Below are 43,200 nucleotides of genomic sequence, written 5' to 3' on the forward strand. Positions count from 1 at the left end.
GCCTTCGTCGAACTCGACACCTGGCCCCTCAACACCGCAGGCAAACTCGACCGCAAAGCCCTCCCCGCACCCGACAGAAGCGATGAGAGGCCATACATAGCCCCACGCACCGAAGCCGAGACACGGATCGCCCAAGCCTGGGCAACAGCACTCGGCCTCGAGAAAGTCAGCGTCGAAGACAGCTTCTTCGACCTCGGCGGCGACTCCATCCGCGCCATCGTCCTCGTCGGCGCCATCCGCTCAGCAGGCTTCCAGGTCACCGTCCAGGACGTCTTCGAGCACCGCACCATTGCCGAACTCGCCCACCACCTCGACGGACGAAACGACCCCGTCGAAACAGACCACTTCGTCCAGCCCTTCGACCTGATCAACGACACCGACCGCCACCAACTGCCCACCGGCATCGTGGACGCCTACCCCATCTCCCAGGTCCAGCTCGGCATGCTCGTCGAAATGTCACTCGGCGAAGAACGAGCCGCCTACCACAACGTCGACGCCTTCCGCATCCGCGACAACCGCCCCTTCGACGCCACCGCACTCCAGCAAGCCACCGACGAACTCCTCACCCGACACGAAGTCCTACGCACCGGCTTCGACCTCACCACCTACTCCCAACCCCTCCAACTCATCCACGCCGACATCACGCACTCCGTCCCGGTCACCGACCTGACAGGCCTCTCCGGGGACGCGTTCACGGCAGCGTTGCGCACGGTGAACGAGGAGGAGAGCGCCACTGGTTTCGACCTCGGCCGGCCGCCGCTGTTGCGGGCCCGCGCCGTCCTTGAGGACGACGAGTCCTGGTGGCTGGTGCTCACCCACGCCCACCCGATCCTGGAGGGCTGGAGCTACCACTCGGTCATGACCGAGCTCGTCTCCCTGTACGGGCAGCTGGTGGATCACGGCGAGTTCGAGTCGGCCCGCCCCACGCCGAGCCGGTACGCGGACTTCATCGCCGGCGAGCTCGCCTCCCTGGACGACGAGGGCGACCAGAGCTACTGGCGTGCTGTCGTCACCGACCATGCCGGATTCGAACTGCCGGCCGCCTGGGGCGACCCGCGTGGCGCGGACGCCGAAACGTACGAGAGGCACCAGGCGCACGTGCCGGTGCACGATCTGGAGCCGAGGCTGCGGGAGCTGGCCACGGCCGCGGGGGCGTCACTCAAGAGCGTCATCCTCGCCGCGCACCTCAAGGTCGCCGCCCAGCTCACGGAGGAGGAGTCCTTCTTCACCGGGCTGGCCTTCGACGCACGCCCGGAACTCCCGGGTGCCGACCGGGTCGTGGGCATGCACCTGAACACCGTGCCGTTCCCGTACGACCGCACGGCGGTCACCTGGCGCGAGCTGGTGGCCCAGGTATTCCGCCAGGAGAGCGAGCTGTGGGCGCACCGGCGCCACCCGCTGCCCGCGATCCAGCGCGCGGTGGGCGGTAACCGGCTGTTGTCCACGGTCTTCAACTATCTCGACTTCCACCAGGTGGACACCGCGGTGGTCGACGAGGACGCCAGCGTCGGCATCGGCTCGACCGAGTTCCCGCTGGCCGTGGTCGCTCGCGGCGGCTACGTCGGACTGCGCACGGACACCCGCCATCTCGGCCGGGCGGAGGTTGCCCGGCTCGCCGAGATGTACCGCCTGGTGCTGGAGGCCATGGCGGCCGATCCCGAGGGCGACGCCCGGGGCACGTTCCTCTCACGGGCCGACCGGCAGCTCGTCCTCCCCGCGGCCACCGCCGTGGAGCAGGCCGACGAGGACCTGCTGGAGTCGGCCGGCCTCGTGGCACCGGCCCGTCCTGTGGGGCAGGCCGCCGACACCCTGCACGGCCTCTTCGCGGCGCAGGCCGCGCTCTGCCCCGACGCCGGGGCGGTGACCGCCGACGGCACGACCCTCAGCTACGCACAGCTCGACGCCCGCGCCAACCGCATCGCGCACCGGCTGCGTGAACTCGGTGTCGGAGCCGAGTCCGTGGTCGGCCTGTGCCTGGGACGCGGCGCCGGGCTCGTGCCGTCGCTGCTGGGTGTGCTGAAGGCGGGCGCCGCCTATCTGCCGCTGGACCCGACGCAGCCCGCCGCCCGCCTCGCCGCGATGGTCGAGGACCTCGGGCCCAAGGTGGTCGTCACCGAGACCGCGTACGCCTCTGTCGCCGAGGCCGCCCACCCGGGCGCGCTGATAGTCGTCGACGGCACGGACGCGAAGCTGCTCGACGAGCTCCCGGACACGGAGCCGGACCAGGTCACCGACCCGGTGCAGCTGGCGTATGTGATCTACACGTCGGGTTCCACCGGTACGCCGAAGGGCATCGGTGTCACCCACGCCAACGCAGTGCAGCTGATGCGCGCCACCGCCGAGCGGTTCCCCCTCGACGAGCGGCACGTGTGGCCGCTCGTGCACAGCTTCGCCTTCGACGTCTCGGTCTTCGAACTGTGGGCGGCGCTGCTGCACGGCAGCCGGATCGTCGTGGTCGACGCCGATACCGCACGTGACCCGGACGCCCTGCTCGACCTGGCGGTGAAGGAGCGGTTCACCGTACTGCTGAACAGCCCCTCAGCCTTCCGCGGCCTCGCGTCCGCCGCCGAACGGGGCGACGAGCGGCTCACGCGGCTCCCGCTGAGGGCCATGTTCTTCGGCGGTGAGAAGCACACCGGTGCGGCGCTCGCCCCCTGGACGCGGCGTTTCGGGCTGGACGAGCCGCAACTCGTGGAGCTGTACGGCCCGACCGAGACGACGGTGCAGGTCACCCACCACCGGATCACCGGGGCCGACCTGGACGCCGCCGCCATCCCGCTCGGGCGCCCGCTGCGGGGCTCCCATGTGTACGTGCTCGACCGGGAGGGCCACCTCGTGCCCGCCGGCGTGCCCGGCGAGTTGTACATCGGCGGTCCGCAGGTCAGCCGTGGCTACGTCAACCGCCCCGCACTGACCGCCGAGCGCTTTGTGCCGGATCCGTTCGGCGAGCCCGGGGGCCGCCTCTACCGCACCGGCGACATGGCCAGGCTGCTGGCCGACGGCGGCATCGAGTTCCTCGGACGGGTCGACGACCAGGTCAAGATCCGGGGCCACCGGGTCGAACTGGGCGAGATCCAGGCCGTGCTGACCGCGCATCCGGCGATCCGTCAGGCCGTGGTGGTCACCGACTCCACCGCCCCCGGCGACCCGAGGATCGCCGCGTACGCGGTGGCCGCCGACGGCCCCCTTCCCTCGCCCGCCGAACTCGCCGAGTACTGCAGGACCCGGCTGCCGGAGTACATGGTCCCGGCCGCCTTCACGGCGCTCGAGCAGATACCGCTGATCTCGAACACCAAGGTCGACCGCAAGGCGCTGCCCGCCCCCGACTGGGCGTCGGTCACGAACCAGGCGTACCTCGCGCCCCGCACCGAGGCCGAGCACCGTATCGCCGCGGTGTGGTCCGAGGTGCTGGGCCTGGAACTGGCCGGTGTCGAGGACAACTTCTTCGAGGTGGGGGGTGACTCGATCCGCGCCGTCACCCTGGTGGGCGCGCTGCGTGCGGCCGGCTTCCCCCTGACCGTGCGCGATGTCTTCGACGCCCGTACGATCGCCGGGCTGGCGGCCCTGGACCCGGCAGGTCGCGACAGCGTGCCCTTCGAGGCGGTGCGGCCGTTCGCGCTGGTTCCCGAGGCCGACCGGGACTCCCTGCCCGCCGGACTGGCGGACGCGTACCCCGTCTCCCAGGGCCAGCTGGGCATCCTGGTGGAACAGCTCGCCGACGCCGAGGCGCTGAAGTACGTCAACGTCAGCGCGTTCCGGATACTCGACGAGCATCCGCTCGACCTCGCCGCGCTGCGCGCCGCCGTGGTCGAACTGGCCTCCCGGCACGAGGTGTTGCGCACCTCGTTCGCGCTGACGGGCCACTCGGTGCCGCTGCAGTTCGTCCACCGCGACGCCGACCTGCCGGTCGCGGAGGGTGATCTGCGCGGGCTCGACGGGACGGCGCGCGCCGCGGCCGTCCGGGACTTCGTCGCCGGGGAGCGGAACAAGCCCTTCCCGGCGGACGCCCGTTCGCTGCTGCGCGTGACCGCACTGCTGGAGGAGGACGGCGCCTGGTGGCTGGGGCTCACCCAGAGCCACGCCATCACCGAGGGCTGGAGTCACCACTCGATGGTGGCGGAGCTGCTCGAGTTGTACCGGTCCTTCCGTGAGGCGGGCGGACCGGGACCGTGGACCCCGCCCGGCGTGCGCTACGCCGACTTCGTGGCCGGTGAGCTGGAGGCACTGGCGAGTGACGAGGACCGTGCGCACTGGCTGGCGGTGACCGCCGACCACGAGCCGTTCGAACTGCCCGCCGGACTGGGTGACGCCGCGGCCGAGCCGGAGTCGTTCACGGTGCGGGTGCCGTTCGCCGACGTCGAGCCCGGCCTGCGTGAGCTGGCCGGGAGGGCGCGGGCGTCCATGAAGGCGGTCCTGCACGCCGCGCACCTGTCCGTGCTCGCCCGGCTCACCGGGCAGGAGCGGTTCAGCGCCGGCCTCGCCACCGACGCCCGGCCCGAGGCCGCGGGCGCCGAGCGTGTGCTCGGCATGCACCTCAACACGGTGCCGTTCGCCTTCGACCGGGGCGCCCGCACCTGGCGGGAGCTGGTCGAGCAGGTGTACCGGCGCGAGGCGGCCGACTGGGCGCACCGCCGCTATCCGCTGCCCGCCATGCAGCGGGACGTGGGCGGCGGCCGTCTGGTGGACGTCACCTTCAACTACCAGGACTACCAGCGGATCGACAGCGGCGAGATCGACACCGGCGCCAGTGACGGCGCCGCCGCCACCGAGTTCGCGCTGATCGTCACCACCACCGGTGGCCGGCTGAGCCTGACCACGCACACGGGAGTACTCAGCCGGGCCGAGGCCGAGCGGATCGCGGCGATGTACCGCGCGGTGGTCGTGTCGATGGCCGCCGACGCGGAGGGCGGAGCCCTGGCCCCGCTGTCCCCGGGTGAGGAGGACCTGCTGCTCCGCTGGGGCACCGGTGCCGCCGGCCGTGACACCGGGACCGTCGTCGACCTGTTCGCCGGGCAGGCCGGGCGCCGTCCCGACAGCACCGCCGTCTCGTACGGCGACACCGAGGTCAGCTATGCCGGTCTGGACGCCTGCACCGACGGCCTCGCCGCGCGGCTGCGGGAGGCGGGCGCGGGCCCCGAGACCGTCGTCGCGGTCAGCATGGAGCGCTCCGCGCTGCTGCCGGTGGCGCTGCTCGGGGTCCTCAAGACGGGCGCCGCCTACCTGCCGGTGGACCCCGCCTACCCGGCCGAGCGCAAGGAGTTCATGTTGCGTGACTCCGGCGCGGTGGTCCTGGTCACCGACGGCCGCCCGGACGTCGCACCCGACAGCTGGACCGGTCCCGTCGTACCGGCGCGGCTCGACGACCGGCCCGGAGCGGAGCCGCACCGGTTCCCGCCGGTCCACCCGGACCAGCTGGCCTACGTGATGTACACCTCCGGTTCCACCGGCATCCCCAAGGGCACGATGGTCACGCACCGGGGTGTCGTCCGTACCGTCACCGAGGACGCCAACCTCGAAGTGGGCCCGGACGACGTGGTGGCACACGCCTCCAGTGTGTCGTTCGACGCGGCCACCGCCGAGATCTGGAGCGCCCTGCTCAACGGTGCCCGACTGGAGATCCTGGACCGGGACACCGTCCTGGAGACCGAGGCCCTCGCGGCCGCCCTGCGGCAACGCGGCATCACGACCCTGTTCCTGACGACATCGCTGTTCAACCATGTGGCGCGGGCGATGCCCGAAACGCTCGGCACGCTGCGCACGGTCGGCTTCGGTGGCGAGGCGGGTGACGCCGCCACCGTACGAGAACTGCTGCGCACCGGCGCTCCCGCGCGGCTTGTCAACATGTACGGCCCCACGGAGAACACCACGTTCTCGGCGGTCGCGGTGGTGGGCGCGATGGACGACCGGGCGACCTCGGTGCCGATCGGCCGCCCCGTCCACGGCTCCACCGTGTACGTCGTCGACAGCCAGTTGCGCCTCGTGCCGCGAGGCGTGCCCGGCGAACTGTGCGTCGGCGGTGCCGGAATGGCCCGCGGCTACCACGGCCGTGGCGGGCTCACCGCCGACAGGTTCGTGCCCAATCCCTTCGGCGCCCCCGGTGAGCGGATGTACCGTACGGGCGACCTGGTGCGCTGGCTGCCGGACGGCACGCTCGACTTCCTCGGCCGCGCCGACCACCAGGTGAAGCTGCGCGGGCATCGCATCGAGCTCGGCGAGATCGAGACGGCGCTCCGCGGCCACTGCGCGGTCACCGCCGTGGCCGTGGTCCTCCGTGAGGACACGCCCGGCGACAAGCGGCTGGTCGCCTACACGACCGCCGCGCCGGACGCGGCACCCTCGCCGGTCGAACTGCGGGAGCACCTGCTGACCCGGCTGCCGGACTACATGATCCCGGCCGCCTTCGTGACCCTCGAACGGCTGCCGCTCACCGCCCACGGGAAGCTCGACGTCCGTGCGCTGCCCGCGCCGGACGGCGCCGCGCTGGCGGCGGCCGAGGAGATCACGGCGCCTCGCGACGACGCCGAGCGGCGCATGGCGGAGGTATGGCAGGAGGTGCTCGGCCTGGCCCGGGTCGGTGTCGAGGAGAGCTTCTTCAACCTCGGCGGCGACTCGATCCGCGCTGTCACCCTGGTCGGCGCGCTCAGGACCGCCGGCTTCCGGCTGACGGTCGGCGACGTCTTCGAGCACCGTACGATCGCGCGACTGGCCACGGCCGGTGACGGGCGTACGGCGGACGAACTGCGGTACGTCGAGCCGTTCGCACTGATCTCCGCCGAGGACCGGGCGCTGCTCCCGGACACGGTCACCGACGCCTACCCGCTCTCGCAGCTCCAGACCGGCATGCTGGTCGAGCAGCTGAGCGCCACGGGCACCGGCACGTACCACCACACCACGTCGTTCGACATCAAGGACGGACGCGCGTTCGACCGCGACGCCCTCCACGAGGCAGCGCAGATCGTCACCGCCCGGCACGAGGCACTGCGCACCGGGCTCGACCTCGACACGTACTCCGTGCCGATGCAGCTGGTGTACGCGCACGCCGAGATGCCGGTGGCCATCCACGACCTGACCGGGCTCGACGAGGACCAGGTGGCCGCCCGAGTGGCGGAGATCAGCACGGCCGAGCAGGAGAACGCCTTCGACGTGACCCGGCCGACGCTGCTGCGGCTCGCCGCGGCGGCCGGCGACCACGGCTGGCGTCTGTTCATCAGCCTCAACCACACCATCATCGAGGGCTGGAGCCACTACAACATCTGGATGGAGGTGCTCACCGTCTACGGTGAGCTCCGCGAGGGCGGCCGGCCCGTGGATCCCGAGCGGCCCCAGGTCCGCTTCGCCGACTTCATCGCCGGCGAGCAGGAGTCGCTGGCCTCGGCCGACGAGCGTGCCTACTGGAAGGGCGTGGTCGACGACCACGCCAGGTTCACCCTGCCCACGGCCTGGGGCGAGGAGCCGGAAGACGGCACCGGACCCCGGACCTTCTCGGTGGAGGTGTCCCTGCACGACATCCAGGACCGGATCCGCGCGGCGGCCAGGGCGGCCGACGTCCCCCTCAAGAGCGTGTTGCTCGCCGCCCATCTGAAGGTGATGAGCCAGCTCACCGAGGAGGACGCCTTCCACAGCGGCCTGGTGTGCGACGCCCGTCCCGAGGCGCCGGGCGCGGAGCAGGTCATCGGCATGTACCTCACCACGCTGCCGATCCCCTTCCGGCGCGGCGCCCGCACCTGGCGGGAGCTGGTCCAGCAGGTGTTCGCCACCGAGACGGAGCTGTGGCCGAACCGCCGCTTCCCGCTTCCCGAGGTGCAGCGCGAGGCCGGCAGCCGGCGCATCATCGACGTGTTCTTCAACTACCTGGACTTCCGGCAGGTCGACACCGACCTCATGGACATGAGCAGCAGCGTCCGTGAAGGAGGTACCGAGTTCGACCTCGCCGTCACCACGCTGGCCGGCGAACTCGGGCTGCTGACCAACACCCTGGTCATGACCCGTGCCGAGGCCGAACGTCTCGGCGCCATGTACCGGGCGGTCCTGGACGCGATCGTCGACGACCTCGACGGTGACGCACGGGCCGTGTACCTGCCGGAGGGTGAGCGGGAACGGCTGCTCGAAGAGTGGGCCGGCACAGCGGACACCGGCTTCGACAGCCGTCCCGTTCACCATCGCTTCGCCGAGCGTGCCGCGGCCGCTCCCGACATGGTCGCCGTGGTCGTCGGCGAGGACCGTACGACGTACGGCGAACTCGACGCGGCCGTCAACCGGATGGCCCGTCACCTGCTCGAACTGGGCGTGCGCCGGGGCGACTTCGTCGGTGTCCTCACCGAGCGGGGCATCGACCAACTGGTCGCGGTGCTCGGTGTGCTCAAGGCCGGAGCGGCCTATCTGCCGCTCGATCCGGAGTCTCCGCGCGAGCGCCTCGCCCACCAGCTCGGCGACAGCGGCGCCCCCGTCCTGATCACCCGGGAACGGTGGCTGGCCGGGATGCCCGACACCGATGCCCGGGTGGTGTGCACGGACCGGGACGCGGCGGTGATCGCGTCCCGCCCCGCCGGCGACCCGCGGGTGGAGGTCGACGGCGACGACCTGGCGTACACCATCTACACCTCGGGCTCGACGGGCCTGCCCAAGGGTGTCCTGGTCACCCACCACGGCCTGGCCAACTACCTCGACTGGGCGCTCGGGTACTACGGCATGGACGGTGAGCACGGGGCCCCGATGTTCGGGTCGATCGCGTTCGACCTGGCAGTGCCCAGCTTCCTGCTGCCCTTGATCTCGGGCCGCGACGTGATGGTCGTTCCCGGTGACCGGGGACAGGAGGCACTTCCCGAACTGCTCCGTGGCGAGGGGGACTTCAGTATCGTGAAGATCACCCCGGCCCACCTCGACCTGGTCACCACCGAGATCGGCGAGCCGGGCGGCATCGACTCCGTGCGCACCTATGTGGTGGGCGGTGAGGAGATGAAGGCGGAGTCCGTCGCCGCCTGGCGGCGGGTGGCGCCGAACGCCCGGATCGTCAACGAGTACGGCCCCACGGAGACCGTTGTCGGCTGTGTCGTCCACGACGCGACCGAGACCGTGGATCTCACCCAGCCGGTGCCGATCGGCCGGCCCATCACCAACACCCAGGTGTTCGTGCTGGACACCGACCTCCAGGCGGTACCCGTCGGCACGGTCGGTGAGCTCTACCTCGGTGGTGCCGGAGTCGCCCGCGGCTATCACGGGCGTCCCGCCCTGACAGCGGAGAAGTTCGTGCCGCACCCGTTCACCGACGCTCCGGGCAGCCGCCTGTACCGGACGGGCGACCTGGCCAGGTTCCGTGCGGACGGCACCCTGGACTTCCTGGGCCGCCGCGACGACCAGGTCAAGATCCGCGGCTACCGGGTCGAACTCGGCGAGATCGAGTCGGTGCTGCTGCTCGCGCCCGGTGTCAAGGAGGCCGTGGTGCTCGCCCGTCAGGACACGGACGGCGACCGGCGGCTGGTCGGCTATGTGGTGCCCGAACAGGGGCACGCGCCGACCCGGGCCGAACTCGTCGAGCACCTGCGCACCAGGCTGCCCGCCTACATGGTCCCGCAGGTGTTCGTCCCCCTGGACGCACTGCCCCTCGCGGTCTCCGGAAAGGTCGACCGCCGGGCGCTGCCCGCGCCGGACCGGTCCGAACCGGGCTCCGGTGTTCCCTACCGGGCGCCGCGCACCGGGACCGAGTGCCTGCTCGCCGATGTCTGGTCGACGGTGCTCGGCGTCGAGCGGATCGGCCTGGACGACAGCTTCTTCGGACTCGGCGGCGATTCCATCCGGGTGCTTCCGGTGATCTCCGCGGCGCGCAGGGCGGGCCTCGTCCTGTCTCTGAGCACGCTCTACGAGAACGAGACCCTGGCCGAACTCGCGGCGGCGGTCGACCCGCCGGCCGCCGCACCCGGCCCGGAGGCCGACGCGGACGCGCTCGCCGAGGCGCTGCGCCTCGTGCAGGCCCACCAGGACGCGCTCGGAGTGCGGGTGGTCGCCGAGCGGCCGGCCGAACTGCCGTCGCCGGAAGCGGCGATGGCCCAGTATCAGGTGCCCGGTGTCAGCATCGCCGTGATCCGCGGAGGCGAGATCGCCCAGACAGGGGCCTATGGCGTCACCCGCGAAGGCGGGGCGGAACGGGTCACCCCGGACACGCTCTTCCCGGCCGGGTCGATCAGCAAGCACGTCACCGCACTCGGCGTGCTGCGGCTGGCCAAGGACGGGGTGATCGACCTCGACGAGGACGTCAACCGGTATCTGACCTCCTGGCGGATCCCGGACACCGATCCGGCCGACCCGGTCACCGCCGAGCGACTGCTGCGCTTCACCAGCGCGGTCAACAACCTCGCGGACAACCCGGACGACCACTACTACGCGCCCGACGAGCCGCTGCCGACCGCCCTGGACGTGCTGCTCGGCCGTGCCCCCGCCAAGACCCCGGCCGGCCAGCTGGACGGCGTCCCCGGCAGGGTGTTCCTGAAGAACAACATCAGCTACACCGTCCTCCAGCAGCTCATGGAGGACGTCACCGGCACCCCGTTCGCGGATCTCATGCGGGAACTGGTGCTGGAGCCGCTCGGTATGACGGACAGCCACTACGTCACCGCGGATCCGCGCGGCCTCGGCCACCCCGTGGCGTACGGGCACGACGCTCCCGGCGTCCCGCACCCGGGCGGCTGGCAGGCCCACCCCGAGTCGGCCGCGGCCGGGCTGTGGACCACCGCGGCCGACCTGGCCAAGGTCACCGTGGAGATCGGGCGGGCCTACCGCGGACTGCCCTCGCCGGTGCTCACCCGCGAGCTGACCGAGCGGATGCTCACCATCGTCGAGCCCTGCCACTTCTACGGGATGGGCGTGTTCGTCGACGGTTCCGGCGGCGGACTCGACTACGGCCACACCGGCCAGACCGCGGGCTACCGGGCCATGGCGCTGAACCAGATGGAGTCCGGCACCGGACTGGTGATGCTGGCCAACGCCGAGCACGCGAGACCCGTCCTGAAGTGGCTGATGACGGCCGTGCGCGAGCAGGACCGCTGGGCCGCGCAGGGCGAGCTGGCCCGGCTGTGGGAGGTGGGGCGGGTCAACCCCGACGCCCAGGACTGACCGTGCGGGGTGGGCCGCCGCCCCCGGGCCGGCCCCGCACCCCCGCGCCATTCCCACCCTCCCCACCCTCCCCACCATCCGCGAAGGACGGGACCACATGACCACCTCCCTATCCGCCCGCCGGCTGCTGTCCATAGACGACCTCACCGACGAGGACCTGCGCTCCATCGTCACCCGCGGCGCCCATTTCGCCTCCGGCGCCGGGGCGGACGAGCGTCCGCTCACGGGCTGGGTCGCCGGCATCTACTTCAAGAAGACGTCCACCCGCACCCGTACCGCCTTCTCGGCCGGGGCGCTGCGCCTCGGCGCGCAGATCGTCACGTACGGGCCCGACGACCTCCAGGTCAACACCGGTGAGACCGTCGAGGACACCGGACGGGTCATGTCCCGGATGCTCGACGTGCTCGTCGCCCGCACCGCCGGGTCCGACGAGGAGCTCGCCGGTCTGTCCGGCGGCGGACGCCTGCCGGTGGTCAACGCCATGAGCGCCGCCGAGCACCCCACCCAGGGACTCACCGACCTGACCACGCTCCAACTGGCCTTCGGCCGGATCGAGGGGCTGAACCTGCTGTACGTCGGTGAGGGCAACAACTCGGCGGCGGCCCTCGCCCTCGCCCTCACCCGCTTCCCGGGCACCAGCCTCGAACTGCGTACCCCGGCCGGCTACGGCGTGCACCGGACGATCCTTGACCGCGCCCGGGAACAGGCCGAGCGGTACGGGTCCCGGATCTCCGAGGCCCATGACATGGACGGCCTGCCTGATGACCTCGACGCCGTCTACACCACCCGCTGGCAGACGACCGGCACCAGCAAGCCCGACCCGAACTGGCGTGAACTCTTCGCGCCGTTCCAGGTCACGCAGGCGCTGTGGGACCACGCGCCGAAGGCTCTGTTCCTGCACGACCTGCCCGCCCATCGGGGCGAGGAGGTGACCGCCGAGGTACTCGACGGGCCCGCGAGCATCGCCTTCGACCAGGCGGAGAACAAGATGCACAGCGCCATGGCGGTCCTGGAGTGGATCCGGCACGGAGCCGTCGCCGACGCGACCGGTGGAGAGGCGAGGCCGTGACGACCGTACCGTCCACCGCGAGAGCCGCCGAGCCGGAGCCGGACTCGTCGCACGGGTCACCGCTGCGCGGCAACCGTGACTTCGTCCTGCTCTGGATCGGCGCGGCAGCCACCGCCCTGGGTGCCAGGGTCAGCGGCATCGCGTATCCGCTGCTGGTCATCTGGACCACCGGGTCGGCGAGTTCGGCGGGTCTGGTGGGCTTCGCCGCCCTGCTTCCGAACCTCCTGGTGCAGATGCACGCCGGTGCGCTGGTCGACCGGTTCGACCGTCGCCGACTGATGATCTTCTGCGACCTGGGTGCGCTGCTCGCCACCGGCGCGGTCGCCGCGGCCGTGCTCGCCGGGCATGTGTGGATCTGGCTGCTGATGGCCGCCACTTTCGTGCAGGGAAGTCTGGCCATCTTCTACCGGCTGGCCGAGCGGGCCGGGGTACGTCACCTCGTCCCGTCCGGACAACTGGCCAAGGCCCTGTCCGCCAACGAGGCGCGCACCCAGGCGGCGGGGCTCCTCGGCCAGCCGGGCGGCAGCGTCCTGTACGCGCTGAGCCGCTCGGCTCCGTTCCTCCTCGCGACGGTCGCGCACGCCGTCTCGCTGGTCTCCCTGCTGTTGATCCGCAAGAAGTTCCAGGAGGAGCGCACCCAGCAGCCCGGCAACATCACCGCGGAGCTGCGCGAGGGTCTGGGCTGGACCTGGCGGCAACGTTTCCTCCGCAGCGGCATGCTGTTGATCAGCGGCTCCAACCTGCTCTTCCAGGTCCTCTCGCTGGCCTTGATCGTCATCATCAAGGAGGACGGCGGTTCGGCGGGCGTCGTCGGCGTCATCACCGCGGTCAGCGGACTGGGGGGCTTGTTCGGCGCGCTGACGGGTTCCTGGTGGATGCGCCGGATCAGCCTGCGCGGGCTGCTGATCGGCGGAGCCGTCGGCTGGGCACTGCTCATGCCGCTGGTCGGTCTGACCGCCGATCCGATCCTGCTCGGCCTGATCTTCCTGGGGGCCGCCATGATCGGCAGCGTCACCAACGTCGCCGGCGGCATCTACCAGGTGATGGTCACCCCCGACCGGCTGCAGGGCAGGGTCGGAGCCGCCATGGGCCTGATCGCCACGGGCGCCTCGTCACTCGGCACCGTCGCGGGCGGGTTCGCCCTGGAGAGTTTCGGCAGCGGTACGACGGTGTTCGCCGCGGCCGCCGCCATGGGGCTGATCGCCCTGTTGTCCTTCCTCCTGCCGGCCGCTCCCCTGCCGGAACAGGCGGACCGCGAGGCCCCCGCCGACGACACGACCCCCCACCCCGTACCCGACGAGAAGTGAGAGAAGTGAACGACGTGACCACTACGACCGCCGGCACGCCCCTGCTGGAGCTGACCTCCGCGGACACCGGTACCCCGGCCACCCCCGAGGGGCTGCTGTCCTTCCTCGCCGACGACGAGCACGTCGGACGTCTCCTGATCGAGCACCGGGCCCTGGTCTTCCGGGGCTTCGGACTCACGGTGGACACCGTCGACCGGGCCCTCGACCTCGTCCTGCCCGACCGGCTGGCCTACGTGCACGGCAACTCGCCCCGCACCAAGGTCGGCGACAACCTCTACACCTCGACCGAGTACCCGCAGCAGTTCACGATCTCCATGCACAACGAGCTGTCCTACGCGGAGACCTGGCCCAGCCGGCTCGCCTTCTTCTGCGAGCAGGCGGCCGAGACCGGCGGCGCCACTCCGGTCGTCGACGGCGAGGCCTGGCTGGCCGCCCTGGACGCCGAGGTCCGTGAAGCCTTCTCGGCCGGCGTTCGCTACACCCAGAACCTCCACGACGGAATGGGGCTCGGCAAGAGCTGGCAGGACACCTTCGAGACCGGCGACCGGACCGCTGTCGAGGAGTACCTGAACGGCACGGAGGCCGAGTGGGCCTGGCGGCCCGACGGCGGACTTCGGGTCAGCCTGGTGCGTCCGGCCACCGTCCGGCACCCCGTCACCGGCGCCGAGGTCTGGTTCAACCAGGCCGACCAGTGGCACCCGGCGGCCCTGGGCGACGAGGCGGCCGGTGCGCTCGCCCAGCTCCTCCCGCCGGAGGACCTGCCGCAGTACGTGACCTTCGCCGACGGCACCCCCATCCCCGACGCCCACGTCCTGCAGATCCGCGACCGCGGCCTGGAAACCGCCGTGGACGTGAACTGGAACACCGGTGACCTGCTGGTCATCGACAACGTCCTCGTCGGGCACGGCCGTCGTCCCTTCACGGGAAGCCGACGGGTGCTCGTCGCCATGACCGGCTGAGCAGCGGCCGCCACGAGCCGAACGCCTCCAGCTCTCGTCCGACGGAGAACCGATGACCCTCCCCGCAGATCTCCTCAGCGTCGCCCCGGCGGCGGACTCCGCGCGTTGGTTCCGGCGCCAGGCCCGCACCTCGCACCCTCGGGTACGGCTGGTGTGTTTCCCCCACGCCGGCGGCGCCGCCAGCCTGTACCGCGACTGGACCGAGGGCCTGCCCACCGGGATCGAGGTCCTGGCGGCCACGCTCCCCGCACGCCAGGACCGGTTCCGCGAACCGCCCGTCGAGCGGATGGACGAGCTCGCGGACCGGATCGCCGAGGCACTGCGCCCGCACCTCGACCTGCCGTACGCCTTTTTCGGACACAGTCTCGGCTCGGACGTCGCCTACGAAGTCGCCCGCCGCCTCGAACGGCTGCACGGGCACGGCCCGCAGCGCATCTTCGTCTCGGGCGCCTCGGCACCGCACGTGGGCGAGCCGGTCGACATCGAGGCGTACGACGACCCGGCCCTGATCGCCGAGATCCAGCGGCTGGGCGCGCCGCACACGGAACTCCTGGACGACCCCGAACTCGCGGCACTGCTGCTGCCGGCGCTGCGGGCCGACTACCGGCTCAGCGCGGCCTACCGGCCCGTCCTGCCCGAACTGGACGTCCTGCACGCCCCGATCACGGCCCTGGTCGGAGACCGTGACCCGCTGGTCCCCGTCGAGGACGCCCTGAAGTGGGCGGAGCTCACCTCCGGCGGATTCAATCACCGGGTCTACCCCGGCGGCCACTTCTACCTGGAGCGGCATCGGCCGGCGCTGCTGCGCCTGATCCAGGCCACGCTGCTGTCGGCCTGAGGGAGCGGAGAAGATGCCCTCACTCATCGGCTCGGCACCGCTCCCCCAGCAGTCGGCGGCGACGCGGGTGTGGTGGTGGGAGCTGCCCGACCGCGTCGACCCGGACGACGTGGCCCTGCTCGGGGCCACCGAGCGCGAGCGCCTCCGGCTCTTCCGGGACGAGTCGGCCGCCGCCGCTTTCGCCCGCACCAGGGCCGCCGCCCGACGGGCACTGGGCGCACTGCTCGGCGTCCCCGCGAGCGAGATCGTCCTGGGCCGGGAGGCTTGCCCCGGCTGCGGTGATCCGCGCCACGGCCCGCCGCGCCTCGCCCACCCCGATACTCCCCTCGCCATCAGCCTCTCGCGCACGACCGGCCGCGGTCTCCTCGCGCTGGGCACGGCGGCCCGGGTGGGCGTGGACGTGGAGGCGCTGCGCTCGTGCACGGACGCCATGGCCGAGCTCGCGCTGACGGACCGCGAGCGCGCGGCCGTCCACTCCGTGCCGCCGGGAGAGCAGCGCGACCGGCTCCTCCTGCGCGGCTGGACCCGGAAGGAGGCGGTGGTCAAAGCCCTGGGCACCGGCCTCGTCGGAACCCGGCTGAACCGCCTGGAAACCCATCTCGACGACCCCGGCCCGGTGCTGATCAGCCATGCGCACCGGGGCCGGGCCACCGCGTGGTCGGTGGCGGACCTCGACGTGGGCGAGGGATACGTGGCGGCAGTGGCGACCCCACCGGCACCCACCGATCCGACCGTCGAGCTCCATCCGAAAACACACCGAGACAAGGATCTGTCATGACTGTGGAGATGCCCTCTGCCCCGCTGCCCGAGGCCGTGCGCGAACACGACGCCGAGTGGGTGGAGTACCTCGACAAGCTCGCCGCCGCCGTGGAGGCCGCCGACCCGGGCACCTCGTTCGACTGGGAGACCCGCGAGCGCCTGCGGATCTCCGCCTGGGTACGCCATGTGTACGACCACCCGAGCTCAGCGACCCTCTTCACCTGGCCGGAACCGAGACTCGCGGCCGAGATGCGACGCCGGGAGATCGCCGCCCTCGCGGGACGGCTCGACGCGGGCAAAGCGGTGGCGCGCCCGGCCCGGCCGGCCTGCGAGGTGTGGGCCGCCGCGGCCGTGGCGGCGGTGTGGGAGATCACTGCGGCGGCCGTGACCAGCGAGCAGCGGCCACCGCGGGAAAGGGTGGTCCGCGACGCGTGGTCGGTCGTGAGGACCGTGATCCTCCCGGCGGTCGACCGGTTCACACCCGTCTTCCGCCGCGCCAGCAGGTCCTGGTGACCGGCCGCCTGCGCGACTACTACGCGACCTCTCTGGCCACGCGCCGCTGCAGCGGGAGCCGCCCTGGCCGGTCCAGCTCCCGGGCGAACAGCCGTACCAGTCCATGACAGAGGTAGATCGGCCGCCCCTGCATGTCCAGGCCGTCGATGTTCAACAGCGCCGTGTCGACGAGTTCCTCGAGCCCGCGTTCGGCCCTGGTCTCGCTGATCTCCAGCACCATCGCCATCTCCTGGGCCGTGCAGCTACCGCTGCTGAACCGGGCCAGACCACGCAGCGCCGCGAGTCCGGTCGCGGACAGCGGCGACAGCGAACGCGCCAGGGCCTGCCGCACGCTCAGATCCCCGAAGCGCAACTCGTCCAGCCTGGTCCGCGGGTCGGCGAGCCGCGCGGCCAGCCGGGCCGGCGACCAGTGCGGCCGGGCCGCCAGCCGGGTGCCGGTGATGCGCAGCGCCAGAGGCAGGCCGGCGCAGTGGTCGACGAGCGCGTCGGTGGCGCCCGGATCCGCCGAGATCCGCTCCCGGCCCGCGGCGGAGGCGAGCAGCGCTCGGGACCCGCGCTTGTCCAGCGGCCCGACCCGGATCGTCTGGGCGCCGGGCACCTGTGTGAGATGGGTACGGCAGGTGATCAGTACCGAGGCCGTCACCGTGCTCGGCATCAGCGGCTGTAGTTGAAGATCGCCCACGGCATCGTCGAGGACGACGAGCATCCGCTTGTCGGCCGTGCGTGCACGGTAGAGGCGGATGAGTTCGTCCAGGTCGTCATGGTCCACCTGGGAGTCGATCCGGGGCTCGCCGAGGGCCCGCAACAGGCGGACCAGGGCGGCGCAGGGGTCGCGCGGCGTACCGTCCGGCTCACGCAGCTCCACGTACAGCTGACCGTCCGGGTAGTGGGCGGCGCCGAGATGCGCCGCCCGGACGGCGAGTGCCGTCTTGCCGATGCCGGCCATCCCGGTCAGCAGACAGCGACGGGGACGCCAGCCCGGGGAGTCGTCCGGTTCCAGGACCGCCCGCAGCGCGGCCACTTCGTCGGCGCGCCCGACGAAGTCCTCCACGTCGGGCGGCAGCATCGCGGGCGCCGAGGCGGCCGGGAACCCCTCGCGCAGAGCGATCAGAGGGGGCGACTCCAGCCCGATGCTTCCGGTCAGCACCGCCTGATAGGTGGCGTCGAGGGCCTCACCCGGATCGACCCCGAGCTGATCGGCGAGCATGCCCCGGCCTTCGTGGTAGACGTGCAGCGCGTCGGCCTGTCGGCCGCAGCGGTACAAGGCGGTCATCAGCTGAGCCCGGAGCTGTTCGCGCACCGGGAACCGGGCCACCAGGCCGATGAGTTCGGCGACGACCTCTTCGTGGCGGCCGAGTGCCAGGTCCGCCTCGATGCGTGCTTCGAGGGCCAGGGTTCGCCCCTCCGCCAGCTGCGGCAGCTCCATGTCCTGCAGATAGTGGGTGGCGTTGCTCAGTGCGGGCCCGTGCCACAGCGTCAGGGCGCGGTCCAGCAGGCGGGCGGCGTCCTCGTACCGCCGTGCCCCGAGCGCGGCGCGGCCTTCCTGCTCCAGTTGTTCGAACTCCAGCAGGTCGATCCGGCTGCCCTGGGCGACCACCATCAGATAGCCGGGCGGACGACGAATGATCTCGACCTCGTCGCCGAGCCGCTTCCGCAGCCGCGACATGTAGGTATAGATCTGCGCGCCGGCCGTGGCGGGCGGTTCCCATCCCCACAGCAGCGCGCTGAGCCGAGAATCGGACACAACCCGTCCCCGGGCGAGCAGCAGGGCGGCGAGCACGGTATGCACCTTCGACCCGGAGAGCGGGATACGAGTGTCACCCCGTCTCGCCTCGATCGGACCGAGAACTCGGAAGTCCATGGTTAACCCCGTTCGGTTGACAGTGCGGTGAGCACTGCCATCCACGGTAGGGGTGGCCGCTTTTGGCGCATTATCGCTTCGATTTCGAGCCGATCTCCGGCCGGCGCCCGGAATGTTCCACGCCACATAGAAACTTCAGAGAACAGCCAGGCAGGCTTGGTGGGTAACGCTCTGCTCACGAGAGGACCATCCCCCCATGCGGACCGAAATCAGTGGTGCCCCGTCCCGTGACGGCGAGCGCCGTAGGTCGCCCGCTCTGACGCTGACCGGCGTCAGCAAGGTGTACGGGAAGGACGGTACCCAAGTCCGCGCGCTCGACCAGGTCTCGGTGGAGATTCCGCGAGGCTCCTTCACCGCGGTCATGGGACCTTCCGGATCCGGCAAGTCCACTTTTCTGCACTGTGCCGCGGGGCTCGACCGGCCGACCTCCGGTTCCGCCAGTGTCGGAGGAGTCGAGCTGAGCCGGCTGGGCGAGACGGCACTGACCAAACTGCGCCGCCGGCAGATCGGCTTCGTCTTCCAGTCGTTCAACCTGGTCCCTTCGCTGACTGTACGTCAGAACATCGAGCTGCCACTGCGGTTGGCCGGTGAGCGCATCGAGAACACGTGGCTGGAGGAGATCCTGGAACGCGTGGGTCTGACGGGCCGTACGGGACACCGGCCGGGCGAACTCTCCGGCGGTCAGCAGCAGCGAGTGGCGATCGCCCGGGCACTGGTCACCCGCCCGGATGTCATCTTCGGCGACGAACCCACCGGTGCCCTGGACACGGTCACCGCCCGCGAGATCCTCGGCCTCCTGCGGACGTGCGTGGACGAGGCGGGGCAGACCGTGGTGATGGTGACCCACGACCCGGGAGCCGCGTCCTATGCGGACCGGGTCCTCTTCCTCGCCGACGGGGCTCTCGCCGGCCACCTGGACAACCCGACGGCGGAAAGCGTCGCCGAGCGGATGACCCGTCTCGGCGCCTGGTCGTAGGAGCGAACGGCGCACGGGCGCCGACGGCGCCGATATCTGAGCGAAATCACGGCAATAGATCCGCTTCCTAATCTCCTCCTAGTTCTTCCGGCGAGCGGCAAGCCGCCGGAATCACAGATCTCCTGGAGGAGAAAAAGGATGCGTAGCACCCGCACAGCTGCTTCCGCCGGAATCGTCTTTGCATTCGCTTTCGGCCTCGTGTCCACCGGCACCGTGTCGGCGAGCGCGAACGAGGCGGCGTCGGTACAGGCTGTGCTGACTCTTTCGGCCTCCTCGGCGGACGCACTGCCCGCAGGCGTCATCACGAGAACCGATGAGGTCCCCTGGACCTGACCCTGGCACCCCGGCGACCTCCCCGCCGGTCCCACACCGGACGAGGCCGGCCTCATGGATGTCACTCTCCATGAGGCCGGCCTCGTCCGGTGTGCGTACCGCCGGGGCTTCGCTCGACCCCGGCGCCCGGATCAGCCGTCGGTGATCCGGGCCAGTTCCTCGACCGTCAGCCGGAACACGGAGGGGTCGGCCACGAGCCGTTCCGCCACCTTGATCAGCTCGCCCGCACGTTCCTCCCAGGCGTGGGCCCCAAGTTCCGCGAAGGTCTTGCGCGCCCTCGCCAGCAACTCGGCCGTCTCCGGCGCCCCCAGCAGCAACTGCGCACACGCGAGATCCGTCTGGGCGCGCGCCCGCAGGTATCGGTCGTTCACGGCGTCGGCGGCCTCCATGGCCTCGCTCAGCACGGGCAGGGCCTCGGAGGGTGCGCCCCTGCGCCAGCGCGCCTCACCGATCCCGCGCAGCACGTGCCCCTCGCCGAGCCGGTCGACGCCGGAGCGAATCAGGGCCAGCGCCTCGAAGCACACCTGTTCGGCTGCGAGGTAATTGCCCTGCAGCATCAGAGCCTCGGCGAGGCGGTAGGAGTTCTGCGCCTCACCACGGAGCGAACCGGCTTCGCGGCTCTTGCCGATGGCCCGGGTGGACAGTTCCATCCCCGCCGCCACATTGCCGCTCTCCAGTTCGATTTGGGCGAGCAGTCCCAGAGCGTGTGATTCGCCCGCCAGATCTCCGGCCGTACGGAACCCCTCCAGAGAACGCCGGGTCAGCCGCCCGGCTTCCGCGAGGTCACCGGAGAACCGCCGGCACAGGGCCAGGTTGCGCAGCACCAGCGCGTGACCGTGGGGCGCGTCGACCGTCTCGAACAGAGCGAGCGATCGATCCAGCCAGGACTCCGCATCTCTGTACTGTCGCTGGTAGATCGCCAGCATGCCCATGGACCGCAGGATGGTCGCCTGGCCATGCCGGTCCCCGGTGCGCTGTGCGGACGCGAGGGAGACCGCCGCACAGGAGGACCAGTCCTCCAGGAAGTTCCGCGCCTCGAAGAGCGTCGTGGCGTTCACGGTGAGCCCCCAGGCGTAGGCCGACCGGTCGGCGGCCGCCGCCTGCGCGATGACGTCGGTCAGCGCGGTGCGCTCCCACTCGAACCACGCCAGTGGTTCCTTCACCAGGGAGTCCACCAGCTCCGACGGCAGCGGCCGACCGAGCGGGAACCCGTACTCGAACGAGTGGTTGCCGCCGTATTCACGCCGGTGGGCCGCATCGGCGAGATGCAGATAGGCCGCGTACACGCGTTCGAGAGCAGCCGCCCTCTCCTCCTCGCTCTCTTCGGCGAGCGCGCACTCCCAGGCGAAGAGCCGCAGCAGGTTCTGGCACTGGTAGCGCACCCCGAGCGAGGGGTCGATCGAAGCGACCTCCAGAAGCTGGGCGTCGATCAACTCCTCGATCAGGATCTCCGCCCGGTCACCGTCGGCGTCGAGCAGTGAGGCGGTGACCCAGCCGGCGAAGGTGGACACCGTCAGGAGACCGATGAGCCGATAGAGCCTGCGGGCCGGCTCGGACAGGTCTCGGTAGCTGAGCCGGAAGCCGGCGCGCACCCCTTGGTCGCCGAGGCTGAGCTCGTCGAGCCGACGCCGCTGGTCGCGCAGGCGCCGCACCAGGTCCGGCACGGACCAGTACCGCTTGGCGGCGAGCCGAGCCCCGGCGATGCGCAGTGCCAGTGGCAGCCGGTCGCACATTTCCGCCAGATCGGCGGTGGCGTCCGGGCTCGCCGAGATTCGCTCGTCACCGGCGATCTCGGCGAGCAGGGACATCGCCTCACCGGACGTCATCACCTGCAGCGGGACCGGGAGAACAGCGTAGTCCCCGAGCAGGTCGGTCATCGGATCCCGGCTGGTGATCAGCACGCAGCAGCGTCCGTTGCCGGGCAGCAGCGGCCGTATCTGCTCGGCGTCCCGGACGTTGTCCAGGACGATCAGAACGCGACGGCCGCCGAGCAGGCTGCGATAGAGCGCGGCCCTCTCCCCGGGATCGGCCGGAATCTGCGCGGTCTGCACGCCCAGCCCACGCAGGAACTGGTCGAGGACGGCGGCGGCGGATACCGGCTCCTCCTCGTGATACCCGCGTAGATCGACGAAGAGCTGACCATCCGGGAAGCGTGGAACGACCTGGTTGGCCCAGTGCACCGCGAGAGCGGTCTTACCCACCCCGCTCACCCCGCTGATGACACCGATCTTCAGCGGGTGCTGACCCAACCGCTCGTCCAACATCCGGTCCAACTGCCGCAACTCCGCCGCACGACCCGTGAACGAGGCTGACTGAACGGGGAGTTGAGTCGGCGCTCCGGTGTGCTGGGCCGGAACCGGGTTGGTCGGCGGCAGGGTGAGCGTGGGCGAGTCCTGCAGGACGAGGTTGTGCAGCGCCTGCAGGGCCGGACCGGGTTCGATACCCAGTTCCTCGGCCATCAGGTCGCGGCCCTCGCGGAAGAGGGCGAGGGCATCGGCCCTGCGGCCTGCCCGGTAGTGAGCCAGGACCAGATGGGCCCGGGCCTGCTCGCGCAGCGGGTGCTCCCTGACGTGGGCGGTCAGCTCAGGAATGATCGTGCGGTGGTGGCCGAGCTTCAACTGCAGCTCCGTGTACTCCTCGTACGCGCTGAGCCGCACCGACGCGAGCCGGTCCGCCTCCTCGGTGAAGCGCTCGCCGTCCAGACCGTCGAAGGCGGGCCCACGCCACAATCCGAGTGCGTCGCCGATCAGTTCACATGCCGCTGCGGCCCGTCCCGCGCGGGCCTCGTCCCTGGCCTGACGTACGCGCTCCTCGAATTCCACCGCGTCGACGTAGTGGTTGAGGCTGTTCAGAACGTACCCCGGATGCGAGGTACTGATCAGCTCGGTGTGACCCGTTTGTTCGCTGAAGACCTTCCGCAGTCCCGCCACGCAGATCGCGATCTGGTTGCGTGCCGTGGCAGGGGCACCACCGGGCCAGACCGCATAGATGAGCGAGTCCACCGAGACCACACGGTTCCGGGCCAGCAGAAGCGCGGCCAAAATGGTCCGCTGCCGGTTCCCCCCCGGATTGATGGTCTTCTCGCCGGCCTGGACAGATAACGGCCCTAAAACCCTAAACGTCAATTTACTCACAGTCGCCCCCCGGTTACCCATCAACGCTTGAGAAGGATACGTCATCGTGATCATTACCGGCAGTAAACCGACCTCTCCCCAGCCGACCCGCTCGGCGACACCGTCGCGGGCATTGCCGGGGTCTCCCGCAGCAGTTCGCGGATCTCCACCTCGACCGGGTCGACGACCGATCCCTCGGCCGGCCGCCGGTACCGCGGTGGCCGGTCGCCCGACAGGGCCCGCACGGCGGTGCTCTTCGAGCTGACCGGATGCCGTGCGATCGACCTCATCCGCATCCGCTCGGCCCGTCGCAGCCCACGAATACTGGCCGGTCCTCCACGAGGATCACCTTCCTTCGGCCCGCCATGAGGAACCTTCTCGATCTGTTCGCCTGCCGGCTCCTGGCCGTGACGCCTCGCGCGATCGACGACGCGCCGGACCCCGCGACCTCGTCGTCATCGGGATCAGGAATCCGGACGCGTCCCTCGGCGAAGAGCCGCTCGATCAGCTCCTACGCCTTCGCCCGCTGGGCACGTGCGAGGGACCGCTCGCCTCGGCAACAGGGGCCCGGGAGCCCGTGCTGTCGTCGGAGCAAGGCCGACCACCCGTGGGGACTTCCGGCCCCGTCGACCGGCACGAGCGTGAAACAACCGAAAGGTCGTCGGCACGGGTCGGTGACCGCCGAGCGAACATCGCGGAAGGTCACGCCGCTCGCCGGTCTCTTCCGCGACATCCGACGACCGTCCCCGAGGGCTTGCCCGGTCACCGCCCCCGGAACGCGGCACGGCCGCCGCGGATGTCCGCGGCGGCCGTGCGTGCGGTGGCGGGGTTCAGCACTCGCCGCGCCAGGTGGCCTTCTTGAAGACGACGCCGGGCGCGAAGTCCCACTTGTAGTCGCCCGGGCCCGGGTTGAAGTGGAGACAGTCGCTGTGCGTGCCCCCGTTGTAGGTCCAGGTGAGCTGGATGTGGTCGGCACCGGGGAAGCTCGTGCCGTTGTTGAAGACGGACCGCCCACTGACGCTGCCGGACCAGTTGCCCTGGCTCTCCACGACCAGTGAACCGGTCTGCCCCGTGCCGGAGTAGATGCAGAAGGCCCCCCGGTCGCAGCCGGGCGGGTTCGGTTCGGCGGACGCGGTGGGCGCCGCGACGGCCACGGCGGCCAGGGCTGCGGATGCGGACAGAGCCGCGATGGTGCGCTTGCGCATCGGGTTCTTCCCCCTTGGTCGGGTCCTGTTCCTTCGTTGCCCCCTCACTGTGGGCGACGGCGGTGCAGCCGGGGCGCAGTGCCGGTTCAGTCCTGGTTCAGCCCGTGTGGACGCTCGGGTCCGGCTCCTCGACGGCGCGTAGTTCGGCGTACTCCCGGGTGCCGTAGAGCTGGAACGTCAGCAGCGCCTCCTGGCGCAGCGCGCGGGCGCCGGGCCGGTCGCCGACGAGTTCGTGGAGGCGGGACAGATCGCGCAGGGTGCGGGCGCGGAAGACCGGATGCCGCAGCCGTGTCCACAGCTCCAGTGCCTGCCGGAGACAGGCCGAGGCATGGTCCACCCGCCCCTGGGCGAGATGCAGTTCGCCGAGGGTGCGCAGCAGCAGTGCCTCGCCGAATCCATCGTCCAGCTCGCGGCACACCCGTAGCGCGCCGAGAAGCGCGGGCAGCTCCGCGTCGTCGGGCTTCAGCCGGAAGCGGACCTTGGCCAACGCCTGTACGGCGTACGCCTCCATCAGCCGGTCATCCGCCGATCGCAGGAGGTCGAGCGCCTGCGAGCACCGTTGCTCGGCGCGCGTCAGGTCACCGTCCGCGCGGTGCACGAGTCCGATCGCCCGCAGGGCCAGCCCCTCACCCCGCCGACTGCCCAGGGACCGGTAGATCGCGAGCGCCCTGCTGAGGTGGACCGTCGCTTCGTCGAAGTTCCCCTTCTCCCGCAGGATCGACCCCAGGTCGTAGCGGGCGCCGGCCGCCCCCGCGGCGTCCCCGAGTTCCTCGAACGCGGACAGGGCCTGTTCCAGACAGGCCGTCGCCTCGCCGAAGTTGCCCTGCTCCCGGCCGGCGACGGCGATCCCCGCGAGGGCCGTGGCCCGGCCGCCGAGGTCGTCCAGGCGTACGAAACCGGCCAGTGCCTCACGGAAGTGGCGCTCGGCCTCGTCGAACCGGTCCTGTTCGTAGCGCAGTTGTCCGAGGCCGGTGAGCACCACGGCCTCCCCGCGCGGGTTCCCCGCCCGGCGGGCTGCGGCGAGGGCGGCGTCGTGGGTGCGCTCCCAGTCCCCGAACTGGTTGTTCACCCGGAAGGAGGCCTGGACGAGCGCCGAGGCCAGGTCGCACGCCGCCTCGTCGAGATCGAGGCGCGCCGCCAGGACCACCCCGGCGACCAGCGAACCGTGCTCGGCGTGGAGCCACGCGCGCGGGTCGGCGAGCAGCCGCCCGCCCAGTCCCAGGTCGGCGTCCGCGCCCTCCGCGGCGCCCTGGGGCGCGAGGTGCGGCACCCCGGTGGGGTCGAGGTCCCCGGCCCGGCGGGTGAGCGTGAGCCAGGTACGCAGCAGCCGGGACAGCGCCGAGGTCCGGTCCTGCCGGGTGTCCTCCCGCTCGGCTCGTTCCCTGGCGTACAGCCGGACCAGGTCGTGGAAGCGGTAGCGAACGCGGCCGGTGCGGTCCGCCCCCAGCGGCTCCAGCAGATGGGCGTCCGCCAGCCGGTCGACCAGACGTTCCGCGTCGGACACGTCGATGCCCGCAAGCGGCGCGGCCACCCAGGGCGCGAGATCCGGTGACTCCAGCATCCCGAGCCGGCGGAAGACCAGTCGTTCCGCCGCCGGCAGCGCACGGTAGCTGACCTCGATCCCGGCCCGTACGTCCAGGTCCCCGGAGGCCATCTCGTCCAGCCGGACGTGTTCGTCGCGGAGCCTCTCGGCCAGGGCGCCGAGCGGCCAGGCGCTGCGGGTGCCGAGCCGGGATCCGGCGATACGCAGGGCCAGCGGGAGCCCGCCGGACAACTGGGCGATCTCGGCCGCCGCCTCGGGCTCCGCCGTCGTCCTCGCGAGACCCGCGAGCCGGGCCAGGAGCTGCACGGCATGGGCGGGATCCAGCACCTCCAGGCCCACCCGCTCGACGCAGTCCAGGCCGTGCAGGGCCTTCCGGCTGCTGATCAGCACGGCGCTCCCGCTGCCCGCGCCCGGGAGCAGGGTGCGCACCTGCTCCTCGCCGACGGCGTCGTCCAGCACCACGAGCACCCTCAGACCGGCCAGCACGGTACGGAACGCGGCCGCTCGTTCGGGCAGCGAGGAGGGGACCTGGCCCGGTCCGACGCCCAGTGCGCGCAGGAAACCCGCGAGGACCTCGGCGGGGTCGGCCGCACGGGCCGGGTCCCCACCTCCCAGCCCGGCATGCAACTGCCCGTCCGGGAAGGCCGACGCGACCCGGTGCGCCACGTGCAGCGTCAGTGCCGTCTTGCCGACACCCGCCATCCCGTGCACGACACAGACCCGGCCGTCCTCGCCGCCCTCGCGCAGTGCGGCTTCCAGACGGGCCGTTTCCCTCGCGCGTCCGGTCAGCCACTTCGGCGGGGCCGGCAGCTGCACGGGAGCCGGTGCCCCGCCGGGCTCGCGCCTCGTGCGCATCCCCCACCGTGCTCGCGTCTCCCGAACGGCGCCGCCTCCGGCGGGCTGGTCGGCCACCAGCAGCCGGGCGTTCGCCTCCCGCAGCTCCGGGCCGGGTTCGATACCCAACTCGGTGTGCAGCAGACGACGGCCGTCCCGGTACACGGCCAGGGCGTCCGCCCGGCGTCCACAGCGGTCCAGGGCGATGATCAGCTGCACCCGTAATCGCTCCCGCAGCGGATGTTCGGCCACCAGCCCGGTGAGGTCGCCCACCAGCTCCGCTCCACCGCCCAGTTCCAGCCGCGCGTCGAGCACGCGCTCCACCGTGGCCAGCCGGATCTCCTCCAGCCGCGTCGCCTCGGCCTGGAGCACCGAGGTCGTCGGAGCGCCGAGCGCGGGGCCCCTCCAGAGCGCCAGCGCCTCCTCGAAGAGGTCCGCGGCACCGCCGTGTTCGCCCCGGGCCGCTTCCGCGTGCCCTCGATCCAGCAGCGCCTGGAACAGCTGCAGATCCAGCTGTCCCTCCTGCGGTTCGAACACATAGCCGCGGGGACGGGTCTTGATCACTTCTCGGGTGTCCGGCCTGTGGAGCACCTGCCTCAGCTTGAGGACATACCCCTGCACCAGCTTCGCCGCCGACGCCGGTGGCCGGTCCCCCCACACGGCGTCGACCAGCCGGTCGACCGACACCAGCTTTCCCGCCTCCACGAGCCCGGCGGTGAGCAGCGCGGTCGGCTTGCGCGGGAACGGCGGCAGCCGCTGCCCGTCGAGCCACACCTCGACCGGCCCCAGCACCCGGAACTCCACCTGTCCCCCACGGCTCCCGATCACCGTGGCGCACCGGTCCTGTGCGCCGTCACTCGAAGCCCTCGGTGTCCACGATGCTCGTCCTGCTCATCCGGCGCCAGACACACACCGGCCAGGGGGTGGGAATGGCCGAACCCCACCGAGTGCGGTGCCGCGGAGGTCCCTCACAAGGGGGCTGGGCAGACGCCCGCGTCGAACGCAGGGGTCTCCTGGGCCGGTCGAGGAGGCGGGCGCCGATGACCGCTGTCCGGAGGGTGCGGCGGTCGGTGGGGTCGGTCGGGTCCACCCCGGTCAGGGTGTGGACGCGGGCCGGCCGGTAGGTACGCCGTGAGGGTGTCGAGCAGGGGCACCGCCCCGCCGCGCCTGCTCCTGCTCCTGCTCCTGCTCCTGCTCCTGCTCCTGCTCCTGCTCCTGCTCCTGCGGGCCGAGCGTGCTGCTCATCAGGTCGACGAGCGCCTGCCGGTCGGTGCTGACGGTTTCCCTTCGCCTCGGACTGATTCCGTCTGATTCCGTCACTCGCCGATCACGACCATGCCGTTGCCACCGGCCGGCCCCGGCCTCTCCATCCTGCTTCCCGGCTCAGGCCGCGGCCCGCCGTACGACCTCGGCGACCTCGTAGCCCGCCTCGACGATCGCCGCGCGTACGGCCGCGTCGTCGGCCGTCTCGCCGCGTACGGTCACCAGGCCGGCGCGTACGTCGACATCGACCTCGCTCACGCCGGGCACCGCGGCGACCTCCTCGGTGACGCTCGTGGCGCAGTGGCCACAGCTCATCCCGGACACGGTGAAGTACTTCTCGGCCATGGGTCGCTCCTGTCCTCGGGCGGCCCGGTGACCGTGCCGTCGGGGGCGCACGGGCCGCGTGGCACCAGGTACGGCGGATCACCCCACGACGTTCATCCCCGGCCCGTAAGTGACCGGCAGGTAACCCATCCGATTTCAAGGTCACCCCGGGGAGGGCAAGGTCACAGCCGTGCCCCCTGCTGCTCCTTTGCGCCTCTGGCCTAGCATCCGAGCATGACGGTCCTGCCTGACGACGGGCTTGAGCTGGCCACCGAGTTCCCTGACGCAACCCACGAGCAGTGGCAACGCCTCGTTGCGGGCGTGCTGCGCAAGTCGGGCAAGGACGTCGAGGGCGCTCAGGCCGAGGAAGCCCTGTCCACCGCGCTGGAGGACGGGCTGCGCACCCGTCCCCTCTACACCGCGCACGACACCGCGCCCCCTTCCGGTCTCCCCGGATTCGCGCCCTTCGTACGAGGAGGCCGGGCCGCGGGCAACACCGTCGGCGGCTGGGACGTACGCCAGCGGCACACGACGGCGGACCGCGACGCGGTCCTCGCCGACCTGGAGAACGGCGTCACCTCCCTGTGGCTGGTGCTCGGCGAGGCCGGTCTCCCGGTGTCCTCGCTCGGCCGGGTCCTCGACGGCGTGTATCTCGATCTCGCGCCGGTCGTCCTGGACGCGGGCGCCGAGACCGGGCCCGCCGCCGGTGAGTTGCTGCGCCTGTACGCCGAACGGGGCGTCGCCGAGGAGGCGGCGCGCGGCACCCTGGGCGCGGACCCCCTCGGCCACGAGGCCCGCACCGGGCAGACCTACGACTTCGGGCCCGTGGCCGGGCTGGCCCGGCTGTGCGCCGAGAAGTACCCGGGGCTGCGCGCCCTGACCGTGGACGCCCTGCCGTACCACGAGGCCGGTGGCTCGGCCGCGCAGGAGCTGGGTGCCTCGCTGGCGACCGGTGTCGCGTATCTGCGGGAGCTGACCGGGGCCGGGCTCAGTGTCGAACAGGCCTGTGCGCAGCTGGAGTTCCGGTACGCCGCGACCGCCGACCAGTTCCTGACGATCGCCAAGCTGCGGGCCGCGCGGCGGCTCTGGGCCCGGGTGGCCGAGGTGTGCGGGGCGCCCGCGGCCGGGGCGCAGATCCAGCACGCGGTGACCTCGCCGGTGATGATGACGCGCCGCGACCCGTGGGTGAACATGCTGCGCACGACCATCGCCACGCTGGCCGCCGGGGCGGGCGGCGCCGACTCCGTCACCGTGCTGCCCTTCGACCACGCCCTCGGGCTGCCGGACGCGTTCGCCCGGCGTATCGCGCGCAACACCTCCACGATCCTCGTGGAGGAGTCCCACCTCGCCCGGGTCATCGACCCGGCGGGCGGCTCCTGGTACGTGGAACGGCTCACGGACGAACTGGCCCACGCGGGCTGGGAGTTCTTCCAGGAGATCGAGCGCGCGGGCGGCCAGGCGGCGGCCCTGCGCTCCGGCGCCGTGGGGGAGCGCCTCGCCGAGACCTGGGCGGCCCGCAGCGCGAAGCTCGCCCGGCGACGCGAACCGGTCACCGGCGTCAGCGAGTTCCCCCATCTGGCCGAGAAGCCGGTCGTCCGCGAGCCCGCGCCCGAGCCGCCGTCCGGCGGTCTCCCCCGCGTCAGCCGTGACGAGGCGTTCGAGACCTTGCGCGCCCGCTCGGACGCCCACCTCGCCGCGACGGGCTCCCGCCCCCGCCTCTTCCTGGCGTCCCTGGGCCCCGCCGCCGCCCACACCGCGCGGACGACCTTCGCCGCCAACCTCTTCCAGGCGGGCGGCATCGAGCCCGTCACCGAGGGCACGTTCGAGGAGAGCGGTGCCACGGAGGTCTGCCTGTGCTCCAGTGACGCCGTCTACGAGGAGCGGGCCGCGACCGCGGCGGCCGAGCTGAGGGCCGTCGGTGCCTCGCACGTGTTCCTCGCCGGCCGTCCCGCCGAGTACACCGGTGTCGACGGTTTCGTCTTCGCCGGCTGCGACGCCGTGGCCGTGCTGTCCGCGACCCTCGACCGTATGGGAGTGTCCCGATGACCGTCCCCTCCGTCCCCGACTTCTCCGGGATCGAGCTGGGTTCCCCGGCCGTCGGCGGCGGTGCCGACGAGTGGCGTTCGGCGGTGAAGAACGCGGCGGGCGGTGACGACCTGCTGTGGGAGACCCCGGAGGGCATCGGGGTCAAGCCGCTGTACACCGGTCAGGACCTGGAGGGCCTGGACTTCCTGGGCACCTACCCCGGCATGGCGCCGTACCTGCGCGGCCCCTACCCGACGATGTACGTCAACCAGCCCTGGACCATCCGGCAGTACGCGGGGTTCTCCACGGCGGAGGAGTCGAACGCCTTCTACCGGCGCAACCTGGCGGCCGGCCAGAAGGGTCTGTCGGTCGCCTTCGACCTGCCCACCCACCGGGGCTACGACAGCGACCACCCGCGTGTGACGGGTGACGTCGGCATGGCGGGCGTGGCGATCGACTCGATCCTCGACATGCGGCAGCTCTTCGACGGCATCCCGCTGGACAGGATGACCGTGTCGATGACGATGAACGGCGCGGTGCTGCCCGTGCTCGCGCTCTACATCGTGGCGGCCGAGGAACAGGGTGTGCCGGCCGAGAAGCTGGCGGGGACCATCCAGAACGACATCCTCAAGGAGTTCATGGTCCGCAACACCTACATCTATCCGCCGAAGCCGTCGATGCGGATCATCTCCGACATCTTCGCCTTCACCTCGCAGAAGATGCCCCGCTACAACTCCATCTCCATCTCCGGCTACCACATCCAGGAGGCGGGCGCGACGGCCGACCTGGAGCTGGCGTACACGCTCGCGGACGGGGTGGAGTACATCCGGGCGGGCCGGGAGGCGGGGCTGGACGTGGACGCGTTCGCGCCCCGGCTGTCGTTCTTCTGGGCGATCGGGATGAACTTCTTCATGGAGGTCGCCAAGCTGCGCGCGGCCCGCCTGCTGTGGGCGAAGCTGGTGAGGCAGTTCGACCCGCAGAACGCCAAGTCCCTCTCGCTGCGCACCCATTCGCAGACCTCGGGCTGGTCGCTGACCGCGCAGGACGTCTTCAACAACGTCACGCGGACGTGTGTGGAGGCGATGGCCGCCACCCAGGGCCACACCCAGTCACTGCACACCAACGCCCTCGACGAGGCGCTCGCCCTGCCCACCGACTTCTCGGCGCGCATCGCCCGCAACACCCAGCTCCTCATCCAGCAGGAGTCCGGCACGACCCGGGTCATCGACCCCTGGGGCGGCAGCGCCTACGTCGAGAAGCTGACCTACGACCTCGCCCGCCGCGCCTGGCAGCACATCCAGGAGGTCGAGCAGGCGGGCGGCATGGCCAAGGCCATCGACGCGGGCATCCCCAAGCTGCGCATCGAGGAGGCCGCGGCCCGCACCCAGGCCCGGATCGACTCGGGGCGGCAGCCGGTCATCGGCGTCAACAAGTACCGCGTGGAGACCGACGAGCAGATCGACGTCCTCAAGGTCGACAACTCCTCCGTCCGCGCCCAGCAGATCGACAAGCTCCGCCGGCTGCGCGCGGACCGCGACGAACAGGAGTGCCGGGCCTCGCTGGACGCGCTCACCCGGGCCGCCGGGGGCGAGGGCAACCTGCTGGAGCTGGCGGTGCGGGCGGCCCGCGCCAAGGCCACGGTCGGCGAGATCTCCGACGCTCTGGAGAAGGTGTACGGCCGGCACGCGAGCCAGATCCGTACGATCTCCGGCGTGTACCGCAACGAAGCAGGCGAGTCCCCGAACGTGGAGCGCACCCGGAGCCTGGTGGACTCCTTCGGCGAGGCCGAGGGCCGCCGGCCGCGCATCCTGGTGGCCAAGATGGGCCAGGACGGCCACGACCGGGGCCAGAAGGTGATCGCCACCGCCTTCGCCGACCTCGGCTTCGACGTGGACGTCGGCCCGCTGTTCCAGACCCCGGCCGAGGTGGCCCGGCAGGCCGTCGAGGCGGACGTGCACATCGTCGGGGTGTCGTCGCTGGCCGCCGGGCACCTCACCCTCGTACCGGCGCTCAGGGAGCAGCTGGCCGAGGAGGGGCGGCCGGACATCATGATCGTGGTCGGCGGGGTGATCCCGCCGCAGGACGTGCCCACGCTGCTGGAGATGGGCGCGGCGGCCGTGTTCCCGCCCGGGACGGTGATCCCGGACGCGGCGTACGACCTGGTGAAGAGGCTGTCGGACGACCTCGGGCACGACCTGTGATCGATGTCGACGCCTACGTCAAGGGTGTGCTCGACGGGAAGCGGGCGGTCATCGCCCGCGCCATCACCCTCGTCGAGTCCACCCGGCCCCAGCACCGCGCTCTGGCGCAGGAGTTGCTGACCGCGCTGCTGCCGCACAGCGGCCGGGCGCGGCGGATCGGGGTCAGCGGGGTGCCGGGCGTCGGCAAGTCGACGTTCATCGACGCGTTCGGCACGATGCTGACCTCGCTCGGGCACCGGGTGGCCGTGCTGGCGGTGGACCCGTCGTCGAGCCGTACGGGCGGCTCGATCCTCGGCGACAAGACCCGGATGGAGCGCCTGGCCGTCGACCCGGCGGCCTTCGTGCGGCCCTCCCCCACGGCCGGGACGCTCGGTGGGGTCGCCCAGGCCACCCGCGAGTCGATCGTGGTGATGGAGGCGGCGGGCTACGACGTGGTGCTGGTGGAGACCGTCGGTGTCGGCCAGTCCGAGACGGCCGTCGCCAACATGGTCGACTCCTTCCTCCTCCTCACCCTCGCCCGCACCGGCGACCAGCTCCAGGGCATCAAGAAGGGCGTCCTGGAGCTGGCCGACGTGCTCGCCGTCAACAAGGCGGACGGCCCGCACGAGCGCGACGCCCGTACGGCGGCCCGTGAGCTGGCGGGCGCCCTGCGGCTGATGCACGCCAGGGACGCGGCCTGGACGCCGCCGGTGCTGAGCTGCAGCGCCCGCGAGTCGACCGGCCTGGACGCCGTGTGGGAACGCCTGGAGCAGCACCGCACGCTCCTCGACTCCACGGGCCGGCTCGCCGCCAAGCGCCGGGACCAGCAGGTCGACTGGACCTGGTCGATGGTCCGCGACGAACTCCTCGGCCGGCTGCGCACCCACCCCGGTGTACGGTCCCTCGCGCCGGACCTCGAACAGCGCGTCAGGGACGGCGAACTGACGGCCACGCTGGCCGCCGAGCGGATTCTGGAGGCGTTCGGGGACTCCGGCCCGCAGGAGTAGACGGGCTCCGCCCCGGACTCCCGGTCCTTCGGCGGTGTCGGCCGGCTGCCGCACACGGCGGGGGTCGTCGTGCACCCCCTCATGGGCGGGTCCCCCGGGCGGACCGCTCCGGTTCACCCGGCTGAGCGCCCCGAGTGGTGGCGGAACGGGATCCGGCTGACGGTGGATCACGTCGGAGCCGGGTCAAGTCAGCTGACGAAGCACCAGCTGCCCGGCTGTGGCGGAAGGACCATCAGATGCGTTCTGCTCGCATGCTTCTCGCTACCGCGGCGGCCACCGCCGTCCTCGCCATCACCGCACCCGGCGCCTACGCCGACGGTGACAAGTGGGACCACGAGGACCATGGCTACAGCAAGGAGCACGACAAGGACAGCAGCCACGACGGCCCGCGCGGCGGGGTTCACACGGGTGGCGGTGCGCTGACCTCGCTGAACACCGAGGGTGACTGGGGCTCCGAGCGGGGCGCCAAGCCCGACGCGGGGGGCTACGACAAGGAGGAGGCGACGAAGGACGGCCAGGAGAAGGAGTCCTGGAAGGGCGAGAGCGGCAACGAGTCGTGGAAGGACGAGCAGGACAAGGGCTCCTGGAAGGACGAGCAGGAGGGCTCCTGGAAGGGCGACCACGACAAGCCGCGCGGCGGTATGCACACCGGTGGCGGAGCGCTCGCCTCGCCCGCGGTGACCGCGGGCGGGATGGCCGTCCTCGCGGTGGCCGGTACGGGCATGTACGCCCTGCGGCGCAGGAAGACCGCCGGAAGCGTGGCCTGAGCCCATGCCGGGCGCGATACCTGGCGCGATAGCGGCCGCGGCCGCCACACCGTGTGTCGTGTGGCGGCCCGGCCGGCGTTCCGGGGTGTCCCCCGACCGTCCTGTGCCCGTCCGTCCGTTCCGCTGCCGTACCTGGTGAGGTGGTGTCCGATGGCAGCCCGCCCTTCTCCCCCCGGCACCGATCCGGTGCCGACCCGCCCCAGCGCCCGCGTCAATCTGACCGCGGTGTGCGCCGTGGGCCTGATGATCCTGGCGGTGAGCCTGTTCGGCGGTGAGGACTCCCCGACCGACGCCTCCCGCCCGCCGAACGCCCGGCACGCCCCGCAGGCCGCCCCGTCCTCCTCGGCCGGGCAGGACCGCCCCGCCGAACCGCCGGCGCGGCGGCAGCGGGAGAGCGGGTCCCGGCCGGTCCGGCTGCTCATCCCGAAGATCCGGGTGAGCGCCCCGTTCGTCCCTCTGTACGTCGGCCGTTCCGGGCAGCTGGAGGCTCCGCCGGCCGACGACGTGAACCTCGTGGGCTGGCACGCCGAGGGCGCCGCCCCCGGGGAGAGGGGCACCTCGATCATCGCGGGGCACGTCGACACGAAGACCTCGCCGGCCGTCTTCGCGGGGCTCGGCGAACTGGAGAAGGGGGACGTCTTCCACGTCGTACGCGCCGATCACGAGCGGGTGTCCTTCGTGGTCGACGCCGTCGAGACGTTCGAGAAGGACGACTTCCCCGACAAACGGGTGTACGCCGACGCGTCCCGGCCGGAGGTCCGGCTGATCACCTGTGCGGGCGACTACGACCGCAGCGTCATGGACTACACGGAGAACCTGGTGGTCTTCGCGCACCGGACGTGGTGACGGCCCGCCACCGACGGGCGCCGACCAGCCGGCCGGACACGGGGACAGAAAGCGCTCCCCGCCCGTGAATTGAACAGTGAGCGACCGACTGTCCAAAAACCGGCACTGAAGTGACCAAGAAGCATTCAAGAGTCAGCCATGATTGATCAACGCTCGTCCATGATTCGGCATCTTGAACATCTGAGCGTTTAGGCCGGACATACGTTCCTGCCCGTGAACCCTGACGCAGCACCCCACAGAGGCGATGCCGCCGAGGCGACCGCCACCATCGCGGACGCCCCGATATCGCACGCGAAGCCTCGCGGCCGACGCTCACTCCTGCGCGCCGCGCTGGCCGGCACCGCCGTCGTCGGCGGCGGCCTCGCCGTCGGCGCCTTCCCGGCGGACGCCGAGCCCGTCGCCCGCTCCACCCGCTCGCACTCCACGCCCCCCACCCCCAAGCGGCCGAGCACGGCGGACGAGGCACTGAAGGAACTCTCGAAGGGCAACCGCCGTTGGCGGACCCTGCACGAGAAGCACCCCGACGAGGGTTCCACCGTGCGCAAGGCCCTGACGTCCGGTCAGCAGCCGTTCGCCCTCGTTCTCGGCTGCATCGACTCCCGCGTCCCCCCGGAGCTGGTCTTCGACCAGGGCCTCGGCGACCTGATGACCGTGCGCAGCGCGGGCGAGGTGCTGGACCAGTCGGTGCTCGGCAGCGTCAAGTACGGCGTCCTCGAACTGAGCATCCCGCTGGTCGTGGTGCTCGGCCACCAGTCCTGCGGGGCCGTCAAGGCCGCCGTCGCGGTGGACGAGAGCGGTGAGGAGCTGCCCAGCGGCATCCAGTACATCGCCGACGAGATCGCCCCGGCCATCGACCACAGCGTGACCGGCGACGCCCGGGTCGCGGCGACGATCGACGCGAACGTCCGGCTCGTGCGCTCCAAGGTCGTGGCCGACCCCGACGTCGCCGCCAGGCTGAAGGCCGGCAAGGTGACCGTCGTCGGCGCCCGTTACGACCTGACGACACAGCGCGTGCATCTGCTCAAGTAGCGCGTGCGCCCGCCCGGGCGACAGGCCCGGGCAGGGGAAAGGCGGCTCCGGTGGACCACCCACCGCCGGAGCCGCCTTTTTCTGTGCGGTCGCGGGCGCGGGGCCCGGGACTCGCCCGGCCGCCGGCTCAGCCCTCGACGAGGGTGATGTCCTGCTGCCGCACCGCGTGGAACCTGGGCAGCGGCAGGCCGCCGCCCGACAGTTCGGTGACGGTGGCCTCCACCCGGGCGGGACCCGGCAGATAGCGGCCCGGCTCGGCCCGGTCCGTGTTGGTCCAGGCGTGCTCGGCGCCGTCACAGACCGCCGACGACCCGCCGACCCCCTTGCGGACCCGGCTGTCGCCCTGCTGGAGCGAGGACGAGACGAACACGGGACCGCTGCTGCCGAGGCAGCGGTACGTGCCGGACAGGGTGAGGGTGCCGTCCGGGGCGACGTACCCGGTGGGGTCGATGGTCACCGTCTCGGACGAGTCGTACGCGGCACCGGCGGACGGGGCGGCGCCGAGCAGCAGCAGCGCGGCACCGGCGGCGGCGCCGAGCACGCGCGGGACCTGCGAGAAGGCCGGGGACAAGGGCATGGGGATACCTCCTTGGAACGGGGTTCCAGGGGTACCGGCCCGGCCGGTGCGCGCCCGTGATCGTCACCCCCGCGTCGGCGCGTCGGTTCGGCCGTCCTCACTACCGGCCGCGGCCCGCGCGCCGGGGCGTTGTGTCCGCGTCCTGTCACGGCACGTCCGGGTGCTGTCACGTCTCGCGGAACCGTGTGGCCATGAGGTCCCGGCGCGGGCATGGTCTGGGGTGCGAGGCGGTGCTCGCCGCCGGCACTCACCACGACGTGGAGGTGCGCCATGTGTGCTCACCAGCCCCTGTGCCCCTCGATCGACAGCACGGACCGCGACGCCGCGCACATCGTCGCCTTCCACCCCGAGCAGGGCTGGAACCTGCTGTGCAACGGGGCGATCGTCTTCGACGACACCGGAGAACTCCTGCCCGACGGCAGCGTGGTCGCCCCGCACCGCCCGGTCTTCGGCAACCTGGCGACCGCCGCCTGAAACGTTCTCCCGTACGGCTGCGGCGGAACGACGCACCCTGCGTGACCAGCGGTGATACCGCGACCTAAAATGATCAACGTGTCGGAACAGCACGCACCTCGTTCGCTCATCGTCACTTTCTACGGCGCCTACGGCCGTTCGGTGCCGGGTCCCGTGCCCGTCTCCGAGCTGATCCGGCTGCTCGCGGCGATCGGTGTCGACGCGCCCTCCGTCCGCTCCTCGGTGTCCCGGCTGAAACGGCGCGGCCTGCTGCTGCCGGCCCGTACGGCGACGGGGGCGGCCGGGTACGCGCTGTCGGACGAGGCGCGGCGGCTCCTGGACGACAGCGACCGGCGGATCCACGCGTCGGCGGCCGGGCAGGACGAGGGCTGGGTCCTGGCGGTGTTCTCGGTGCCGGAGTCGGAGCGGCAGAAACGGCATGTGCTGCGCTCCCGGCTGGCCGGACTCGGCTTCGGCACGGCCGCCCCGGGCGTGTGGATCGCGCCGGCCCGGCTGCACGAGGAGACCCGGCACACCCTGACCCGGCTGCGGCTCGACCCGTACGTGGACCTGTTCCGGGGCGAGCACCTGGGCTTCACGGCGACCGCCGAGGCCGTGGCGCGATGGTGGGACCTGTCCGGGATCGCCAAACGGCACGAGGCGTTCCTCGACCGGCACGCGCCCGTGCTGCGCGACTGGGACCGCCGCGAGGACACCCCGCCGCAGGAGGCGTACCGCGACTATCTGACGGCCCTGGACTCCTGGCGGCACCTTCCGTACGTCGACCCGGGGCTGCCCGCCGCGCTGCTTCCGGCGGACTGGCCGGGGGTGCGCGCGGCGGCCGTGTTCCGGGCACTGCACGCGCGGTTGCGGGACCCGGGGGCGGCGTTCGCGGGGGTGGACCCGCGCAGGGGCCCCGGGCATCCGGAGCCCGGGGCGCCGGGCGGGACGGTCTGACCCACCGGGCTGCCGGGCGCGGGCAGGACCACGGCCCGCCCGTCACCTCGCGGGCACGCCCGGCGTGACTCGGTCACGGGCGTTCGACAAGGCCGTAACGACGGGATCGGCCGGGCGCGGCGGAGCGTTGCCGTGGGTAGACCGGCGGCAACGGGGCCGAAGGTCCCCCGCGGCGCCCGCCGAGCGGCTTTGCCGGTCAGCGCCGTACCATTCATCACGTTGAAAGCAGGACGAGCCATGACCTGCTCCATGAACGGACCCGCCGCCTTGCAAGAACCCTCCGCCCCCGCCTCCTGGCGCATCGCGCTGCCGCACACCGCCGCGGCCGTGCCCGTGGCCCGTGCGCTGGTGCGTACGGCGCTGACCGAACTGGAGCACGGGGCGGACTGCGACACGGCGGAGCTGCTCACGGCGGAACTGGTCGCGAACGCGATCGAGCACGCGGCCGGTGACGGGCCCATAGAGCTGGTGGTGGAGCTGGTTCCGACCGGCTGCAAGGTGGAGGTCCACGACCCCGACCCGGCGCCCCCGGGCGATCTGACCGCTCCGGGCCATCTCGACCCCGACCCCTGGCAGGAGCACGGCCGCGGTCTGCTCCTCATCCGCGCCCTCAGCTCGGCGTGCGGCCACCGCCCGACGGACTCGGGCAAGGCGGTGTGGTTCAGGCTGCCGACGGTGCCGCCCCAGCGCCGCCACGTGTAGCGGGGCCGCGCGGGGCTCAGCCCAGCGTCGCCACCAGAACCGCCTTGATCGTGTGCAGCCGGTTCTCCGCCTCGTCGAAGACGACCGAGTGCGACGACTCGAACACCTCGTCCGTCACCTCCAGCGAGTCCAGCCCGTGCAGCTCGTGGATCTCGCGCCCGACCTTCGTGCCGAGGTCGTGGAAGGCCGGCAGGCAGTGCAGGAACTTGACGTTCGCGTTGCCGGTGGCCCGCAGGACGTCCATGGTGACGGCGTACGAGGACAGCGCGCCGATGCGCTCGTCCCAGACCTCCTTGGGCTCGCCCATGGAGACCCAGACGTCGGTGGCGACGAAGTCGGCGCCCTCGACTCCCTCGTGGACGTGCTCGGTGAGCGTGATCCGCGCCCCGCTGATCTCCGCGAGCTTGCGCGCGTGGACGACGATCTCCTCGGCCGGCCAGTAGTCCTGCGGGGCGACGATCCGGACGTCCATGCCGAGCAGGGCCCCGGTGACCAGGTACGAGTTGCCCATGTTGAAGCGAGCGTCGCCGAGGTAGGCGAAGACCGTCTCGTCGAGCGGCTTGGCGCAGTGCTCGGTCATGGTCATCACGTCGGCCAGCATCTGGGTGGGGTGCCAGTCGTCGGTGAGGCCGTTGTAGACCGGGACGCCGGCGTACGCGGCCAGCTCCTCGACGTTCGCCTGGCTGTCCCCGCGGTACTCGATCGCGTCGAACATCCGGCCGAGCACCCGCGCGGTGTCCCGTACGGACTCCTTGTGGCCCATCTGGGAGCCGGAGGGGTCGAGGTACACGGTCCGGGCCCCCTGGTCGGCCGCGGCGACCTCGAACGCGCAGCGGGTGCGTGTCGAGGTCTTCTCGAAGACGAGCGCGATGTTGCGGCCCCGCAGGTGCTGGGTCTCCGTCCCGGCCTTCTTGGCCGCCTTGAGCTCCACGGCCAGCCCGATCAGCCCGCGGAACTCCTCCGCGGTGAAGTCCAGCTCCTTGAGGAAGTGGCGCCCGGCGAGGGCGTGGGGAACGGTCGCCATGGGGCGCTCCTGGGTCGACGGGACAGGGTCAGCATGAGAAGACTGGAAGTCTATACGATGTTCCACATTTCTATACGGGCGCAGGCCCGGACGGCCGGCCGACCGTCCGCAGTGTCGCCCGGCCGCCCGCCTATACGGCCGATCTCTCCACCGGGCAGCTCATACAGCGCGGCCCGCCCCTCCCCCGCCCCAGCTCGCTCCCGGGGATCTCGATCACCTCGATGCCCTGCTTGCGCAGATGCGTGTTGGTGGTGGCGTTGCGTTCGTAGGCGACGACGACGCCGGGCTCGACGGCGAGGACGTTGCAGCCGTCGTCCCACTGCTCCCGTTCGGCCGCGTGGACGTCCTGCGTGGCGGTCAGCACCCGGATGGAGTCGAGGCCGAGGGCCGCGGCGATCGCGCGGTGCATGTGCTCCGGCGGATGGTCGGTGACCTTGAGCTCCTTCTCGCCGACGCCGGGTTCGATGGTGTACGAGCGGAGCATGCCGAGTCCGGCGTACTGGGTGAAGGTGTCGCCGTCGACCATGGTCATGACGGTGTCCAGATGCATGAAGGCGCGGCGTTTCGGCATGTCGAGGGCCACGATGGTCTGCGCGGAACCGGCGGCGAACAGCTTGTGGGCGAGCATCTCCACGGCCTGGGGGGTGGTGCGCTCGCTCATGCCGATGAGGACGGCGCCGTTGCCGATCACGAGGACGTCACCACCCTCGATGGTCGACGGGTAGTCGGCCTGGCCCTCCGACCAGACGTGGAACGTCTCGTCGCGGAAGAGGGGATGGTGGCGGTAGATCGCCTCGAAGTGGACGGTCTCGCGCCGGCGGGCGGGCCAGCGCATGGCGTTGATGGAGACCCCGTCGTAGATCCAGGCGGAGGTGTCGCGGGTGAAGAGGTGGTTGGGCAGGGGGTCGAGGAGGAACTCGTCCAGCTCCATGACGTGGAAGCGGACGGAGGCCGGCTCCATGTGCGCGTCGAGGAACTCGCGCTTGGTCATGCCGCCGATCAGCGCCTCGACCAGTTCCGTCAGGGGAAGCGACTCGAAGGCGGCCCTGAGGTGGTCCGTGGCGAGCGGGCCGTACTCCTTCTCGTCGAAGACCCGGTCGAGGACCAGCTCCCGGGCGCTCGGGATCCGCAGGGCATCGGTGAGGAGGTCGCCGAAGAGGTGGACGGCGACCCCCCGGTCACGCAGCACGTCGGCGAACCCGTCGTGCTCGGCGCGCGCCCGGCGCACCCAGAGCAGGTCGTCGAAGAGCAGCGCGTCCTTGTTGCTGGGGGTGAGCCTTTTGAGCTCTAGATCCGGCCGGTGCAGGATGACGCGGCGCAGCCGCCCGGCCTCGGAGTCGACGTGGAATCCCATGTCCTCATCCTGACCATTCGGGCGCGTGTTCACCCGCCGCTCGGCCGAATCGGAATCCTTCCATCTCGTCCCCTTGACGATAAGAGACCGCCCCATTATCGTCTGAGTGACACTAAGCAGGGTCGATCAGTCATCACGAGGGGGATCATCCATGGCCGACATCACCAGACGGCTCGGCTGGCGGCATCTGCGCGGCGCGCCCACCGCGCACATCCGCCACCACCGCTCCGGGCGGCTCGTGCACGACGGCCCGGGGCTGAGCTTCTGGTACCGGTCGCTGAGCGCCGCGCTCTCCGAGATACCGGTGGACGACCGGGAGCTGGCGATGACCTTCCACGCCCGTACGTCCGACTTCCAGGACGTGGCGGTGCAGGCGACGGTCACCTACCGGGTCAGCGACCCGGCGATCGCCGCCGTCCGCCTCGACTTCTCCATCGACCCCGACACCGGCGTCTGGCGCGGCGCTCCCCTGGAACAGCTGTCGACGCTGCTGACGGAGACGGCCCAGCAGCACGCGCTGGACGTCCTGGCCCGTACGACGCTGGCGTCGGCCCTGGTCGACGGCGTCGCGGCGGTCCGGGAGCGGGTGGCGAGCGGGCTGGCGGCCGAGCCCCGGCTCCCCGCCACCGGGATCGAGATCGTGGCCGTACGCGTGGTGGCGCTGCGGCCCGAACCCGAGGTGGAGCGGGCGCTGCGCACGCCCGCCCGGGAACAGATCCAGCAGGAGGCGGACCGGGCGACCTACGAGCGGCGGGCGGTGGCCGTCGAGCGGGAACGGGCCATCGCCGAGAACGAGCTGGCCAGCCAGATCGAACTCGCCCGGCGCGAGGAGCAGCTGGTCGAGCAGCGGGGGACCAACGCACGGCGGGAGGCGCAGGAGAGGGCCTCGGCGGACGCGGTGAAGGCGGGCGCGGAGGCGGCCCGGACGGTACGGCTGACCGAGGCGGAGGCCGAGCGGACGGTGAAGCTCGCGGAGGCGGAGGCCGCGCGGAGTGTGAAGCTGGCCGAGGCCGAGGCGCAGCGGCAGGTCAGGCTCTCCGCGGCGGAGGCTCGGGCCGCGCGGGCTGTCGGCGAGGCGCGGGCCGAGGCACAGGCGGCCTGGCTGCGGGTGCACGCCGAGGTGGACGCGGCGACGCTGCACGCGCTGACGGCGACACGGCTCGCGGAGAACCTGCCGCGCATCGAGAGCGTGACCGTCTCGCCGGACGTGCTGACCGGGCTGCTTTCCCGGCTCGGCGGGGCGGGCGGCGGCGGGGACACGGCGTGAGCCTCGCCCCGCGGGTGGTGCTGGTCCATCGCACCACCGAGTACGAGGAGTTGGTGGCCCGGCACGGGACGCACGGCCAGGCCGCCTTCTTCCTGCGGTCCCGGGGGCGGGACATCGAGGACGTGGCCGAGCGGCACCGCCGCGAGCGCGGGGCGCTGGCGGAGGTCACGGCCTCGGTGCCGCTGACCTGGCGTTCGGCGCGGGTCGAGCGCGGCGACCTGGACCGGTTCCTGTTCGCCCCCGAGGACGTCGTGGTCGTGGTCGGGCAGGACGGGCTGGTGGCCAATGTCGCCAAGTACCTCGCGGGACAGCCGGTGGTGGGAATCAACCCCGACCCCCGGCGCAATCCGGGGGTGCTGGTGCGTCACCGGCCCGACCAGGCGGGCAAGCTGCTCACCTCCTCGCAGCACGGCGTGGGGTCGGACGAGCTGACCATGGTGGAGGCCGTCGCCGACGACACGCAGCGGCTGGTGGCGCTCAACGAGATCTACCTCGGCGCGGCGGGGCACCAGACCGCCCGGTACCGCCTGGGGTTCGACGGCGACAGGGGTGCCGTCGAACCCCAGGCCTCGTCCGGGGTGCTCGTCGGGACGGGGACCGGGGCGAGCGGATGGATCCGGTCGGTGTGGCAGGAACGGGCGAGTGAGCTGGCGCTGCCCGGGCCCGGTGAGGACCGGCTCCTGTGGTTCGTGCGCGAGGCATGGCCCTCGCCCGCCACCGGGACGTCGCTGGTCGCGGGACAGTTGGCGGCGGCCGCCCGGCTGTGTCTCACCGTCGAGTCGGACCGGCTCATCGTCTTCGGGGACGGGATGGAGGGGGACGCGCTGGAGCTGACGTGGGGGCAGACGGTGCGGGTGGGAGTGGCGGGGGTCCGGTTGCGGTTGGTGGGCTGAGATTCGGGTGCGGGCCCGGTGGGGCTTCTCGCGCAGTTCCCCGCGCCCCTGAAAGCCCAGGCCCTGCGGGCCTGAAAAGCACGGGGCGCAGCCCCTGCTTTTCAGGGGCGCGGGGA

Annotated in this window: 30 protein-coding genes; 20 read left to right on the top strand and 10 right to left on the bottom strand. The window is 71.8% G+C overall.

Annotated features, from left to right (window positions below):
* From ACWCRJ_RS41455 to ACWCRJ_RS41485, 7 genes are all read left to right on the top strand, one after another.
* Window positions 1–11,106, top strand: an 11,106-nt coding sequence (locus tag ACWCRJ_RS41455) for an amino acid adenylation domain-containing protein (protein ID WP_450944153.1), incomplete at its 5' end; no start/stop codon positions are given.
* A 97-nt stretch (window positions 11,107–11,203) separates the two neighbouring features.
* Window positions 11,204–12,175, top strand: coding sequence for an ornithine carbamoyltransferase (locus ACWCRJ_RS41460; RefSeq protein WP_450944154.1), 972 nt, complete (start codon window positions 11,204–11,206; stop codon window positions 12,173–12,175).
* Window positions 12,172–13,482, top strand: a complete 1,311-nt coding sequence (locus ACWCRJ_RS41465) for an MFS transporter (RefSeq protein ID WP_450944155.1) — start codon at window positions 12,172–12,174, stop codon at window positions 13,480–13,482. The genes ACWCRJ_RS41460 and ACWCRJ_RS41465 overlap by 4 nt, the downstream gene beginning before the upstream one ends.
* Before the next feature lie 14 nt (window positions 13,483–13,496).
* Complete coding sequence (locus ACWCRJ_RS41470; protein ID WP_450944156.1) at window positions 13,497–14,441, top strand: TauD/TfdA family dioxygenase; 945 nt, start codon at window positions 13,497–13,499, stop codon at window positions 14,439–14,441.
* A 52-nt stretch (window positions 14,442–14,493) separates the two neighbouring features.
* The gene (locus tag ACWCRJ_RS41475) at window positions 14,494–15,279 is read left to right on the top strand and encodes a thioesterase II family protein (protein WP_450944157.1); all 786 of its coding nucleotides are present in this window, start codon (window positions 14,494–14,496) and stop codon (window positions 15,277–15,279) included.
* A gap of 13 nt (window positions 15,280–15,292) precedes the next feature.
* Window positions 15,293–16,057 (top strand): 4'-phosphopantetheinyl transferase family protein, encoded by a 765-nt coding sequence (locus tag ACWCRJ_RS41480; RefSeq protein ID WP_450944158.1) that lies wholly within the window; start codon window positions 15,293–15,295, stop codon window positions 16,055–16,057.
* Entirely contained in the window at window positions 16,054–16,551 is a 498-nt protein-coding gene (locus ACWCRJ_RS41485; protein ID WP_450944159.1) for a hypothetical protein, read from the top strand. The genes ACWCRJ_RS41480 and ACWCRJ_RS41485 overlap by 4 nt, the downstream gene beginning before the upstream one ends.
* A 19-nt stretch (window positions 16,552–16,570) precedes the next feature.
* Here the strand turns inward: ACWCRJ_RS41485 and ACWCRJ_RS41490 are convergent, their stop codons facing one another.
* Window positions 16,571–18,331: a BTAD domain-containing putative transcriptional regulator gene (locus ACWCRJ_RS41490; RefSeq protein WP_450944160.1), complete on the bottom strand. Its 1,761-nt coding sequence runs from the start codon at window positions 18,329–18,331 to the stop codon at window positions 16,571–16,573.
* Between the two features lie 277 nt (window positions 18,332–18,608).
* Between ACWCRJ_RS41490 and ACWCRJ_RS41495 the strand changes: the two genes are divergently transcribed.
* Both ACWCRJ_RS41495 and ACWCRJ_RS41500 read left to right on the top strand, forming a co-directional pair.
* Complete coding sequence (locus ACWCRJ_RS41495) at window positions 18,609–19,388, top strand: ABC transporter ATP-binding protein (protein WP_450944161.1); 780 nt, start codon at window positions 18,609–18,611, stop codon at window positions 19,386–19,388.
* A gap of 138 nt (window positions 19,389–19,526) precedes the next feature.
* Window positions 19,527–19,721: a hypothetical protein gene (locus ACWCRJ_RS41500; protein ID WP_450944162.1), complete on the top strand. Its 195-nt coding sequence runs from the start codon at window positions 19,527–19,529 to the stop codon at window positions 19,719–19,721.
* Between the two features lie 131 nt (window positions 19,722–19,852).
* Here the strand turns inward: ACWCRJ_RS41500 and ACWCRJ_RS41505 are convergent, their stop codons facing one another.
* The 6 genes from ACWCRJ_RS41505 to ACWCRJ_RS41530 form a co-directional block, all read right to left on the bottom strand.
* On the bottom strand, window positions 19,853–22,909 hold the full coding sequence (locus ACWCRJ_RS41505; RefSeq protein WP_450944163.1) for an AfsR/SARP family transcriptional regulator: 3,057 nt from the start codon (window positions 22,907–22,909) through the stop codon (window positions 19,853–19,855).
* Window positions 22,909–23,124, bottom strand: a complete 216-nt coding sequence (locus ACWCRJ_RS41510; RefSeq protein WP_450944164.1) for a hypothetical protein — start codon at window positions 23,122–23,124, stop codon at window positions 22,909–22,911. Before ACWCRJ_RS41510 ends, ACWCRJ_RS41505 begins: the two co-directional genes overlap by 1 nt.
* Before the next feature lie 540 nt (window positions 23,125–23,664).
* Entirely contained in the window at window positions 23,665–24,039 is a 375-nt protein-coding gene (locus ACWCRJ_RS41515) for a peptidase inhibitor family I36 protein (protein ID WP_450944165.1), read from the bottom strand.
* Between the two features lie 97 nt (window positions 24,040–24,136).
* A complete protein-coding gene (locus ACWCRJ_RS41520) occupies window positions 24,137–27,244 on the bottom strand; it encodes an AfsR/SARP family transcriptional regulator (protein ID WP_450944166.1) in 3,108 nt (1,035 codons plus the stop codon).
* A 267-nt stretch (window positions 27,245–27,511) separates the two neighbouring features.
* Window positions 27,512–27,736: a hypothetical protein gene (locus tag ACWCRJ_RS41525; RefSeq protein WP_450944167.1), complete on the bottom strand. Its 225-nt coding sequence runs from the start codon at window positions 27,734–27,736 to the stop codon at window positions 27,512–27,514.
* A 63-nt stretch (window positions 27,737–27,799) separates the two neighbouring features.
* Window positions 27,800–28,024 carry a heavy-metal-associated domain-containing protein gene (locus tag ACWCRJ_RS41530; RefSeq protein WP_450944168.1) on the bottom strand — a complete coding sequence of 75 codons (225 nt, stop codon included), beginning with the start codon at window positions 28,022–28,024 and terminating at the stop codon, window positions 27,800–27,802.
* Window positions 28,025–28,237: 213 nt separating this feature from the next.
* Between ACWCRJ_RS41530 and ACWCRJ_RS41535 the strand changes: the two genes are divergently transcribed.
* The 6 genes from ACWCRJ_RS41535 (at window position 28,238) to ACWCRJ_RS41560 (ending at window position 35,857) form a co-directional block, all read left to right on the top strand.
* Complete coding sequence (locus ACWCRJ_RS41535) at window positions 28,238–30,049, top strand: methylmalonyl-CoA mutase family protein (RefSeq protein WP_450944169.1); 1,812 nt, start codon at window positions 28,238–28,240, stop codon at window positions 30,047–30,049.
* Window positions 30,046–32,229 (top strand): methylmalonyl-CoA mutase, encoded by a 2,184-nt coding sequence (gene scpA, locus ACWCRJ_RS41540; RefSeq protein ID WP_450944170.1) that lies wholly within the window; start codon window positions 30,046–30,048, stop codon window positions 32,227–32,229. The genes ACWCRJ_RS41535 and scpA overlap by 4 nt, the downstream gene beginning before the upstream one ends.
* The gene (meaB, locus tag ACWCRJ_RS41545; protein ID WP_450944171.1) at window positions 32,226–33,215 is read left to right on the top strand and encodes a methylmalonyl Co-A mutase-associated GTPase MeaB; all 990 of its coding nucleotides are present in this window, start codon (window positions 32,226–32,228) and stop codon (window positions 33,213–33,215) included. The genes scpA and meaB overlap by 4 nt, the downstream gene beginning before the upstream one ends.
* Before the next feature lie 251 nt (window positions 33,216–33,466).
* Window positions 33,467–33,982 carry a hypothetical protein gene (locus tag ACWCRJ_RS41550; protein WP_450944172.1) on the top strand — a complete coding sequence of 172 codons (516 nt, stop codon included), beginning with the start codon at window positions 33,467–33,469 and terminating at the stop codon, window positions 33,980–33,982.
* Between the two features lie 150 nt (window positions 33,983–34,132).
* Window positions 34,133–34,828: a class F sortase gene (locus ACWCRJ_RS41555; RefSeq protein ID WP_450944173.1), complete on the top strand. Its 696-nt coding sequence runs from the start codon at window positions 34,133–34,135 to the stop codon at window positions 34,826–34,828.
* Window positions 34,829–35,041: 213 nt separating this feature from the next.
* A complete protein-coding gene (locus ACWCRJ_RS41560; RefSeq protein ID WP_450944174.1) occupies window positions 35,042–35,857 on the top strand; it encodes a carbonic anhydrase in 816 nt (271 codons plus the stop codon).
* A 127-nt stretch (window positions 35,858–35,984) separates the two neighbouring features.
* Here ACWCRJ_RS41560 and ACWCRJ_RS41565 read toward each other — a convergent pair whose 3' ends face one another.
* Window positions 35,985–36,434 (bottom strand): DUF6299 family protein, encoded by a 450-nt coding sequence (locus tag ACWCRJ_RS41565; RefSeq protein ID WP_450944175.1) that lies wholly within the window; start codon window positions 36,432–36,434, stop codon window positions 35,985–35,987.
* A 270-nt stretch (window positions 36,435–36,704) separates the two neighbouring features.
* On the opposite strand from ACWCRJ_RS41565, the gene ACWCRJ_RS41570 reads away from it, so the two are divergent.
* From ACWCRJ_RS41570 to ACWCRJ_RS41580, 3 genes are all read left to right on the top strand, one after another.
* Window positions 36,705–36,908: a DUF5999 family protein gene (locus ACWCRJ_RS41570; protein ID WP_450944176.1), complete on the top strand. Its 204-nt coding sequence runs from the start codon at window positions 36,705–36,707 to the stop codon at window positions 36,906–36,908.
* Between the two features lie 69 nt (window positions 36,909–36,977).
* Window positions 36,978–37,844 carry a PaaX family transcriptional regulator gene (locus tag ACWCRJ_RS41575; RefSeq protein ID WP_450944177.1) on the top strand — a complete coding sequence of 289 codons (867 nt, stop codon included), beginning with the start codon at window positions 36,978–36,980 and terminating at the stop codon, window positions 37,842–37,844.
* A gap of 249 nt (window positions 37,845–38,093) precedes the next feature.
* Window positions 38,094–38,546 (top strand): ATP-binding protein, encoded by a 453-nt coding sequence (locus ACWCRJ_RS41580; protein ID WP_028796574.1) that lies wholly within the window; start codon window positions 38,094–38,096, stop codon window positions 38,544–38,546.
* A gap of 16 nt (window positions 38,547–38,562) precedes the next feature.
* Here ACWCRJ_RS41580 and argF read toward each other — a convergent pair whose 3' ends face one another.
* Together argF and ACWCRJ_RS41590 are read right to left on the bottom strand one after the other, a co-directional pair.
* Window positions 38,563–39,570, bottom strand: a complete 1,008-nt coding sequence (gene argF / locus ACWCRJ_RS41585) for an ornithine carbamoyltransferase (RefSeq protein ID WP_450944178.1) — start codon at window positions 39,568–39,570, stop codon at window positions 38,563–38,565.
* 130 nt (window positions 39,571–39,700) lie between these two features.
* Window positions 39,701–40,924 carry an arginine deiminase gene (locus ACWCRJ_RS41590; protein WP_450944179.1) on the bottom strand — a complete coding sequence of 408 codons (1,224 nt, stop codon included), beginning with the start codon at window positions 40,922–40,924 and terminating at the stop codon, window positions 39,701–39,703.
* A 151-nt stretch (window positions 40,925–41,075) separates the two neighbouring features.
* Here ACWCRJ_RS41590 and ACWCRJ_RS41595 point away from each other — a divergent pair, with 151 nt between their 5' ends.
* Window positions 41,076–42,191: an SPFH domain-containing protein gene (locus tag ACWCRJ_RS41595; protein ID WP_450944180.1), complete on the top strand. Its 1,116-nt coding sequence runs from the start codon at window positions 41,076–41,078 to the stop codon at window positions 42,189–42,191.
* Window positions 42,188–43,084: a hypothetical protein gene (locus tag ACWCRJ_RS41600; protein WP_450944181.1), complete on the top strand. Its 897-nt coding sequence runs from the start codon at window positions 42,188–42,190 to the stop codon at window positions 43,082–43,084. The genes ACWCRJ_RS41595 and ACWCRJ_RS41600 overlap by 4 nt, the downstream gene beginning before the upstream one ends.
* The last annotated feature ends 116 nt before the right edge of the window (window positions 43,085–43,200 follow it).

The organism is Streptomyces sp. NPDC002324, assembly GCF_053593335.1.

Excerpts from the sequence above, each read along its gene's own strand:
- ACWCRJ_RS41550 (WP_450944172.1), top strand. The coding sequence starts at position 33,467 with ATGCTTCTCGCTACCGCGGCGGCCACCGCCGTCCTCGCCATCACCGCA.
- ACWCRJ_RS41480 (WP_450944158.1), top strand. The coding sequence starts at position 15,293 with ATGCCCTCACTCATCGGCTCGGCACCGCTCCCCCAGCAGTCGGCGGCG.
- ACWCRJ_RS41565 (WP_450944175.1), bottom strand. The coding sequence starts at position 36,434 with ATGCCCTTGTCCCCGGCCTTCTCGCAGGTCCCGCGCGTGCTCGGCGCC.
- ACWCRJ_RS41500 (WP_450944162.1), top strand. The coding sequence starts at position 19,527 with ATGCGTAGCACCCGCACAGCTGCTTCCGCCGGAATCGTCTTTGCATTC.
- ACWCRJ_RS41510 (WP_450944164.1), bottom strand. The coding sequence starts at position 23,124 with ATGAGGTCGATCGCACGGCATCCGGTCAGCTCGAAGAGCACCGCCGTG.
- ACWCRJ_RS41575 (WP_450944177.1), top strand. The coding sequence starts at position 36,978 with ATGATCAACGTGTCGGAACAGCACGCACCTCGTTCGCTCATCGTCACT.
- ACWCRJ_RS41530 (WP_450944168.1), bottom strand. The coding sequence starts at position 28,024 with ATGGCCGAGAAGTACTTCACCGTGTCCGGGATGAGCTGTGGCCACTGC.
- ACWCRJ_RS41595 (WP_450944180.1), top strand. The coding sequence starts at position 41,076 with ATGGCCGACATCACCAGACGGCTCGGCTGGCGGCATCTGCGCGGCGCG.
- ACWCRJ_RS41535 (WP_450944169.1), top strand. The coding sequence starts at position 28,238 with ATGACGGTCCTGCCTGACGACGGGCTTGAGCTGGCCACCGAGTTCCCT.
- ACWCRJ_RS41460 (WP_450944154.1), top strand. The coding sequence starts at position 11,204 with ATGACCACCTCCCTATCCGCCCGCCGGCTGCTGTCCATAGACGACCTC.
- ACWCRJ_RS41515 (WP_450944165.1), bottom strand. The coding sequence starts at position 24,039 with ATGCGCAAGCGCACCATCGCGGCTCTGTCCGCATCCGCAGCCCTGGCC.
- ACWCRJ_RS41580 (WP_028796574.1), top strand. The coding sequence starts at position 38,094 with ATGAACGGACCCGCCGCCTTGCAAGAACCCTCCGCCCCCGCCTCCTGG.
- ACWCRJ_RS41590 (WP_450944179.1), bottom strand. The coding sequence starts at position 40,924 with ATGGGATTCCACGTCGACTCCGAGGCCGGGCGGCTGCGCCGCGTCATC.
- scpA (WP_450944170.1), top strand. The coding sequence starts at position 30,046 with ATGACCGTCCCCTCCGTCCCCGACTTCTCCGGGATCGAGCTGGGTTCC.
- ACWCRJ_RS41475 (WP_450944157.1), top strand. The coding sequence starts at position 14,494 with ATGACCCTCCCCGCAGATCTCCTCAGCGTCGCCCCGGCGGCGGACTCC.
- ACWCRJ_RS41495 (WP_450944161.1), top strand. The coding sequence starts at position 18,609 with ATGCGGACCGAAATCAGTGGTGCCCCGTCCCGTGACGGCGAGCGCCGT.
- ACWCRJ_RS41555 (WP_450944173.1), top strand. The coding sequence starts at position 34,133 with ATGGCAGCCCGCCCTTCTCCCCCCGGCACCGATCCGGTGCCGACCCGC.
- ACWCRJ_RS41570 (WP_450944176.1), top strand. The coding sequence starts at position 36,705 with ATGTGTGCTCACCAGCCCCTGTGCCCCTCGATCGACAGCACGGACCGC.
- argF (WP_450944178.1), bottom strand. The coding sequence starts at position 39,570 with ATGGCGACCGTTCCCCACGCCCTCGCCGGGCGCCACTTCCTCAAGGAG.
- ACWCRJ_RS41505 (WP_450944163.1), bottom strand. The coding sequence starts at position 22,909 with ATGATCACGATGACGTATCCTTCTCAAGCGTTGATGGGTAACCGGGGG.
- ACWCRJ_RS41485 (WP_450944159.1), top strand. The coding sequence starts at position 16,054 with ATGACTGTGGAGATGCCCTCTGCCCCGCTGCCCGAGGCCGTGCGCGAA.